Genomic DNA, 43509 nt, shown 5'->3' on the forward strand with positions numbered 1-43509 from the left:
CCCGGGTCCACCGGTCGTGCCGGTACCGAAGGACGAACCGCTCTGCTGGGCCTGGCGACGGGCCGCGGCCACACCGGCGGCGGCCTGCGCGGCGGCCGGACCACCGGACTGCGGGGCGCCCTGGCCCGGCTTGCCCGGAGCGGGCTTCTTGCCGCCCTGGGCGACGTCGACCGGGAGCATGACCAGCGCGGTCGTACCACCGGAGTCGGACGGGCGCAGCTGGATGCGGATGCCGTGGCGCTGCGACAGACGACCGACCACGAAGAGGCCCATGCGGCGGGAGACGGAGACGTCCACGGTGGGCGGCGAGGCGAGCCGCTCGTTGATCGCCGCGAGGTCCTCGGGGGACAGACCGATACCGGTGTCGTGGATCTCGATCAGCACGCGGCCGTCGGGCAGGGCGTGACCGGTGACCTTGACCTTGGTCTGTGGCGAGGAGAACGAGGTGGCGTTCTCCAGCAGCTCGGCGAGCAGGTGCACGAGGTCGTTGACGACCCGGCCGGCGACCTCGGTGGCCGGGACAGCGGCCAGCTCGATGCGCTCGTACTGCTCCACCTCGGACGCGGCGGCGCGGAGCACGTCGACCAGCGGGACCGGGCGGGTCCAGCGGCGGCCGGGCTCTTCACCGGCGAGGACGAGGAGGTTCTCACCGTTACGGCGCATACGCGTCGCGAGGTGGTCGAGCTTGAACAGCGAGGACAGCTGGTCCGGGTCGGCCTCGCGGGACTCCAGTTCGGAGATCAGCGACAGCTGGCGCTGGATAAGACCCTGGGAGCGACGCGAGAGGTTGGTGAACATCGCGTTGACGTTGCCCCGCAGCAGGGCCTGCTCGGCGGCGAGGCGGACCGCCTCGCGGTGCACGTCGTCGAAGGCCGCGGCCACCTGGCCGATCTCGTCCCGGGAGTGCACACCGACCGACTCCACGGACGTGTCGACGTCCTGCGGGTCGGACTCGGACAGCTGCTTGACCAGCTCGGGCAGACGGTCCTGGGCGACCTTGGTCGCGGTCTCCTGCAGACGGCGCAGCGAGCGGATCATGGAGCGGGCCACGACGAAGGCGCCGACGAGGGAGACGCCGAGGACGAGGAGGATCAGCGCACCAGAGATGATCGCCTCCTGCTGGGAGGCGCTCTTCAGCTCGCGGGCCTTCTGCTCCATGTTCTCGAGGAGCGTGCCCTCGATCTTCTTCATCTGCTCGATCTTGGCCGAGTCGTCGTCGACCCAGTCCTTGTACGAGCGCTTGTCCTGCGTCTTCAGGCCGCCCGAGCTCTTGAGGACGCGGCTGGCGTAGGTGTCGGCGGCCTCGATCGTCGGGCTGCCCTGGTCGATCGGCTTCGTCAGGTCCTCGGCGCCGTCGCCGTAGATGCTGCGGAAGCTGTCGAGTTCGGAGTCCTGGCTCTCCAGGGCCGACAGGGCGTACTGGCGGTCGTTCTCGGAGAGATCGCCGAAGTCGGTGTTGGTCGCGGGCAGGGCCGCCGCGATGACCGCGCGCTGCACGGACGCGTACTCCTTGGCGGTGGAGAAGGCCGCCAGGGCGCGGGTGCGCTGGATCATCTCCGGGTTGCTCGTGGCCTCCGCCATGTCCTGGGACAGGCTGAGCAGCTGGGAGATCAGTCGGTGGTACGCCTCGACCGTCTGTGTGGAGTTCTTCGGGTCCTTGTAGGCGCTGGCCCGGATGGAGCTGAGGTTGTTCAGCTCGCTCGCGATGCCGACGACGCTGTCGCGGACGCCGGAGAGCCGGCCGCTGTCGGAGGCGTCGCCGATCTCCTGGGTGCCCTCCAGGAAGGAGGAGCGGGCCCGGTTGGTCTTGTCGCGGACGCCCTTGACCGTGTAGTCGGTCGCCGACGCGCCGTGGGCGAGCGGTCCGGCGGACTCGTCGCGCTCCTCCTGGAGCGCCTCGGCCAGCTGGGTCGCCTGCTTGGTCATGTCCGTCAGCAGCTTCATGTTGTCGAGCTGCTGGATCTGGTCCATGTTGTCGCTGATACGCAGGGCGCCGAGCGAGGTGGCGGCCACCACGGGAAGCGCGAGCAGCGAGACCAGACGTGTGGAGATGCGCCAGTTGCGCAGGGCTATCCGTGAGCCCGGATCCACCGGAGCGGCGCTGCTCCTGGGCGGCGCGGTCGGCGTGGGGGCCGCGGCCGCGGGTACGGGCGCACCGGTGCGCCCGGGCCGCTCGGGGCCGCCGGCAGCCGGTGCCGGGTTCTGGGCGTGCTGGGGCGCGGAGCTGCCTTTCATGGGGCCAGTCCCGCCGTGCGGCTCCGGCTCCGCCGAAGCGCTGCCATCCCTCTTGAAACGTCCCTGCACTAGCGTCGCAACCTCTGGACCAGGCGCCCCTCCGCGCAAACGGCGGGACGGTGTCGGCGTCGTGAGGGGCGCCCTGAATGCGCCCCCCGGGTGGTCGTGAGTGACCGGCGCTGGCTCCCCCTGCCCGCCGCTTCCCGGCGCTGCTTTGCGCCCCTGCGCGCCGGTGCGATCCCGCGGCGGTCCGTGGAATTCCAGCACAGTGCAGGATCTCCAACAAGGCCAACGGGCGAGCCTGTGACCACAGTGACACCTTGTGAGGGCAGCGTCACGAGACGTGGATAGTTATCTCACGCATAAAGGACTTATGGCTGCGAATTGGTGGTGCGGGCAGGGTGTCCCAGTCGCCATGATCGGGAGCGGAATGCGGGCTTCAGTAGGAAGATGTCCGTTTTGTCGAGGTGGGTCGACGGCGTGAATTGACCCTTTTGCCCTTAGGTAAGTGAGCAAACTCACACGGGGGCAAGGCCCTCTTCGGGGCTTCGCGCGGGAATTGCATGTTTAGCCTGACGCTTTACAGGGATGGCGAATCCGACAACCCGCGCCCCGGCGACGGCCCTTGAGGCCCGCCGGGCGCCTGCAACGACAAGGTCAACGACACCAGTGAAGACCACGATGATGTTCCGCACCATAGCCAACCCGCGGCGGACGACGCTGGCGCACCTCGCCGACGCCGCCGAGCTGCAGGCACCGGCGACGCCGGAACCCTCCGTCGACCTTCCCACCCAGACCGCCAATCCCAAGCGCACCGTTCTCATGGAGGTCCCGGTCCAGGCCTCCGCCGCGCTGTAATACGCGCATCGGGCGCTGCTTGCTCAAAGCGTGCCCGCGAGAACTTGCCCACGTGCTTGATCACGTGCTTGATCGCGTAAGCCACGGTGGCGCCCTGCTCAACGCGCGGGGCGCCCGCCGTAATACGCGAAGCGCCGGCCCCCTGCCGCGTTAGCCTGGAGCGTCAGACTCCAGCCAGCTCAGTGAGGGGCGCAAGGATCCCGTGCGCATCGCCAGATTCTCCATCGACGGGAACGTCGCCTTCGGCGCGGTCGAGGGTGACAAGCCGGACGAGCTCGTCCTCGACATCATCAAGGGCATCCCCTTCGCGGACTTCGAGCTCTCCGGCACGAAGGTGCCGCTGGCCCCTTCTGATTCAAAAGCGAGGGTCAGGCTGCTGCCGCCGGTGCTCCCCAACAAGGTCGTGGCCTTCGGCCGCAACTACGCGGAGCACGCCCGGGAGCTGGGCAACGAGGTGCCGGAGGCCCCGTTCGCCTTCTTCAAGCCGTCCACCTCGGTGATCGGCCCCGGCGACGAGATCGCGTACCCCTCCTTCTCCCAGGAGCTGCACCACGAGGCCGAGCTGGCCGTGGTGATCGGCCGTATGTGCCGAGAGGTCCCGCGCGAGCGTGTCAAGGACGTGATCCTGGGCTACACCTGCGCAAACGACGTGACCGCACGCGACGTCCAGCGCCGCGAGAAGCAGTGGGCCCGGGCCAAGGGCTTCGACACCTCCTGCCCGCTCGGCCCCTGGGTGGAGACCGACCTCGACCCGAGCGACCTCACCATCCAGCTCACGGTCAACGGGCAGCAACGCCAGCTCGGCCGTACGAGCGAGATGATCCACCCGATCGAGGATCTGATCGTGAACATCTCCGAGGCCATGACGCTGCTCCCCGGCGACGTGATCCTCACGGGCACCCCCGCGGGGGTCGGCCCCCTCAACGTCGGCGACGAGGTCGCCGTCACCATCGAAGGCATCGGCACTCTCACCAACAAGGTGATCAAGCGTGGCTAACGCGAACGTCCGCGTACGTTTCTGTCCGTCCCCGACCGGCAACCCCCACGTGGGCCTGGTCCGCACCGCCCTGTTCAACTGGGCGTTCGCCCGTCACACCGGCGGCACGTTCGTCTTCCGTATCGAGGACACGGACGCGGCCCGCGACTCGGAGGAGTCGTACGTCCAGCTTCTGGACTCGCTGCGCTGGCTGGGCTTCGACTGGGACGAGGGCCCCGAGGCCGGTGGCCCGCACGAGCCGTACCGCCAGTCGCAGCGGATGGACATCTACAAGGACGTCGCCAAGAAGCTCCTGGACGGCGGGTACGCGTACCACTGCTACTGCACGACGGAGGAGCTGGACACCCGCCGCGACGCCGCCCGCGCCGCCGGGAAGCCGTCCGGGTACGACGGCCACTGCCGTGATCTGACCGCCGAGCAGGTGGCGGCGTACGACGCCGAGGGCCGCACGCCCATCGTCCGCTTCCGTATGCCCGACGAGACGATCACCTTCACCGACCTGGTCCGCGGTGAGCTGACCTTCACGCCGGAGAACGTTCCGGACTACGGCATCGTCCGCGCCAACGGCGCACCGCTGTACACGCTGGTGAACCCGGTCGACGACGCCCTGATGGAGATCACCCACGTCCTGCGCGGCGAGGACCTGCTCTCCTCGACCCCCCGCCAGATCGCCCTCTACAAGGCGCTGATCGAGCTGGGCATCGCCAAGGCCGTGCCCGAGTTCGGCCATCTGCCCTACGTGATGGGCGAGGGCAACAAGAAGCTGTCGAAGCGTGACCCTCAGTCGTCGCTGAACCTCTACCGAGAGCGCGGCTTCCTGCCGGAGGGCCTGCTCAACTACCTCTCCCTGCTGGGCTGGTCGCTCGCGCCCGACCGCGACATCTTCACGATCGAGGAGATGGTCGCCGCCTTCGACATCGCGGATGTGAATCCCAACCCGGCCCGCTTCGATCTGAAGAAGGCCGAGTCGATCAACGCCGACCACATCCGGCTGCTCGATGTGAAGGAGTTCACCGAGCGCTGCGCGCCGTGGCTGAAGGCCCCGTTCGCGCCCTGGGCGCCCGAGGACTTCGACGAGGCGAAGTGGCAGGCGATCGCCCCGGACGCGCAGACCCGTCTGAAGGTCCTCTCCGAGATCACGGAGAACGTGGACTTCCTGTTCCTGTCCGAGCCTGTTCACGACGAGGCGTCCTGGGCCAAGGCCATGAAGGAGGGGGCGGCCGAGCTGCTGAGCACGGCTCGCGCCAAGCTCTTCCAGGCCGACTGGACCAGCGCGGAGTCGCTGAAGAACGCCGTCCTCGCGGCCGGCGAGGAGCACGGCCTCAAGCTCGGCAAGGCCCAGGCCCCGGTCCGCGTCGCGGTCACCGGCCGCACGGTCGGCCTGCCGCTCTTCGAGTCCCTTCAGGTGCTGGGCAAGGAGAAGACGATCGCCCGCATCGACGCGGCGCTGGCGAGGCTGGCGGCGTAGCCGCTGCTTGATCGGCGTTGGTCCATATGCGGGGGCGGCACACCCGACCGGGTGTGCCGCCCCCTTTTGCTTTCGGGCAGTACCGTTTGCTTTCGGGCAGTACCGTCGGCGTCATGGCGATCACAGCTGTCGTGTGGGACGTGGACGACACCCTTTTCGACTACACCACCGCCGACCGCGCCGGTATGCGGGCGCATCTGGCCGCCGAAGGCCTGCTGGACGGGTACGAGACCGTGGAGCAGGCCCTCGTGCGATGGCGGGAGATCACCGATGCGCAGTGGGCGAGGTACGCGACCGGAGGGACCTCCTTCGAGGGGCAGCGCCGCGACCGCGTACGGGTCTTCCTGGGCGAGGAGCTGACCGACGAGGAGGCCGACGCCTGGTTCCGGCGCTACCGGGACCACTACGAGGCCGCCTGGGCTCTCTTCCCGGACGTCCTGCCCGCCCTGGACACTCTTGCCGCCAGCCACCGACACGCCGTGCTGTCCAACTCCAGCATCCACGTCCAGGAGTACAAGCTCCGCGCCCTCGGCGTCCGTGACCGCTTCGAGAGCGTTCTGTGCGCCGCCGAACTGGGCTTCTCGAAGCCGGACGCCCGGGCCTTCCGGGCTGCCTGCGACGCCCTGGGGCTCGACCCCCGCCATGTGGCGTACGTCGGTGACCACCCGGAGGTCGACGGGCGAGGGGCCGCGGAAGCGGGTCTGATGCCGGTCTGGATCTGCCGGGATGCCGCACTCACCAGCGGCGACGCAGGGGTCGGCCTGTACCGGATCTCCTCCCTCGCCGAACTCCCCGCGATACTCCAGGCGGATACCCGTTTTGGAGCGCCGTCCACCTTCAGGTAATGTTCTTCCTGCGCCGCCGGGGAGCGGGCCGAAAGGCCGGAACCGGAGGCGCAAGCTAGAACAAGATCCCCTCAGGGGCTTGCGTTCCAGTGGCCTATGGTGTAATTGGCAGCACGACTGATTCTGGTTCAGTTAGTCTTGGTTCGAGTCCAGGTAGGCCAGCTCGCAGAGCTCATCTGCAACTGCGGATAAGTTCCGCAAGCCCCCGTTGTGTAGCGGCCTAGCACGCTGCCCTCTCAAGGCAGTAGCGCCGGTTCGAATCCGGTCGGGGGTACAGATCCTTCCCGCGAGGACAGTCAGGGTAGCTCCCGCTGTTGTCGATGCAGGATCGCTAGGGCCCCCGTTGTGTAGCGGCCTAGCACGCCGCCCTCTCAAGGCGGTAGCGCCGGTTCGAATCCGGTCGGGGGTACTGACTGGTCTAAACCACATTGGTCTATGGTGTAATTGGCAGCACGACTGATTCTGGTTCAGTTAGTCTTGGTTCGAGTCCAGGTAGACCAGCTCGGACCTGCGGAAACGCAGGATCCCGCCCCCGTTGTGTAGCGGCCTAGCACGCCGCCCTCTCAAGGCGGTAGCGCCGGTTCGAATCCGGTCGGGGGTACACGGTACGAAGGCCCTCCAGTTCGCTGGAGGGCCTTCGCCGTTCCCGGCTCACTCGATGCCGTACCGCCGCGCCGACTCCTCCTCCTGGGCCAGCCGGTGCAGTGCGCGCAGCACCGGCTGGAAGAGCACGGCCGCCGCGACCGCCGTCTCGACCTTCTCCTCCTCCGAGGCGTGCGTCTCCATGAAGTCGAGGTCGCGTTGTGCCACCTGGTGCATCAACTCCGCGTACGGCGCCATGAGTTCGGCGTCCCAGGGATAACCGAGCCGGATCAGTGTGGCCACCGACACCACCAGCGAACGGTGCACGGGGGAGAGGGGGGCGAGTTCGCGGGCGGTCTTCCAGCCGAGGCGTTCCAGCAGCCGGTCCACCTCGTGGCGGGCCGCCACCACCGCCGGATCCTCCTCGTCCGGCTCGGGCCCCTGCGGCAGCGCCCACAGGGCCGCGCCCAGCCGGATCGTCCGCCCCAGCGACTCGTCGTCGACGTGCCCGAGGACCTCCTTGGCGGTCGCCACCGGCACCCGGCCCACCTGGATCAGCGCCCTCACCAGCCGCAGCCGGCGCAGATGGCTCTCGTCGTACTCGGCCGTCGTCGCGTTGACCTGGCGACCCGGCGCCAACAGCCCTTCGCGCAGGTAGTACTTGATCGTCGCGGTGGGCACACCGCTGCGTTCGCTCAACTCCGCCAGCCGCATGTCTTGCGCCTTCCCTCGGGTGGCGCCACTATCCAAGCACGGCATGATCGGATAGTGCAGCTAACCAATGCGATGGCGAGGGGATGCCATGATCGGGAAGCCCGTGGCCGCAGGCCGTACCACCGCGGCGGCCGAAGGAGAGGTGGTCGTCCTGCTGATCGGCATGCGGATCAACCACTTCTGGGCCGTCCATCACTGGCTGCCGGTGTTCCTGGCGATGCCGCGCATGCTGCGCGAGCTGAGGAAGGACCCCGGCCGCGGGCTGCTCGGTCATGTTCTGCTGACGGCCTCCCCGCGGACGTACTACGTCGTCCAGTACTGGGAGTCCAGGGAGAAGCTGTACGCGTACGCGACGTCGCCCGACATGTTCCACCACCGGGCGTGGGCGATCATCAACCGCAAGGAGAAGGCGGGGAAGGTGCGACAGCACGTCGGACTGTGGCACGAGACGTACGTCTCGCCCGAGGGGTCGTACGAGTCGATCTACGCGGACATGCCGGCGTTCGGCCTCGCCGCGGCGCATGGACAGGTGCCGGTGGAGCGGCGGGGGCGGTTTGCGAAGGACCGGTTCGCTCATCGGTCGGGGAGGGGCGTGAAGGCCTGAGCGGTGTGGCGGGCGCGGGTCGTCTGTGGTTGACCGCGCCCGCGCGGCACGTCGTATGCCGATACGGCTGCGCGCCCCTTGTGGGGCGCGCTGCACAACCGGGGGAGGGGCCTGCCGCGGCGTTGAGGCCGGCCCCGTTCCCGGTGGCGTCAGCCGGAGCGGCGCAGGGCCTCGGAGAGCCGGGCGGCGGCGTCGATGACCGCCTGGGCGTGCATACGGCCCGGGTGGCGCGTCAGGCGCTCGATGGGGCCGGAGACGGACACCGCGGCCACCACGCGGTTGGAGGGGCCACGCACGGGCGCGGACACGGATGCGACGCCCGGCTCGCGCTCCCCGATGGACTGGGCCCAGCCGCGGCGCCGCACACCCGACAGGGCCGTCGCCGTGAAGCGGGCGCCCTGCAGACCGCGGTGCAGCCGCTCGGGCTCCTCCCAGGCCAGCAGGATCTGCGCGGACGAGCCGGCCTTCATCGTGAGCGTGGAGCCGACCGGGACCGTGTCCCGAAGGCCCGACAGGCGCTCCGCGGCGGCCACGCAGATACGCATGTCCCCCTGGCGGCGGTAGAGCTGCGCGCTCTCGCCCGTGACGTCCCGTAGGTGGGTCAGCACCGGCCCCGCCGTCGCCAGCAGGCGGTCCTCGCCCGCCGCCGCGGCCAGCTCGGCCAGCCGGGGGCCGAGAATGAAACGGCCCTGCATGTCTCGCGCCACCATGCGGTGGTGTTCCAAGGCCACGGCCAGGCGGTGAGCCGTGGGTCGTGCCAGTCCGGTGGCCCCGACCAGACCCGCGAGGGTGGCCGGACCGGACTCCAGAGCGCTCAGGACGAGGGCCGCCTTGTCCAGAACGCCGACGCCGCTACTGTTGTCCATGCAACGATACTCGCGTCTCACTCTGTGAAACGCAAGTTCAATTTTCCGTGGAACGCGCCACCCTGGATGGCACGACGGCCCGCGGACCAACGGGCCCGGCGGCACACGCCCGGAAACCAGGGGCACGGGCGCCGCCACCCCAAGATCTCTAGTTGAGTCGGTGCACTCTTTGCCGGCCGGAGGGAAAGCGATGGGTAGGACACTCGCGGAGAAGGTCTGGGACGACCACGTCGTCCGGCGCGCCGAGGGCGAGCCCGACCTCCTCTACATCGATCTGCACCTGCTGCACGAGGTGACCAGCCCGCAGGCCTTCGACGGGCTGCGCAAGAGCGGCCGGCAGGTGCGACGGCTCGACCTCACCATCGCGACCGAGGACCACAACACCCCCACCCTCGACATCGACAAGCCCATCGCCGACCCGGTCTCCCGGGCCCAGCTGGAGACGCTGCGCAAGAACTGCGCCGAGTTCGGTGTCCGCCTGCACCCGCTCGGCGACGTCGAGCAGGGCGTCGTGCACGTTGTCGGCCCGCAGCTGGGCCTGACCCAGCCCGGCACGACCGTCGTCTGCGGCGACTCCCACACCTCCACGCACGGCGCCTTCGGTGCGCTGGCGTTCGGTATCGGCACCTCCCAGGTCGAGCATGTGCTGGCCACCCAGACGCTGCCGCTGGCCCGCCCGAAGACCATGGCCATCACGGTCGACGGCGAGCTGCCCGAGGGTGTCACCGCCAAGGACCTGATCCTGGCGATCATCGCGAAGATCGGCACCGGCGGCGGCCAGGGCTACATCCTGGAATACCGCGGCCCGGCCATCGAGAAGCTCTCGATGGAGGCCCGGATGACCATCTGCAACATGTCGATCGAGGCCGGCGCCCGCGCGGGCATGATCGCCCCCGACGAGACCACCTTCGCGTACCTCAAGGGCCGTCCGCACGCCCCCGAGGGTGCCGACTGGGACGCCGCGGTCGAGTACTGGAAGACCCTGCGCACCGACGACGACGCGGAATTCGACGCCGAGGTCCACATCGACGCCGCTTCCCTCTCGCCGTTCGTCACCTGGGGCACCAACCCCGGCCAGGGAGCGCCGCTTTCGGCGTCCGTCCCCGACCCTGCTTCGTACGAGGACGCTTCGGAGCGTCTGGCCGCCGAAAAGGCCCTGGAATACATGGGGTTGGAGGCGGGGCAGTCGCTGCGCTCCATCAAGGTGGACACGGTCTTCGTAGGTTCCTGCACCAATGGGCGCATCGAGGACCTGCGCGCCGCCGCCGCGATCCTGAAGGACCGCAAAGTCGCCGACGGCGTACGGATGCTGGTCGTCCCGGGCTCCGCGCGCGTGGGCCTGCAGGCCGTTTCCGAGGGCCTGGACGTGGTCTTCAAGGAGGCCGGCGCCGAATGGCGGCACGCGGGCTGCTCGATGTGTCTCGGCATGAACCCCGATCAGCTGGCCCCGGGTGAGCGCTCCGCGTCCACCTCCAACCGCAACTTCGAGGGCAGGCAGGGCAAGGGCGGCCGTACGCATCTGGTCTCGCCGCAGGTCGCCGCCGCAACCGCGGTCACCGGCCGCCTGGCCTCCCCGGCCGACCTGTCCGACGCCCCCGCGCCCGCTGGAGTCTGAGAGCCATGGAAGCATTCACCACCCACACCGGCCGGGCCGTCCCGCTGCGCCGCAGCAACGTCGACACCGACCAGATCATCCCCGCCCACTGGCTCAAGAAGGTCACGCGGGACGGATTCGAGGACGGGCTGTTCGAGGCCTGGCGCAAGGACCCCGAGTTCGTGCTCAACCGCCCGGAGCGGCAGGGTGCCACGGTGCTGGTCGCCGGCCCCGACTTCGGCACCGGCTCCTCCCGTGAGCACGCTGTCTGGGCGCTGCAGAACTACGGCTTCAAGGCGGTCATCTCCTCCCGCTTCGCCGACATCTTCCGAGGTAACTCGCTCAAGAACGGCCTGCTCACGGTCGTCCTGGAGCAGAAGATCGTGGACGCGCTGTGGGAGCTCACCGAGAAGGACCCGACGGCTGAGGTCACTGTGGACCTTGAGGCGCGTGAGGTGCGCGCCGAGGGCATCACCGCCGCCTTCGAGCTGGACGAGAACTCCCGCTGGCGGCTGCTGAACGGCCTGGACGACATCTCCATCACCCTCCAGAACGAGGCCGACATCGCCGCGTACGAGGCGGAGCGCCCCGCGTACAAGCCGCGGACGCTCCAGGTCTGACCCCCGGCCCCCTGCAAGGGCTGGTTTCGGCCACCGCAACACCCCTCTGTACCCCCAATCGTGGACGGTTGGGGGTACAGCTGTATCCGGCCCCGAAAGGGTCCTGCGCGCCGCCTCGGGAGCCGTCAACTTCCGTAGCTGCAAAGGTCATTGCCGGGGTAGGCGCGTTTCGGTGGCGCGATGCGCCCAGGTGCGCGGAAGGCCTCGGAGAGGCGGCAGTTGCCCCCAGCGGGGGCGACAACTCGCCCCAGATGGCACAATCTGTGCATGGACAACGACGGCCAACTCGAGCTCTATACGGCGGTCGCGGCCCAACTGAAGGAAGCGCACGCAAGGGTGCGCGCACTGCAAGTCCCGGAGGGCGTACGGATGGCGCTGACCCGGAAGCTGCTGGTCATTACGGCCGCGGCCAAGCACGATCCCGCCGAAGCAACCAGGCGTCTCAAGCGGTTCATGACCGACCTCGACGAGGAGCGAATCCCCGAAGGGGAACTCTGAGGCGGCCGAGTCTGTTGCGGCACAAGGGTGATAAGCCCGTTTCGTGTTTGATTTGCGGTATATATCTGCCTAACGTGCGAAAAAGCTTGAACACTTTCGTTCTGGCGATGTCTCCGAAGGGGAAGACGTGAACAAGGCGCAGCTCGTAGAAGCGATTGCCGACAAGATGGGTGGCCGCCAGCAGGCCGCCGATGCTGTCGACGCGGTCCTGGACGCCATCGTCCGCGCGGTCGTCGGAGGCGACCGGGTCTCGGTGACCGGCTTCGGTTCGTTCGAGAAGGTGGAGCGTCCGGCCCGTTACGCCCGCAACCCCCAGACGGGCGAGCGGGTCCGGGTCAAGAAGACCTCTGTGCCGCGCTTCCGCGCGGGCCAGGGCTTCAAGGACCTGGTGAGCGGCACGAAGAAGCTGCCGCGCGGCGGCGAGGTCGCCGTCAAGAAGGCCCCCAAGGGAAGCCTCACCGGCGGAGCCGCGGCCACGGTCAAGAAGGCCGCGGCCAAGAGGGTCACGAAGAAGGCGGCGCCCGCGAAGAAGGTCACCGCGAAGAAGGCGGCGCCCGCGAAGAAGGTCACCGCCAAGAAGACGACGGCGAAGAAGGTGGCTGCCAAGAAGACCACGGCGGCCGCCAAGAAGACCGCGGCCAAGAAGACCACCGCCAAGAAGGCGGCGGCCAAGAAGGCCCCGGCGAAGAAGGCCCCGGCCAAGAAGTCCACGGCGCGCAAGACCACCGCCAAGAAGGCCACCGCCCGCAGGTGAACCGGGGCGCGCAGGCACCAACGCACCGGGCCGGGCTCCCAGAGGGAGCCCGGCCCGCGGTCTGTTCGGGCACGCTCAGAAGGTGTGCAGGGTCACCAGCGTGATGTGCCGGGCGTCGCCCTCGCCCTCCACGTCGATCCGCACCCGCTGCCCCGGGCGCAGGAGCCTCAGCCCGCCCGCGTCGAAAGCCGGCGCGTCGAAGGGGAGCGGAGTGCCGTCGTCGAGCAGCACCTGACCGGTGCGGGTCTCGGGGTCGTAGGTGTACGCGGTCGCCTGCATGACGGAAGCCTATCGATCGCCCCATGGCGTTGCTCGGCCCCTGCCCGCGCAGGGGTGTGCCGTGCCGACCGGAAGCCTGTCCCCAGGTCTGCAGCGGGTCGTCAGCCGCGCGGCCGGCCCGGGATGAGCAGTCGTGCCGCCGCCGCTGCCGTACGCGGGCCCACGCCCAGTGTCAGCGCCGCGCGCAGGTCGTCGCCGGTGTCCACGTCCTGGCGTACCGAGTCCACCGCGTCGAGCGCGAGTTCCACCGCACCCGAGGCACGGTGCCGCACACGCGAATCCGCGCCGAAAGCGGGCAGCAATTCCCGGCCCGGGCCCGCGGCCAGCAGCGTCGTACCGATTCCGGCGGCGTCGGGCAGAAAAGCGCGCGGGAATTCGGCGGCCGCATCCAGAACCCGTGCCAATTCCATGGGGCGCAGCGCCGGGAGATCGGCGTTGAGGGCCGCGACGGCGGCGCCCGGCCCGGTCCGTCGTACGACCGCCGCCGCGTGCGTGAGCGCGGCGTTCAGGCCGCCCGCGGGCTCGTCCGGGACCACGCGGGCTCCCAGGGCCGCCAGCTCGTCCCTGGCGAGCGGGTCGCCCGTGACGACCGCCACATCACACACCGCCGCACAGGCGAGCGCCGCCGCCACCGTGTCCTGCGCGAAGGCGAGGGCCAGCCCCGGACGCAGTGCGTCCGCCGCGGTGTCCGAGAGCCTGCTCTTGGCCCGCGCCAGGGCTTTCAGGGGTACGACCACAGTCCACTGCACGAGCGCTCCGTCCCTGTCTTGTCGCGTCCATTGTCACCCGGCTCCACGGCGATGCCCGATGCTCCCTCCGGCGGGCGGCACGGCGGGGCGTACCGTGTGCTCGACAGACAGGCTGCCTGGGGCGACACTTGTGCGGCCCACAACCCCCAGCGCCAGGCTTCCGAGCCGGGTCCCTAGAGGAAGGTGTCCGCGTGCCCCGCCGCAGAATCGGCTTCTGGTACCGCTTCGCAGCGGTCCTCTGCAAACCACCGCTGGTGGTTCTGCTCAAGCGGGACTGGCGCGGAATGGAGAACATTCCGGCCGAGGGCGGATTTATCACAGCGGTGAACCACAATTCCCATGTGGACCCCTTCGCCTACGCCCACTATCAGTACAACACGGGGCGTGTTCCGCGTTTCCTCGCCAAGAGCGGCCTTTTCAAGAAGGGATTCGTCGGCGCCGCGATGCGTGGCACCGGGCAGATCCCCGTCTACCGCGAGAGCACGGACGCGCTCAGCGCCTTCCGGGCCGCGATCGACGCCGTGGAGCGCGGCGAGTGCGTCGCGTTCTACCCCGAGGGCACCATCACCCGGGATCCGAACCAGTGGCCGATGACCGGCAAGACCGGTGCCGCCCGTGTCGCCCTGCAGACCAAGTGCCCGGTGATCCCCGTCGCCCAGTGGGGCGCCAACGACCTGCTGCCGCCGTATGCCAAAAAACCCAACCTCTTTCCGCGCAAGACCCACCATGTGCTCGCGGGCCCGCCCGTGGACCTCACGCGCTTCTACGACAAGGACATGTCCCCGGAGCTCCTGAAGGAGGCGACGGAGGTCATCATGGCTGCCATCACCCGCCAGCTGGAGCAGATCCGCGGCGAGCAGGCGCCGGAGAAGCCGTACGACCCGCGCGAGGTGCGCATCGAGCAGCGCCGCCGCAGCGCCGCACAGGAGCAGGCACGGCAGAAGGAGGAGCAGGGCCAGTGAGCAAGCCGGTCAAGGCGGCCGTGTTCGGCACGGGATCGTGGGGGACGGCCTTCGGCATGGTGCTCGCCGACGCCGGGTGCGAGGTCACCCTGTGGGCACGCCGCGCCGAACTCGTCGAGGCCGTCAACTCGACCCGTACGAACCCGGACTACCTGCCGGGCGTCGAACTCCCCGAGAACCTGCGGGCCACCACGGACCCTGCCGAGGCCGCGCGCGACGCCGACTTCACGATACTCGCGATCCCCTCGCAGACCCTGCGCGGGAACCTCGCCGAGTGGACGCCCCTGCTGGCGCCCCACACGATCCTCATCTCCCTGATGAAGGGTGTCGAACTCGGTTCCGCCATGCGGATGAGCGAGGTCATCGAGGACGTTGCCAAGGTCGGCCCGGAACGCGTCGCCGTCGTCACCGGACCCAACCTGGCCCGGGAGATCGCCGCCCGCATGCCGGCCGCCGCCGTGGTCGCCTGCACCGACGAGACCGTCGCACAGCGGATCCAGGCCGCCTGCCACACGCCGTACTTCCGGCCGTACACCAACACCGACGTCGTCGGCTGTGAACTCGGTGGCGCGGTCAAGAACGTCATCGGCCTGGCGGTCGGCATCGCGGACGGCATGGGCCTCGGTGACAACGCCAAGGGCTCGCTCATCACGCGCGGACTCGCCGAGACCACCCGGCTCGGACTCGCCATGGGCGCCGACCCGCTGACCTTCTCGGGACTCGCGGGCCTCGGGGACCTGGTGGCCACCTGCTCCTCGCCGCTCTCGCGCAACCACACCTTCGGCACCAACCTCGGCAAGGGCATGACCCTCGAGGAGACCATCGCGGTCACCAGGCAGACCGCGGAGGGCGTCAAGTCCTGTGAGTCCGTACTGGATCTGGCCCGTCGGCACGGCGTCGACATGCCCATCACCGAGACGGTCGTCGGCATCGTCCACGAGGGCAAGCCGCCGGTGGTCGCACTCAAGGAACTGATGTCGCGCAGCGCGAAGCCCGAACGACGCTGAGCGAACCCGCGCCGCCTGCGCTGTCTCAGGGCACTGCCTACGGGTACTCTCAACGCGATATGAGCACCGAGAACCTCCCCCAGAGCCCTGAGCAGCCGCCTCGCAAGCCGCGCGTCGCCGTCGTCTTCGGCGGCCGCAGCTCCGAACACGGGATCTCCATGGTCACCGCCGGCGCGGTGCTGCGCGCCATCGACCGGACGAAGTACGACGTCCTGCCGATCGGTATCACCCGGGAAGGCCGTTGGGCGCTCACCGCCGACGAACCGGAGCGCATGGCGATCATCGACCGCCGGACACCCAGCGTCGACGATCTCGCCGAATCGCACGAGGGCGGCGTCGTCCTGAGCGTCGACCCCGCCAGCCGTGAAGTGGTCTACAGCGAGCCCGGTTCGGTGCCCAAGGCGCTGGGCGAGGTCGATGTGGTCTTCCCGGTGCTGCACGGTCCGTACGGCGAGGACGGCACCCTCCAGGGCCTCCTCGAGCTGTCCGGCGTCCCGTACGTCGGTTCGGGCGTCCTCGCCTCGGCCGTCGGTCAGGACAAGGAGTACATGAAGCGGGTGTTCACCACGTTCGGGCTCAAGGTCGGCCCGTACGTGGTGATCCGGCCGCGCGAGTGGCAGCGCGACGAGTCCGCCGCCCGCAAGAAGATCATCGATTTCGCGGGCGAGCACGGCTGGCCACTGTTCGTGAAGCCCGCGCGCGCGGGTTCGTCGATCGGCATCACCAAGGTCGACGACCTCGCCGGCCTCGACGAGGCGATCGCCGAGGCCCAGCGGCACGACCCGAAGATCCTCGTGGAGGCGGCCGTGCGCGGCCGCGAGATCGAGTGCGGAGTCCTGGAGTTCGAGGACGGGCCGCGCGCCTCGGTGCCCGCCGAGATCCCGCCGCCGGACGCGCATGCGTACTACGACTTCGAGGCGAAGTACATCGATTCGACGCCCGGCATCGTGCCCGCGCCGCTGACCGACGAGCAGACCGCCGAGGTCCAGCGGCTCGCGGTGGAGGCGTTCGAGGCCGCGTCCTGCGAAGGCCTGGTGCGTGCGGACTTCTTCCTCACCGACGACGGGGAGTTCGTGATCAACGAGATCAACACGATGCCCGGCTTCACGCCGATCTCCATGTACCCGCAGATGTGGCAGGCGAGCGGGATCGGCTACGGCGATCTGGTGGACCGCCTGATCCAGTCGGCCCTGCGGCGTTCAACGGGCCTCAGGTAGGAAGAGACGCACTAGAAGGCGATCCCCTTGGGGATCGCCTTCTTGATGGCGGGGGCCACATCGACGAGCGGTGCCATGCCTCCGCCCGTGCGTGCCTTCGGGATGCTCACCTCGACGTACGCCTGGCGCAGCGTCGTGGTGAAGCGGAACGATCCGTCGTTCTCCTTCTGCAGCAGCCAGCCGACGTCATTGACCTCGACGCCGTCCGCCTCCGAGTCGCTCATCTGCGCGGGCCGCGGAACGCCGCAGCGCAGTATGATCGCCGGGCTTCCCCAGCCCGCCGTGAGCGCGGACCGGGGCTCGGGATCGTTCCGGTCGCGGTCTTCCACCTTCCGCGGCAGCACCTTGTCCAGGTTCTGGCACAGCTTCGCGACCTTCGCGTCCGGGCTGGGAACCGCGGCGGACGGGCTGTCGTCGCTTGAGGAGCAGCCCGTTGCGACGATCAGCAGGGCGAAGACGGGCAGACCGAGAAGCCGGTGACGGAAGATGCTCACCGGCCCAGGGTAGACGGGGGCTACAGGTGCACGACCGGGCAGGTCAGGGTGCGGGTGATGCCGTCCACTTGCTGGACCTTGGCGACCACCATGCGGCCCAGTTCATCGACGGTGTCTGCCTGGGCGCGCACGATGACGTCGTAGGGACCCGTCACGTCCTCGGCCTGGATGACCCCAGGGATCTTGCTGATCGTCTCGGCGACGGTCGACGCCTTGCCGACCTCCGTCTGGATCAGGATGTACGCCTGTACCACGGAACCTCCAGGGCGGCCACGAGGATCATGTGGGGAGAAGGGACGCCACGGTATCGCGTCGCCGCTCGCCACGGGGAGACCCGCGGGGGCTGTGGCGTGAGCGCCGGGGAACACCGGCGACACAAGTTGACGGTCGACTCGACCGTATCGAGGACGATGACGGCTCGCGACCGGGCGCGGCAGGCAAGAGAAGGGGACGTACGACGATGAAGGGCACCGTGGGGGAGCTGGGCGAGTTCGGGCTCATCAGGGAGCTCACCTCCCGCCTCACCACCACCCCGGCGGTCCGGGTCGGCCCCGGCGACGACGCTGCGGTGGTCGCCGCGCCGGACCGCCGTGTGGTGGCGAGCACCGACATCCTCCTGGAGGGACGGCACTTCCGCCGTGACTGGTCCACCGCGTACGACGTCGGGCGCAAGGCGGCCGCGCAGAACCTCGCGGACATCGCCGCGATGGGCGCCGTGCCGACCGCGCTGCTGCTCGGCCTCGTCGTCCCCGCCGAACTGCCCGCCGCCTGGCCCACCGAGCTGATGGACGGCCTGCGCGACGAGTGCCAGGTCGCGGGTGCGGCCGTGGTCGGCGGCGATGTCGTACGCGGCGACACGATCATGATCTCGATCACCGCGCTCGGCGATCTGCGCAACCACGAGCCGGTCACCCGGGCCGGTGCCCAGCCGGGCGACGTGGTCGCCGTCACCGGCTGGCTGGGCTGGTCCGCGGCCGGGCACGCGGTGCTCTCCCGCGGCTTCCGCTCGCCGCGCGCGTTCGTCGAGGCGCACCGGCGCCCCGAGCCGCCGTACCACGCGGGTCCGGCCGCGGCGGGACTGGGCGCGACCGCGATGTGCGACGTCAGTGACGGGCTCATCGCCGACCTCGGGCACATCGCCGAGGCGAGCAAGGTGCGGATCGACATCCGCTCCGGCGCCATCGACATCCCCTCCCAGATGAACGACATCGGGCAGGCCGTGGGCGTCGACCCCATCCAATGGGTGCTCACGGGGGGTGAGGACCACGCGATCGTGGCAACCTTCCCGCCGGACGTGAAGCTCCCGGCGCGCTGGAAGGTGATCGGCGAGGTGCTCAACCTGTCGGCGTTGCCCCAGGTGACGGTCGACGGGGCGCCGTGGACCAGCAAGGGCGGCTGGGACCACTTCGGGGACATCGAGGCCTGATTCTTCGGCGCGTTCGCCTCCGGGGCGCCGCCGTGTCGATATGCGCCTGCCGGCACGCCCCTTCGGCTCACTCGCGGGGCGGCCGGCGCCGTCACGCGGGGTACTCGGGCAGTTCGATGTCCGTCGCCGCCTTCTGCGTCAGCCGCTTGAGGAAGCCGGCCAGGGGGCGCGAGCTGAGCAGCCGGTACATCCGGTCCCGGCTGCGGATGCGGCGCTCGGTCGCCGGGGCGAAGAACGGGCCCGCGTTGCCGGAGATCTTCTGGCAGCCCTTGGCGAAGTCCCGGATCCGCGCCTCGTACGCGGCCAGGGCGCTGCGGTGGTCGCCGCCCGCAAGCGCGAGTTCGCCGGCCAGGACGTACGAGCCGACGATCGCCACGCCCGTCCCCATCCCGCCCATGGTGGCGCCGTATCCGGCGTCCCCGAGGAGCACCACGCGCCCCTTGGAGAGGCGGTCGACATGGATCTGGGCGATCGCGTCGAAGTACAGGTCGTCGGCGTCCTCCAGGGCCTTGAGTACCGTCGGCGCCTCCCAGCCCATCCCCGAGAACCGTTCGGCGAGGATCCTCTTCTGCGCGGCGACGTCCCGGCGGTCGTACGTCAGCCGCTCGGAGCGGAAGACGAGCAGCGCGCCCGCGCGGTCCGGATCGCCGTCGTAGTTGCCGATCACGACCGCGCGGCCGGGCTCGCTGTAGACGCGTCCCGTGCGGTCCAGGCCCAGATGGTTGGGGACGTCGAACCCGGCCACGTAGTGGTCGAAGAAGCGCAGGTAGCGGGACTCGTCGCCGAAGACCAGGCCACGGGTGTGCGAGTGCAGTCCGTCCGCCGCGACGACGAGGTCGAAGCGGCGGGGCGCGCCGCGCTCGAAAGTGACGTCGACGCCGTCGGGGGTCTCGGTGAGCGTGGCGATGGAGTCGCCGAACACGTACTCCACGCGGTCCTTGGTGCGCTCATACATGATCCGCGCGAGGTCGCCGCGGAAGATCTCCACGTCGCCGCTCATCATCTCGGCCGGCAGGTCGACGCGCGGGGTGCCGTCGGGGCCCACGACCGTCTGCCGGCCCATGTGGGTCTGGTGGGCGTGGATGTCGTCCCAGATGCCCATCTCGGTCAGCACCCTGCGGTGCACGTGTCCGCGGAAGTCGACCGCGAAGCCTCCCGTGCGCAGGGCGGGCGCCTTCTCGACGACTGTGACGCGGGCGCCGTACCGGGCGAGGTTCAGGGCGGCGGCCGGTCCGGCGACGCTGGCGCCGGAGACGAGGACGTTCAGGTTGCCGATGTCGTGTGTGTTCGTCATGGGCACGAGTTTCGAAGGCGGCGCTGACCGTGTTCCTACCGTTCGCTGACCGCCGCTGACCGCAGACGTCGTCCCTGGTCGAAGGCCTTTTCATACGCTTCGGGGGACAGCTTCTTGCGGGTTGACCGCTCGGTGCGTACGACATCGGGGTCGCCCAGGAGCGGCGCGCCCCGCAGGGCCGTGGCGGCGCCGAGGAGGACGGCGGCGCGCTCGGGGGACTCGGCGACGGACGCCAACGCCTCGGCGGTCTCGGCGAGTTCGAGCCCACCCGGCCCCTCCGCGGCGAGGCCGGCGGCCTGCCCGAACCAGTCGCGTGCCTCCGCCACGCGCCCCTCGGCGGCGGCCGTGCGGCCGAGCCCGATGAGGATACGGACGCTCTCCCCGATGCTGAACCAGTTGGCGGCGCACGCCTGGAGGGCCCTTTCGTACTCCACGCGCGCGTGGGCGGTCTCACCGGAGAGCCGGGCCACGTCACCGAGGCCCCGCCGGGCGGCGGCCACCTTGTCGGGGACACCGGCGGTGCGGGCGAGGGCGCCCGAGTCCTCGAAGTGGGCGGCCGCGCCCTCGAAGTCGCCGCGGTGCAGCAGCACGATCGCCCGGGTGCGCAGCAGGTCCGCCATCTCCTCCGGCGCCTGAAGCTCCCTGACATGCGCCAGGCCCTCGTCGAGAAGCTCCAGGGCGCGCCCGTGTTCGCCACGCCAGTCGGCGAAGCCGCCCAGCGGATCGAGGCAGTTGGCCATGCCCCAGCGGTCGCCGGTCGCGCGGAAGCCGGCCAGGGCGCTCAGGAAGCCGGCCTCCGAGTCGGCGGCACGGCCCGCGAACTGCGCCTGGTAGGCGAGCCCCAGGTCCAGCAGCGCGCGGCCCCATGGGTCGTCGCCGATCTGCACGGCCCTCAGCTTCTCGTCCGCGGAGAACAACGGGCCGCCGGTGAGCGCCCACAGAACCATGGTGAACGGCAGCCGCAGCGGCCTGTCCAGGGCACGCATGACCTCGGCCACGCGCGCGATGCGGTCGGGTTCGGCCGGGTCGTCGCCGCGTCCGGTGACGGTGTTCATCGCGCACAGGGCGTACTCCTCGGCCAGACCCGCGGGCGGTTCGTCACCGACGGCCGCGAGCAGCGCGCGGGCGACCGGCACCTGCTCGCCGTGCGGACCGCGCAGCCGCCAGAACCAGGACAGGTGGGCCATGAGGCGCAGGGCGTCCCGGGGAGCCGTGGCCACGAGGTGGCGCAGCGCCGCGTCCAGGTTGCCGTGCTCGGCGGTCAGCCGGGCCAGCCAGGGCAGCTGCTCGCCGCTGCGGAGGTACGGCTCCGCCCGCTCGGCCAGCCGCAGGTGGTACGCGGCGTGCGCGTCCCGCATCCGTTCCCGCTCGCCCGCCTCCACGAGGTGCTCGGCGGCGAACGCCCGGATCGTCTCCAGCATCCGATAGCGGCCGTCGGTCACCTCCAGGAACGACTTCTCGGCCAGCGACGCCAACAGGTCCTCCGGATACGGGACCCCGCACACCGCCTCGACCGAAGCCGTCGTCGCGCCCCCGGAGAACACGGACAGGCGGCGCGCCAGTTCCCGTTCCTCGTCGTCCAGCAGGTCCCAGCTCCACTCCACGACCGCACGCAGGGTGCGATGCCGGGGCGCCTTGGTGCGGTCGCCCCGGGACAGCAGCCGGAACCGGTCGCCCAGGCGGTCGGCCAGTTCGTCCGGGGTCAGGGTGCGCAGCCGGGCGGCGGCCAGCTCGATGGCCAGCGGCAGCCCGTCGAGCGCGGCACAGACGTCCGTCACGCGCGCGTGGCCCTCGAAACCGGGCCGCACCGCGCGCGCCCGGTCCAGGAAGAGCCGTACCGCGTGCTCGGGCGGCAGCGGCGGCACCGGGCACAGCACCTCACCGGTGATCCCCAGCGCCTCGCGTCCGGTCGCCAGGACCCGTACGCCGGGGCAGGTGCCGAGGAGCAGGGCGGCGATCCGCGCCGCGTCCTCCACCAGGTGCTCGCAGTTGTCCAGCACCAGCAGCACCTCACGGTCCGCGAGGGCGTCCAGGAGCCGCTCCGTGGCGTCCGCGGTGGGCCCCCGGAACCCGTCGCGCACGCCGAGCGCGGTGAGGACGGCATACGGGATCCGGGAGCCGTCGGTGAGAGGAGCGAGCTCGACGAAGCAGACGTCGGGGGTGGTGGGGCGGGCGGGCGCGTAAACGCTTGCGCAAGCGTTTACGCCGGTGCCTGCGTGCGTGCCGTCCGTGCGGGCGCCCGCGCGAGTTCCGCCGTGGGCTTCGGCATACCTGCGCGCCGCTTCCGTGGCCAGCCGGGTCTTGCCCGCCCCGCCGGGCCCGGTGAGCGTGACCAGCCGGGTGCCGGGCGAGACCAGGAGATCGTGGATGCGGGCGAGTTCCGGGGCGCGGCCGATGAAACGGGTGAGCGGGGCCGGAAGCCGGGCGCTCCGGTCGGGGTCCGTGCCGCGCAGGAGAGCCTGGTGGAGGGCGGACAGCTCGGGCGAGGGATCGGCGCCGAGCTCGTCGGCGAGCGTGCGCCGGGCCTCCTCGTACACCGTGAGCGCCTCGGCGGGCCGCCCGCCCGCGTGCAGGGCCCGCATCAGCAGCCCGTACAGCCGCTCGCTCAGCGGGTGCGCGGCGAGCAGTTCGCGCAGCTCGGGGACGAGGCCGGAGTCGCCGCCCAGGGCGAGGTCCGCCTCGATGCGGTCCTGCACGGCGGCGAGCCGCAGCTCTTCGAGGCGGGTGCGCGGTGCGTGGGCATCGGGGAGGTCGGCGAGGGCGGGGCCGCGCCACAGGGCGAGCGCGTCCCGGAGCGTTGCCGCGGCCTCTCGGTGGTCGCCGCCCGCGAGGGCCGAGGAGCCCTCCCGGGCGAGCCGCTCGAAGCGGTGGGCGTCGACGGTGTCGGGGGAGACGGGCAGGCGGTAGCCGGTGGGGGTCGCTTCTATCTCCGTGTGCGGGCCGAGCCGCTTGCGGAGGCGGGAGATCTGCGACTGGAGGGCGTTGGCCGCGCCCGTGGGCGGCTCGTCGCCGTACAGGCCCTCGGTGAGGCGCTCCGTGGACACGGTCCGACCGGCGCCGAGGAGCAGCAGTGTGAGGAGGGCGCGGGGGCGGGGGCCGCCGGGGTCGAGCGGGGTGCCGTCTTCGGTGCGGACGTCGAGGGGGCCGAGGATACCGAAGCGCATGCCGCGGATTCTTACAGGCCGTGGCCGCGTGGGCACAGCAAAAAGCCGGTCCACGTCCGTGGACCGGCTCAGTGCGGCGAACCAGCGGTGGCCGCGCGCATGGGGGTCCCCCCTGCTCGAGCGAAGCCGAGAGCTTGGGGGATGGCGTCAGCGCGCGACCTTGCCGGCCTTGATGCACGAGGTGCAAGCGTTCACGCGCTTCGGCGTCCCGCCGACCACGGTACGCACACGCTGGATGTTCGGGTTCCAGCGGCGGGACGTACGGCGGTGCGAGTGCGAGATGTTGTTGCCGAAGCCCGGCCCCTTGCCGCAGACGTCGCAGTTGGCAGCCACGGGTCACTCCAAAGACTTCAGATGCACTTACGGATGAGTCCCGGCATGCCGGGATCGAGATCGTAGGATCTGAGTGGCGTTGCCAGGGGGAAGGCCCGACCTGGATCGGGCAACCGGAGCAGCATACAACGGCTGCGCCCGTAGAACGAAACTACCACGGCTGCCCCGGACCCCGCCCCGGCCCCCGGAGCGGGCCGCCCGGAGCCCCTTCACGGGCGTCCCCCGGGCCCTCTTCCTGGTCGGACCCGCTCTGGGTCTACGCTGCCTCCCACGTCCAGCAGCTCAAGGAGGCGCAGGTGGCGCAGGTGCCGCAGCCATTGGATGCTCTCGCGGTGCGCACCTGGTGCGGTCTCGCGCTTCAGGCGCTGGGGCGGGCGCGCGAGGAGATCGACGCGATCAACGTCTATCCCGTGGCCGACGGGGACACCGGCACCAACCTGTATCTGACCGTGGAGTCGGCCGCGGCTGCCGTCGAGGCGGTCTTCACGGGGTACGAAGCGGGCGGCACGCAGCGGCCGACGCTCGCCGATGCCGTCCGGGCCATGGCGCACGGGGCGCTCATCGGGGCACGCGGGAACTCCGGGACGATCCTCGCGCAGCTGCTGCGGGGCATGGCGCAGGTGCTCGCCGCCGACGGGGCGACCGCCCACGCCGACGCGCTGGGACTGCGGCTCGCCCTCCGGCAGGCGGCCGACTCCGCGCGGGAGGCCGTCGCACACCCCGTGGAGGGCACTGTTCTGAGCGTCGCCTCGGCCGCCGCCGACGCGGTCACCGGTGCCGAGGGCGACTGCGGCAGTGTCGCGCGGGCGGCGTACGTGGGGGCGCGGGCGGCCCTCGCGGCGACGCCCGGACAACTGGCGGTCCTGGAGCGCGCAGGTGTGGTCGACGCGGGCGGCACGGGGCTGGTGGCGGTGCTCGCCGCGCTGGTGGAGACGCTCACGGGAGAGGCGCCGCGGGTGACCGTGGAGGCGCCGGCCGCGTTCGGCGGCTCGGAAGCCACCCACCACGCGCGCGTGCACGACGCCGCGACGGACGTGCCACCGCACACGCCGGCCCGGGAGCCGGCACACGCGCCTCGGGAATGCACGGACGACGGCGGGCCCGCGTACGAGGTGATCTACCTCCTGGAGGCCGACGACACGGCCGTGGCCCGGCTGCGGGAGCGGCTCGACGCGCTCGGGGACTCACTGGTCGTGGTCGGCGGGGACGGGCTGTGGAACGTCCATGTGCACGTCGACGACGCGGGCGCCGCCGTCGAGGCGGGCGTCGAGGCCGGGCGGCCGTACCGGATCCGGATCACGCACTTCGCCGCCGGGGACGTGCACACCACGGGCGCCGAACGCCCGCCGCGCGAGCGGGCCCAGCGCGCGGTCGTGGCCGTGGTGCCGGGAGAGGGCCTGGCCGGGCTGTACCAGGAGGCCGGGGCGACCACCGTGCTCGCCCGGGCAGGGGAGCCGCCCGCGAGCGGTGAGCTGGTGGAGGCGGTACGGCGGGCGCACGCGCGCGAGGTGGTGCTGCTGCCCAACGACGCGGACCTGCGCCACACCGCGGCAGCCGCGGCCGAGCAGGCACGGACGGAGGGCGTCCGGGTGGCGTTGATCCCGACCCGGTCCGCGGTGCAGGGGATAGCGGCGCTGGCCGTGCACGAGCCGGAGCGGCATTTCGACGAGGACGTCGTGGCGATGACGTCGGCGGCGGGGGCGACCCGCTACGCCGAAGTCGCGGTCGCGGAACGGCAGTCCTGGACGATGGCCGGCATCTGCCAGGCGGGCGACGTCCTCGGCCTCATCGACGGCGACGTCGCGGTCATCGGCTCCGACGTCACCCGGACGGCCGAGACGGTTCTGGACCGCATGCTCGCGGCGGGCGGCGAGATGGTCACCCTGGTCCTGGGCGACGAGGCCCCGGAGTCGATCGCGGCGTATCTGGAGTCCCGGGTGCGCGAGTCGTATCTGGCGGTGGACACGGTGGTGTACCGGGGCGGCCGCCAGGGGTCGCTGCTGCTGATCGGAGTGGAGTGAAGCGGAACCACTGAATCCGCGCCGCACGCACCCGGCGTGCTCGGTCCGGGTGACACCGGGTACCCGCTCCACGGGGCGGGCACCCGGCGGGACCGTCACCGGTCCGGCTGCGCCTCCATCAGCTCCAGCATCCGCTCCGCCTCCGCCCGCCGCGCCCCGGCCGTCTCCGAGCCGCCGTCCGTGTCCCCGTAGTTCTCGTATGCCGACAGCACAGCACGCGCGCGTGCCGACGCCGCGGCCGGGCGGCCCAGATCGGCCTCCAGCCAGCCCGCGGCCAGTTCCGCTCCGGTACGGAAGTCCAGGGCACCCGCACCGAGGGAAGCGAAGACCGAGATCGCCTCCGTGACGTGGGTCAGCGCCTCCTCGAAGGCCGTCCGCAGCACCTCCCCGTCGGGGTCGTCGCCGACCGACCGGGCGATCAGGTCGCCGAACTGCCGGTGGGTGTTGCCGAGTTCCACGACAAGGCGGTCACGCGTCTCGTCGTCCTGCGCGGACTCCGCCGCCGACGCGCACTCCTGCAGCGCCTGCGCCATCAGGTCCCGCGCCGCGTCCGGGCCCGTCTCCTCGCCGGCCGCGAGCCATGCCCGGGCCCGCAGGGCGCGCACCAGGCCGTGTGTGTTGCCCAGCTCGCGCCACAGTTCGCCGGCCCGGGCGTACGCCCGGGCCGCCTCCGCGTCCAGGTCCGCCCGGCCCAACGCCTCGGCGGCCAGATGCGCCAGCATCGCGTGGTCGCGCTGCTTCGGCCAGTGCCGGGCGATCTCCGCGGCCTGCAGCCACCGTTCCGCCGCCGCGCGGTGCTCGCCCAGCTCCGTGTGGCAGTCGCCGAGCCACCACTGCGTCTGCACGATCGCCCCGTCGCCGTGCGTCTCGGCGGTCAGATCGGGCAGCGCCGACTCCAGGACCTCGGCCGCCTCCGCGAAACGGCCCAACTGGAGCAGGAAGCCGCCCAGCTGGTGCCGTGCCCACGCACCCAGCGTCGGGCCCTCGCCCGCCTCGTCGGCCCAGTGCGCCGACTCCAGGGCGTGCTCGGCGGCCTCCGCGAACCGCCCCGACGCACCCAGCACCTCCGCCAGCTGGAGGTGCAGCTGGGCTTGTCCGACCGGCTCCAGGAGCCCCTGGCCGTGCTCCAACGCCCCGCGGGCCGCCCGCTCCGCCGTCTCCGCGTCGCCGACCTGACGCGCGATCTGCGCCAGCCGCGCCTCGTGCTCCACCGCGAACCACGGCAGGCCCGCCGCCACATACTCCTCGGCCGCCCGCGCCAGCAGCTCCGCCGCGGCCTCCACGTTCCCGGCGCCCGCCGCCAGCTCCCCGAGCATGGACCTCGCCTCGGCGGCCCGGGACGCGAGCCGCACCTCGGCCGTGTGCGGCTCGGCGAACGCCAGCAGCTCCCGTACGGCCTCCTCGGCGGCCTGTGCGGAGCCCTCGCCCTCCTGCAGCCGGTGCATCAGGATGCGGGCGCGCCCGACGAGCACGGACGCCGTCTGCCGCACCCCCGTACCGCCCTCCTCGAAGAGGGCGAGCACCTGCTCGCGCAGCCCGGTGACCGTCTCCAGCGCCTCCTCGGGGCGGCCCGTCAGGGCACGTACGAACGCTGCACGCGCGCGTGCCGCCAGCGCCTCACCGGGGTCGTCCGCCGCCAGGTACAACTCGGCCGCGCGCTCGAAGAGTTCGGCGCCCTCCCGGCCACGGCTCAGGGCCTCGTGGTCGGCGAGGTCCGCGCGGTCCCGGGGCTCCAGCTCCCCGGCCTCCGCGGCGCACGCCACCGCGGCCCACGCGTCCATGGCGCCCGGATGCAGCGCGTCCGACAGACGCCGCGCCTCGGCGAGCAGCGCCGGAAGGTCGCGTTCGAGGGCCGCCGGAGCAAGGGGCGGGGGCGCCGCCACCGGTGCCGGGCGCGGTGTGCGCACGCCCAGCGGCAGCCGGTCCACCAGCGGGCGGCGGTCCATGCGCTCCCGGGTGCGCTCACTGACGTACGACGTCCCGTTGCGCGCGTCGAAGCGGGCGGCGAGCGACAGCGCCTCCTCGCGCGCGTGCACGGCCAGTTCGCGCGCCGTCCACTCCCGCCCCGCCGGGCCGGGAACCGTCCGCTCGCCGAGCCCCCGCTCGACCAACAGGTCCATCAGCAGCGCCACCACTGCAAGGAAGTCCAGCTTGCTGCGTGGCTCCCCGGAGTCCGTGAAGTACGCCGGGCGCTCGGCCAGGAGTTCGAGGCCGCGTGCCTCGTTGCCGCTCAGCGCACAGAACTCCACGTGGTACGCGTACGAGCTGCGCATGCTCTCCATGGCCCGGACCAGCCGGAAGCCCCGCAGATGGTGCGCCCGCGCGTCGTCGTGGCGGCCCAGACGCAGCAGCGGCAGCAGCGAAGCGGCCAGCACGGCGTGCGGCTCGTGCGCGCAGACGTACTCGCCCTCGAGGACCGGCCGCCACAGCTCCAGCGCCTGCTCGTCCTCGCCCTTGTGTGCCTGCCACCACCCCTGGTCGTGCAGCTCGCACGCGTGGCAGTCGGCCATCTCGTCGCGGTCGGCGGCCAGCCACGACGCATACGCCCGCTCGGCCCGCGCCAGGTCCCCGACATGCGCGGCGACGCTGAACTCCGAGCTGCGCACGGCGCGTTCGGAGTGGCCGGCCAGCCGGTAGCGGTGCTCCATCTCGCCCAGCCACTTCTCCATCGAGGCGAGCGGGATGTGCGGCTGGCCCAGCATGCCCGCCGACATCCACTTGAACACCCAGTGCAGCGAGTGGGCCTCGTACTCGTCGAAGTCCTCGGGCCGCTCGTCCCACATGCGCAGCAGACGCGCGAAGGGGACGAACATCTTGTCTTTCTCGGAACTGTAGTTGTAGACCTTCAGCTGGTGCCCGAGAGCCTCGATCACGGCCAGCGGGATGTTCAGCTTCTCCGCCTCCACGAGCAGCCGCTCCGCGCGCGTGTTGCGTGCCGGGCCCTCCGGCTGTTCGTAGTTGTCCGCCATCGCCTGACGCAGCGAGTCGAAGTCCATGACCTGGCTCATCGGGAGCCGTCCTCCGGGGAGTCGGTGTGGGTGGCCCATTCGAGCAGGCCGATGAACGCGCGGTTCAGCAGCGCGGAGTCGGCGGGCCGCAGGGGGCGCTGGGCCATCAGCAGGGCCTGCCCGTAGAGGGACTCCGTGGCGGTGCCGATCAACTCCCGGTCCTTCAGGGAGCTGATCCTGCGGATCAGCGGATTGAGGTGGTTGAGGACCAGACGCGCCCGGGGAGCGCTGCCCCGCAGCGAGCCCAGGATCCCCGCCCAGAGGTCGTCGGCCTGCTCCTCCGCCTCCGCACGCGCCTGCTCGTGACGGGCCGCCCGGTCGTCGAGGTGCAACGCCGGCACGGAGAGGGGATGGAACGCACGGAGCACGACATCGCAGCCCAGCGGATCGAGTTTGGCGCGCGCGGCCCCCAGGAAGGCCGACAGCGCCAGCTCCTCGGCCGGGTCCACCGCGTCCAGATGCGCGGTCACGGTGTCCGCGTCCAGCTCGGCGACCACCGTCCCCGGGCGCACCGACGGCAGCGCCTCCACCAGCTCGCTGTCGTACGTGTAGCCGCCGTTCACCACCCCGACGCCCTGCGCCGACGCGATCGGCGCGACCTGGCGGTACTCCTCGACGGTCCGCGTGAAGTGCACGACCGGGTGCCGCTGCGCGAACTCCTCCAGGGACAGCCGCCCGTCCGTGGTCTCGAAGGGGAGCCACGGCAGCATGGTGCGCAGCATCTCCTTGTCGTGCCGCGCGAGCGACTTCACGCCCAGGTAGTGCACGGACAGGAAAGCGGCAAGACGCTCGGGGTCACCGGCCGCGAGCCCGGTCAGCCACGACCGGATGCGCTCCCCGAGAGCCTCGCGCACGGCCGCCAGGGTCTCGTCCTCGTACAGCGACTCGCGCGACGCCGTCGGCCGCAGACTGTCCGTGTCGAGCACACAGCGCACGAAGAATGCCCAGTCGGGCAGCAGCTGTTCGGCCCGCTCGGTCAGCAGCATGCCCTTCAGGTGCACGCGATGGCTCGCCCGCTGCGCCGGGCTGACCGCGGTCGGCAGCACGTACGCCACACCCCGGATGCCCGCGAGCGGCACGTCCAGGTCGATCGAGTCCAGCGGGGTGAAACCGAACAGATCGTGACAGTGGCGCGCCAGGGCCACCCTTCGGGTGGCGGGGGACGGATACTTGCGGTCCCAGGGCGCGGGCAGGTCCGTGATCGCCTCGTCGCCGACCCGGACGTCGTACGGCAGCAGCGACCCGAAGTCCCGTGCGAGGGACCGCACTCGGTCCGCGGAGAGCCAGTCGGCGGCGCCGGGACGCGCCACCAGATGCACGGTGGTGCCGGGTTCGGGCCGGGCGTCGTCGGGCAGCGTCCGCACGACGTACGAACCGTCGTCGGTTGCCGTCCACTCCACGGGTGCCGCGTCCGGCGTACGGGCGCTGCGGCTGACGACGCGGATGCGCTCCGCGACGACGAAACACGCCAGCAGCCCGATGCCGAACTGCCCGAGGAAGTCGGAGCGGGCCTCCTGCAGCCCCTCGGCCCGCTTCGAGCTGCGCCCGATGGTGGCGAGGAGGCTGTGCACGTCGGCCTCGGTGAGTCCGACGCCCGAGTCCTCGACGCGCAGGGCACCGCCGTCGGCGTACAGCCGGACCGTGCCGGGCGCGTCCGGCTGCTCGGCCCGGCGCGCGGTGATCGCGTCCACGGCGTTCTGCAGCAGTTCGCGCAGGTAGACCTTGGGACTGGAGTAGAGGTGATGGGAGAGCAGGTCCACCAGACCGCGCAGGTCGACCTGGAACGTATGAGGTGATTGAGGTGACTGTGGTGCCTGTGATGACTGCGAGGTCTGGGAGTCCATCGTCACGGCGCCGTGGGTGGGGGAACGTCGACGGCGCGGGGTCGGGCGGTCCCGGTGGGGCGGTGACCGCGGAGGCGAGCCGGGGGGTGCGCCATCCTAGGCCCCGAACGACCCGCCTGACCAGCGGATTTCCAAGACGTATACGGCATTGTCGGTGCTGTGGTGTGCAATGGATCTCGTGCCTGCACTGGAAGAACCGCTGAAGAAGGTGCTCGGCCCCGCCACCGCGAAGGTGATGGCCGAGCACCTCGGCCTGCACTCCGTCGGAGATCTGCTCCACCACTACCCGCGCAGATACGAGGAGCGCGGCCAGCTCACCCACCTCGCCGACCTTCCGATGGACGAGCACGTCACGGTGGTCGCCCAGGTCGCCGACGCCCGGCTGCACACCTTCGCCTCGGCGAAGGCCCCCCGAGGCAAGGGCCAGCGCCTGGAGGTCACGATCACCGACGGCAGCGGCCGCCTCCAGCTGGTCTTCTTCGGCAACGGCGTGCACAAGCCCCACAAGGAGCTCCTGCCGGGCACACGCGCACTGTTCGCGGGCAAGGTCTCCGTCTTCAACCGCAGGCTCCAACTGGCCCATCCCGCCTACGAGCTGCTGCGGGGCGAGGACGTGGCGGAGACGGTGGACAGCTGGGCGGGCGCTCTGATCCCGATCTACCCGGCCACGGCCAAGCTGGAGTCCTGGAAGATCGCCAAGTCGGTGCAGACGGTGCTGCCGAGCGCCCAGGAGGCCATCGACCCCCTGCCGGACTCCCTCCGCGACGGCCGGGGCCTGGTCTCCCTGCCCGAAGCCCTCCTCAAGATCCACCGCCCGCACACGAAGACGGACATCGCCGACGCCCGTTCCCGCCTCAAGTGGGACGAGGCCTTCGTCCTCCAGGTCGCCCTGGCCCGCCGCCGCCACGCGGACACCCAGCTCCCGGCCGTCGCCCGCGTCCCCGGTCCCCACGGCCTGCTGACGGCCTTCGACGCCAGACTCCCCTTCACCCTCACCGAGGGCCAGCAGAAGGTCTCGAAGGAGATCTTCGACGACCTGGCGACCGAACACCCGATGCACCGGCTGCTGCAGGGGGAGGTGGGTTCGGGAAAGACTCTGGTGGCGCTGCGCGCCATGCTCGCCGTCGTGGACGCGGGCGGGCAGGCCGCCATGCTCGCGCCCACCGAAGTGCTCGCCCAGCAGCACCACCGGTCGATCGTCGAGATGATGGGGGAGCTGGCCGAGGGCGGGATGCTGGGCGGGGCCGAGCAGGCCACCAAAGTGGTGTTGCTGACGGGGTCCATGGGAGCGGCCGCGCGGCGGCAGGCGCTGCTCGATCTCGTCACCGGGGAGGCCGGGATCGTGATCGGCACCCATGCCCTGATCGAGGACAAGGTGCAGTTCCACGACCTCGGCCTGGTCGTGGTCGACGAGCAGCACCGGTTCGGGGTGGAGCAGCGGGACGCGCTGCGCAGCAAGGGGAAGCAGCCGCCCCATCTGCTGGTGATGACCGCCACGCCGATTCCGCGGACCGTCGCGATGACCGTCTTCGGTGACCTGGAGACCTCCGTTCTCGACCAGCTCCCGGCGGGCCGCTCGCCGATCGCCGGCCATGTCGTGCCGGCCGCCGACAAACCGCACTTCCTGGCGCGGGCCTGGGAGCGCGTGCGCGAGGAGGTCGCGGGCGGTCATCAGGCGTACGTCGTGTGCCCCCGCATCGGCGACGAGGAGGACGATCCGAAGAAGGCGAAGAAGTCGCCCGAGGACGAGGCGGAGAAGCGACCCCCGCTCGCCGTTCTCGATATCGCCGACCAGCTCGCCAAGGGGCCGTTGCAGGGGCTCCGGGTCGAGGTGCTGCACGGGCGGATGCAACCGGACGACAAGGACGCCGTGATGCGCCGGTTCGCCGCCGGTGAGACGGACGTCCTGGTCGCGACGACGGTCATCGAGGTCGGCGTGAACGTCCCGAACGCCACCATGATGGTGATCATGGATGCGGACCGCTTCGGGGTCTCGCAGCTGCACCAGCTGCGCGGCCGTGTCGGCCGGGGCTCGGCACCCGGGCTCTGCCTCCTGGTCACCGAGATGCCGGAGGCGAGCGCCGCCCGCCAGCGGCTGAACGCGGTCGCCGCCACCCTCGACGGCTTCGAGCTCTCCCGCATCGACCTCGAACAGCGCCGCGAGGGCGACGTCCTCGGCCAGGCCCAGTCCGGAGCCCGTTCCTCGCTGCGCATGCTCGCCGTCATCGACGACGAGGAGATCATCGCCGAGGCGCGCCAAGAGGCCGCCTCGGTGGTAGACGCAGACCCGGAACTGGAACACCTGCCCGGCCTGCGCACGGCGCTTGACGCCTTGCTGGACGACGAGAGGGAACAGTACTTGGAGAAGGGGTGAGGCCGGCGCCCCTGAAAGGGGCGCGGGGGCCGTCTCGACATGCGGCTCCGCCGCGTGGGCGCGAGCAATCCCTACGGACCCGCAGCAGCTCACAACCGAACGCAGCCCCCTCTTCGCCTGCCAAACTGGATCCGTAACCACCATGACGAACAAGGACCCGAGATGACCCGCGTGATCGCCGGCGCAGCCGGCGGACGCCGCCTGGCCGTCCCGCCGGGAACCGGCACCCGCCCCACCTCCGACCGCGCACGCGAGGGCCTCTTCTCCACCTGGCAGTCCCTGCTCGGCGGCCCGCTGGACGGTGAGCGGGTCCTCGACCTGTACGCCGGCTCGGGCGCCGTCGGCCTGGAGGCGCTGTCCCGCGGGGCCGGCCACACCCTGCTCGTCGAGGCCGACGCCCGGGCCGCGCGCATCGTCCGGGAGAACGTCAGGGCGCTCGGCCTCCCCGGCGCCGAGGTCAGGGCGGGCAAAGCGGAACAGATCATCCGGACCCCGGCGCCGGCGGACCCGTACGACCTCGTCTTCCTGGACCCCCCGTACGCGGTCTCCGACGACGATCTTCGCGAGATTCTGCTCACACTCCTCTCGGGGGGCTGGCTAGCGGCCGATGCCCTCGTCACCGTGGAGCGCAGCACCAGAGGCGGAGAATTCCGGTGGCCGGACGGCTTCGACGCGATCCGGGCCCGTCGTTACGGCGAAGGGACGTTTTGGTACGGTCGCGCCGCCTCTACGTGCGAAGACGCACGATGACCGGACCGGAGAGCGAGGGATCACAAGTGCGCCGCGCCGTCTGTCCCGGGTCGTTCGACCCGATCACCAATGGACACCTCGACATCATCGCCCGCGCTTCCAAGCTGTACGACCAGGTGTACGTGGCGGTGATGATCAACAAGGCCAAGAAGGGTCTCTTCGAGATCGACGAGCGGATCGAGCTCATCCGCCAGGTCACCGCCGAGTTCGGGAACGTCGAGGTGGAGGCCTTCCATGGTCTCCTTGTCGACTTCTGCAAGCAGCGCGACATTCCAGCCATCGTCAAGGGCCTGCGCGCCGTCAGCGACTTCGACTACGAGCTGCAGATGGCCCAGATGAACAACGGCCTCTCCGGAGTGGAGACGCTGTTCGTCCCCACCAATCCCACCTACAGCTTCCTGTCCTCCTCGCTGGTCAAGGAGGTCGCGGCCTGGGGCGGGGACGTCTCCCACCTCGTGCCGCCGGTCGTCCTGGAAGCCCTCAACGAGCGTCTCAAGAAGGACTGAGCGGGCCCCCGGCGGGCCCCGCGGAACCTGACAGTCCATCATCCGGTGTCGGGCGGGGCGGGTGTGGCCGTACAGTCGACCCGTCCGTCTCCATCACAGCTGTAGAGAGTGGCGAGCACACGGTGGACGTGCAGAAGAAGCTCGACGAGATCGTCGCGGCGGTCTCCAGTGCCCGGTCGATGCCCATGTCGGCTTCGTGCGTGATCAACCGCACCGAGCTGCTCTCGATGCTGGAAGAGGTGCGTGCGGCGCTGCCCGGCTCCCTGGCCGAGGCCCAGGAGCTGATCGGTGACCGTGAGCAGATGGTCGAGCGGGCCCGCCAGGAGGCCGAGCGGATCATCGAGACGGCGCACGCCGAGCGCGGCTCCCTGATCTCCGACACGGAGGTCGCGCGCCGCTCCCACAACGAGGCCGACCGCATCCTGACCGAGGCCCGCCAGGAGGCCGAGGAGATCCGCGCGGAGGCCGACGACTACGTCGACTCCAAGCTCGCCAACTTCGAGGTCGTCCTCACCAAGACCCTCGGCTCGGTCGGCCGCGGCCGCGAGAAGCTGCTGGGCACCGGTCCGGGCCTCGACGAACAGGGCTACGAGGACGAGGACGCCCCCGAGCGCAGCCACGACCCCGAGACCCTGCGCCGCGACGCGGACGCGTACGTGGACGCCAAGCTGGGCGCCTTCGAGGCCGTCCTCGCCAAGACCCTGGAGGCCGTCGGCAAGGGCCGCCAGAAGCTGCACGGCCGTATCGCCACCGACGATCTCGGCGCCCTCGCCGACGACACGACGACCGTCCAGCACTCCAGCGACGCCGACTACCTCGCCGATCTCGCGGCCCTCGCCGACACCCCGGAGCGGACCCTTTCGGTCCCGGCTCAGGCGCCCTCGGTCCCGGCCCAGCAGACCCAGCCGGCCTACGCGCAGCAGCAGGATCCGTACGGGTACCAGCAGACCGACCAGTACGGCTATCAGCAGACGTATGCCCAGCAGGACGCGTACGGCTACCAGCAGGCCGATCCCTACGCCGTCTACCCGCAGGCACAGACCTACGACCAGCAGGCCGTCGCCTACGCCCACGGGCAGGACACACAGCAGGGTTACGCCCAGGACAACGCCCTGGACGAGACCAGCCTGTTCGACACCAGCATGATCAGTGCCGAGCAGCTGAGGGCGTACGAACAGGGACGCGGCGGTCACTGAGCGTTCCCGCCGCGCGCGCCGGGGGCGCCCGGAGAGCACCGGATTGGGCCCTGAGCGAAAGGTCCAGTATCCTGGCTCTTCGGTCGCGCGTACACTTCGCGACTTGCGCTGCCCGGAACACCGCGGGGCGGCGTCCCCCTGAAGCTTCGAAGACCGAAAGCAGGAATGGCCCTGAACGCCCGCCTCGACCACCGCAACCCCCTCGTGTTCGACACGCACGAGCTGGGTCGGCGTCCTGGTGCGCTGCAGCGCCTGACTCGCACGGTCGACGCCCCGAAGGACTTCGGTATCCAAGGGGTCGTCGGAGTGCCGGAAGGCTCCCCGGTGGAGCTCGAACTCCGGCTCGAGTCGGTCATGGAAGGGGTGCTCGTCACAGGCACCGTCCGTGCATCGGCCGAGGGGGAGTGCGTAAGGTGTCTGGAGCCGGTCGAGCTGGAGCTCGACGCGGACTTCCAGGAGCTGTTCTCGTACCCTGACGCCGACGACCGGGGCCGTGTGATCGCGGAACCGGGCGACGACGCCGAGGACGACGAGGACAGGTTCTTCCTCGAGGACGGACTCTTCGACCTCGAACCTCTGCTGCGCGATGCGGTGGTGCTCGCACTGCCGATGCAGCCGGTGTGCCGGGAAGACTGCCCGGGTCTGTGCTCCGAGTGCGGAGCGCGGCTGGCGGACGACCCGGACCACCACCACGACGCCGTCGACATCCGGTGGGCGGCTTTGCAGGGACTCGCCGATTCACTCGAACCCGGCGATAAGGACGAGATGAGCGGCGCCGAAGCGGGCGTCGACGAGAAGCAGGAGAAGTAGCCGTGGCTGTTCCGAAGCGGAAGATGTCGCGCAGCAACACGCGCCACCGCCGGTCGCAGTGGAAGGCTGCGGTCCCCACCCTGGTTGCGTGCGAGCGCTGCCACGAGCCCAAGCAGCAGCACATCGCGTGCCCGTCGTGCGGCACCTACAACAAGCGCCAGGTTCTCGAGGTCTGAGCGGCTGGTGAGAGGTCTGATGTCTGACGCCAAGGCGGACCCAAGCGCCAGGAAAAAGGCGGACAACACAGCCTCGTCCCACACGCTTCTGGAAGGGCGGCTCGGCTACAAGGTCGAGTCCGCCCTTCTGGTGCGTGCTCTGACCCACCGCTCGTACGCGTACGAGAACGGCGGTCTGCCGACGAACGAGCGCCTGGAGTTCCTCGGGGACTCCGTACTCGGTCTCGTCGTCACCGACACGCTGTATCGCATCCACCCCGACCTGCCCGAGGGCCAGCTGGCCAAGCTGCGGGCCGCGGTGGTCAACTCGCGTGCGCTGGCGGAGGTGGGCCGCGGGCTCGACCTCGGCTCCTTCATCCGGCTCGGCCGGGGCGAGGAGGGCACGGGCGGCCGGGACAAGGCGTCCATCCTTGCCGACACCCTTGAAGCGGTGATCGGCGCTGTCTATCTCGACCAGGGGCTGGACTCGGCGGCGGAGCTGGTGCACCGCCTGTTCGACCCGCTGATCGAGAAGTCCTCGAATCTCGGTGCCGGCCTGGACTGGAAGACCAGTCTCCAGGAGCTGACCGCGACCGAGGGGCTCGGCGTGCCCGAGTACCTGGTCACGGAGACCGGCCCGGACCACGAGAAGACCTTTACTGCTGCCGCCCGCGTCGGAGGCGTCTCGTACGGCACCGGCACCGGCCGCAGCAAGAAGGAGGCGGAGCAGCAGGCCGCGGAGTCGGCCTGGCGCTCCATCCGCGCCGCCGCGGACGAGCGCGCGAAGGCGGCGGCCGAGGCGGAGGAGTCCCCCGACGGGGACGCCGATTCCGCTTCGGCCCCGGCGAGCGACTCGGCCACGGCCTGAATCCTTCACACGACGGACCCCGCCCCGGCGCAATCGCCGGGGCGGGGTCCGTCGCTTTCAGGGGTTGGTCCCTTTCCGGGGTCCGTCCCTTTCAGCCGACCAAGCGGCCGTGGCGAAGTCGGCTGCGTTCGGCAGCGCCCTGAAGGGGCGCGGGCTGTATCGATCTGCGGCTCCGCCGCGATGGGGGTCCCCCTGTTCGAGCGAAGCCGAGAACTTGGGGGATCGACCAGCCAGGACGGGCCTGCAGGCGATCGACGACCAACCGCGGCACTTCCCGCGGAGCGCTTGGTCGATCCCACCTGATCAAGAGGTAACCTGCGGACGTCGCCCCGTTCACCCTTCCGGAGGAATCCGTGCCCGAGCTGCCCGAGGTCGAAGTCGTGCGGCGCGGCCTGGAGCGCTGGGTCGCCCACCGGACCGTCGCCGAAGCCGAGGTGCTGCACCCGCGCGCCGTCCGCCGGCACACCGCGGGCGGCGAGGACTTCACGCACCGGCTGAAGGGGCAGCTCCTCGGCACCCCGAGCCGCCGTGGGAAATACCTCTGGATTCCCGTCGAGACCACCGGCACGGCGATCCTGGCCCACCTCGGGATGAGCGGCCAGCTCCTCGTCCAGCCGCACGACGCCCCCGACGAGAAGCACCTCCGCATCCGCCTCCGGTTCGACGACGTCCTCGGCACCGAGCTCCGCTTCGTCGACCAGCGCACCTTCGGCGGCCTCTCGCTGCACGACACCGCCCCCGACGGGCTGCCCGACGTCATCGCGCACATCGCCCGCGACCCCCTCGACCCGGTCTTCGACGACGAGGCCTTCCACGAGGCGCTGCGCCGCAAGCGCACGACCATCAAGCGGGCCCTGCTCGACCAGTCGTTGATCAGCGGCGTCGGCAACATCTATGCGGACGAGGCCCTTTGGCGCGCCCGCATCCACTACGAGCGCGCGACCGCGAACTTCACCCGCCCGCGCACGGCCGAACTCCTCGGCCACGTACGGGATGTGATGAACGCCGCGCTCGCCGTCGGTGGCACCAGCTTCGACAGCCTCTACGTCAACGTCAACGGGGAGTCGGGCTACTTCGACCGGTCGCTGGACGCGTACGGCCGTGAGGGACTGCCGTGCCGGCGCTGTGCCACGCCCATGTGCCGCCGCCCCTGGATGAACCGCTCCAGCTACTTCTGCCCGAAATGTCAGAGGGCGCCGCGCGTCTGGTCGTAACGCTCGCGTGCCGTCAGCACATCGTCCATCCGCCCCTCCACGAAGTGGATGAGGGTGAGCAGGCGTGCCGCGACCTCATGGCCCAGCGGGGTCAGTTCGTAGTCCACGCGCGGCGGGTTCGTCGGCTGGGCCTCGCGGTGCACCATTCCGTCGCGCTCCAGCGCGTGCAGGGTCTGGGACAGCATCTTCTCGCTCACGCCGTCCACTCGGCGACGCAGCTCGTTGAAGCGGAACGGGCCCTCGTACAGGGCGCCGAGTGTGAGCGCGCCCCAGCGGCCCGTGACGTGCTCCAGCGTGCCGCGCGAGGGGCAGGCCTTGGCGAACACGTTGTACGGGAGGTTCTGCTCCTCGGTGCGCTCGTGCGTGGTGGTCATGTCCCAAGCGTACTCGAGCGCAGCGCTAACCGACGGGTTGCACTATCTATCAGTTAGTGCTTTCCTTTCGTCATCGGCGCTGAACGGCCAAATCGTCGCGGCGCTCCGTTTTCACCTTCCTTGGGAGTACGAATCGTGACCACCCCCGTTGTCTCCATCGCCTACCACTCCGGCTACGGCCACACCGCCGTTCTCGCCGAGGCCGTACGGGACGGTGCCGTGGAAGCCGGTGCCCAAGTGCACCTGATCAAGGTCGACGAGATCACCGACGAGCAGTGGGCCGCCCTCGACGCCTCCGACGCGATCGTCTTCGGCTCGCCGACCTACATGGGCACCGCGTCCGGCGCCTTCCACGTCTTCGCCGAGGCGTCCTCGAAGCGCTGGTTCGGGCAGGACTGGAAGGACAAGCTGGCGGCCGGCTTCACCAATTCCGGCTCCAAGAGCGGCGACAAGCTGCACACCCTGCAGTTCTTCCAGATCCTGGCCGCGCAGCACGGTATGAACTGGGTCAACCTCGGACTGCACCCGGGCTGGAACAACAGCGGCGGCTCCGAGCACGACCTCAACCGCCTCGGCGTCTTCGCGGGAGCCGCCGCCCAGACGAACGTCGACGAGGGCCCGGAGGCCGTCCACAAGGCCGACATCGCCACCGCGGAGCACCTCGGCCGCCGCATCGCCGAGACGGCCCGCGTCTTCGCGCTGGGCCGCGCGGCGGCGTAGGCACGAGGCCGCCCGCGACCGCGGTCGCCGGGCGCCGACACGGCCAAGCCCCCGCACGGATTCACCGGGCGGGGGCGCGTGTACGACGTAGGCCGTCCGTCAGTAGCCGAAGTCCTGCGTCCACCACGGGCCGCCCGACCCGAAGTGCACCCCGACACCCAGCGTCCTGAAGTCGCAGTTCAGTATGTTCGCCCGGTGCCCGGGGCTGTTCATCCAGGCGTCCATCACGTCCTGGGCGGTCGCCTGGCCGCGGGCTATGTTCTCGCCGCCCAGGCTGGTTATGCCGAGCGCGGCCGCGCGGTCCCAGGGGTCCTTGCCGCCGGGGTCGGTGTGGTCGAAGAAGTTCCGCGCGGCCATGTCCGCGCTGAACGCCTCCGCCAGCTTCTTCAGGGCCCCGTTCGCGGTCACCGGGCTGCAGCCGACCTTGGCCCGCTCCTGGTTGACCAGCTTGATCACCTCGGCCTCGACGGCGCCCTCGGAGGACACCTTCCCCGGCGGTGTGGCCGTGGGCTCCGTTGCAGCATGGCTCGCCGGCGGCGCGGCCGTGGCCGACTTCGACGCCGAAGGGGACGGCGTCGGTGCGGGTTCCTTCGTCGGCGTCGACGAGGACGCCGTGGCCGACGGGGCCGTGGCCGGCGCCGAGGAACGGTCCGCGTCACGGCTCGTGGACGTGGACCCGCGGTCATCGGCGGTGCCGCTCGTACCGCCCTGCTGGGTGGCGAAGCCCGACGGGGTGGTGCCCCCGGCCTGTGCGTTGCCGGAGCCGCCGCTCACCGAGAACTGCTTGCCCCCCGGCAGCACCCCGGTGGCGACCGCCACGGTTCCCAGCGCAACGGCTGCGGAGACACCCAGCAGGCCCGTGCGCACCGGCGTCGCGGCCTTCCTCTTGCGGTGCGAGCGGGTCGCGAGCCGCTCGGCCTCCAGGACAGCTGCGAAGCCGTAGAGGTTCTCCGGCCCGTAGCCCTCCGTGGGAATCTGGTGCTTCTGTGTGACTTCGGTGGCGCGGCCCCCCGTGGCGGCGCGTCCGGCGGCGGAGCGTCGGTGGCGTCCCATCTGCTGGCCTTCCTGGTCTTACGGTCAGCGCTCCTCACTCGAACGAGTGAGTTTCACATGAGATTTATATGGATCGGGACGGTACCGCATGGCGCAAGGGGAGGAAGTGCCCGGAGGGACATTGGCCGGTTAGCGTGCAGCCATGAACGACGATGCTCGGCTTGTGGCATGGGTGCGCGGACGTGTCCAAGGTGTGGGTTTCCGCTGGTTCACCCGGGCCAAGGCGCTGGAGATCGGCGGCCTGAGTGGCTTTGCCCTCAATCTGGACGACGGACGGGTCCAGGTGGTCGCGGAGGGGGCCCGGGACGGGTGCGAGGGCCTGCTGGACTGGCTCCGGGGCGACGACACACCCGGGCGTGTGGACGGAGTCACTGAGATTTGGGACACGCCCCGCGGCGGCTACGACGGCTTCGGGATCCGCTGAGCCCGGGGTGCGCAGCCGCCCGTCGGAAGCGGAGGGACATGCCACTGGCACCTGCCCGAAGCAGAAAGGGCCTGGTGGTTGCCAAGAACCGCTTGTCGTGGCAGGCTCCGCAGCAAAGGATGATCTCCCCGCCCTCAGGGGCCCGCAGGAGCCGCAGCGCCGCCCGTCAAGGGCCGCGCGCGTCCGGGTTGCCCGCCAATACAGGGCGTGATCGTGTTGACCGTCAAACTTTTTGGTGAGACGCTGAAAGCCCCGCGCACCTTAGCTGTTTGGCATGTAAGAACGGCAGCAAGAACTCAAGAGTGCCAAGCACCGCGGGTGCGAATCCCTCACGACCCACACCGCTTCGGTCGGTCACTCAGTGTGGAGGACCATCCATCATGGCAAAGGCGCTTCTCGGTTACGTCGGCGGCTCCGACCCGCGACTCCTCGCCGAGATGCGACGGCTCCAGCAGCGCGTCCAGGAACTCGAATCCGAGCTTGTACGGATCCAGGCGGAGAACGACGCGCTGACGGCTGCCGCTTCTCACGACAGGATCATGGAGAGCATCGACGCACACCAGGCGGAGCCTGCGCTCACCTGATCACTGCATCGCTCCACAAAGGCACAAGCAGTGGTTGGGCTGCCCGTATCAACCGCTCAGTTGTCAGAGTTGCAAGGGACGCCTCGGCGTCCCTTCTTTCTTGCCCCCGCGCACCCTTTCATTCTCTTTAACGGATGGTGTGCCCTGCACGTTCATATGTGAAACCGCGGGGTTGCCAGGGTTCATAGAGTGAGATACCGGCGGAAGGTAGAGTTCAGCGGCGTGCACCTCAAGGCCCTGACCCTCCGCGGGTTCAAATCGTTCGCCTCGGCGACCACACTCCGGTTCGAGCCGGGGATCACGTGTGTCGTGGGGCCCAACGGCTCGGGCAAGTCCAATGTCGTGGACGCCCTCAGCTGGGTCATGGGCGAACAGGGGGCCAAGTCGCTGCGCGGCGGCAAGATGGAGGACGTCATCTTCGCCGGCACCACCGGGCGCCCGCCGCTCGGCCGCGCAGAGGTGTCCCTGACCATCGACAACACCGACGGCGCCCTCCCCATCGAATACGCCGAGGTCACCATCACGCGGATCATGTTCCGCAACGGCGGCAGCGAATACCAGATCAACGGCGACACCTGCCGCCTTCTCGACATCCAGGAACTCCTCTCCGACTCCGGCATCGGCCGTGAGATGCACGTGATCGTCGGCCAGGGCCAGCTCGACTCCGTCCTGCACGCCGACCCCATGGGCCGCCGCGCCTTCATCGAAGAGGCCGCGGGTGTGCTCAAGCACCGCAAGCGCAAGGAGAAGGCGCTCAGGAAACTGGACGCCATGCAGGCGAACCTCGCCCGCGTCCAGGACCTCACCGACGAACTGCGCCGCCAACTGAAGCCCCTGGGACGGCAGGCGGCGGTTGCACGCCGCGCGGTCGTGATCCAGGCCGACCTCCGCGACGCCCGGCTGCGCCTGCTCGCCGACGACCTCGTACGACTGCGGGAGGCGCTCAAGGCCGAGGTCGCGGACGAGGCCGCGCTCAAGGAGCGCAAGGAGGCCGCCGAGGCCGATCTGAAGAAGGCCCTGCAGCGCGAGGCGCTTCTGGAGGACGAGGTACGGCAGCTGACGCCCCGTCTCCAGCGGGCCCAGCAGACCTGGTACGAGCTGTCCCAGCTCGCGGAGCGGGTGCGCGGCACGGTCTCGCTGGCCGACGCGCGTGTGAAGAGCGCCACCTCCCAGCCCCCGGAGGAGCGGCGCGGACGCGACCCCGAGGACATGGAACGCGAGGCCGCACGCATCCGCGAGCAGGAGGCCGAACTGGAGGCCGCCCTGGAGGCGGCCGAGCGCGCGCTGGAGGACACCGTCGCTCACCGGGCCGAACTGGAGCGCGAACTGACGCTGGAGGAGCGGCGCCTGAAGGACGTGGCCCGCGCCATCGCCGACCGCCGCGAGGGCCTGGCCCGGCTGAACGGTCAGGTCAACGCGGCCCGTTCGCGCGCGGCCTCCGCCCAGGCCGAGATCGACCGGCTCGCCGCCGCGCGAGACGAGGCGCAGGAGCGCGCCGTCGCCGCCCAGGAGGAGTACGAGGCCCTCAAGGCCGAGGTCGACGGTCTCGACGCCGGCGACGCGGACCTGACCGAGCAGCACGACGCGGCGAAGCGGGCACTCGCCGAGGCCGAGTCGGCCCACTCGGCGGCCCGGGAGGCGGCCACCGCGGCCGAGCGCAAGCGCGCGGCGGTCGCGGCCCGCCACGAGGCCCTCGCCCTGGGCCTGCGCCGCAAGGACGGTACGGGCGCCCTGCTGGGCGCGAAGGACCGTCTCTCCGGCCTGATGGGCCCGGCCGCCGAACTGCTCTCGGTCACCCCCGGCTACGAGATCCCTCTCGCGGCGGCCTTCGGCGCGGCCGCCGACGCCCTCGCGGTCACGACGCCCGCCTCCGCGGCCGAGGCCATCCGCCTGCTGCGCAAGCAGGACGCGGGGCGGGCCGCGCTGCTGCTGGCGGGCGCGCCGGACGAGCCGGGAGGCGAGGCACCGGCCGGTGGTGCCGGCGCCCGACCGGGCGCCGAGGCGTCCGGGGAAGGCAGCGGATACGGGCACTTCCACGGGCACGGCAC

At 70.8% G+C, this 43509-nt stretch carries 40 protein-coding genes and 5 tRNA genes; 31 read left to right on the forward strand and 14 right to left on the reverse strand.

Features of this window, described 5'->3' with window-relative positions; translation table 11 throughout:
* The coding region (locus tag ABT186_RS36855) for a sensor histidine kinase (protein ID WP_351928828.1) at nucleotides 1-2304 on the reverse strand (2304 nt) is incomplete at its 3' end.
* A 600-nt stretch (nucleotides 2305-2904) separates the two neighbouring features.
* Here ABT186_RS36855 and ABT186_RS36860 point away from each other — a divergent pair.
* The 9 genes from ABT186_RS36860 (at nucleotide 2905) to ABT186_RS36900 (ending at nucleotide 7004) form a co-directional block, all read left to right on the forward strand.
* Nucleotides 2905-3093 (forward strand): hypothetical protein, encoded by a 189-nt coding sequence (locus ABT186_RS36860; RefSeq protein ID WP_351237510.1) that lies wholly within the window; start codon nucleotides 2905-2907, stop codon nucleotides 3091-3093.
* Nucleotides 3094-3295: 202 nt separating this feature from the next.
* On the forward strand, nucleotides 3296-4090 hold the full coding sequence (locus ABT186_RS36865; RefSeq protein WP_351237508.1) for a fumarylacetoacetate hydrolase family protein: 795 nt from the start codon (nucleotides 3296-3298) through the stop codon (nucleotides 4088-4090).
* Nucleotides 4083-5558: a glutamate--tRNA ligase gene (gene gltX / locus ABT186_RS36870; RefSeq protein ID WP_351928830.1), complete on the forward strand. Its 1476-nt coding sequence runs from the start codon at nucleotides 4083-4085 to the stop codon at nucleotides 5556-5558. The genes ABT186_RS36865 and gltX overlap by 8 nt, the downstream gene beginning before the upstream one ends.
* Nucleotides 5559-5671: 113 nt before the next feature.
* Nucleotides 5672-6403, forward strand: a complete 732-nt coding sequence (locus ABT186_RS36875) for an HAD family hydrolase (protein WP_351234711.1) — start codon at nucleotides 5672-5674, stop codon at nucleotides 6401-6403.
* Nucleotides 6404-6493: 90 nt separating this feature from the next.
* Nucleotides 6494-6565, forward strand: a tRNA-Gln gene (locus ABT186_RS36880).
* 39 nt (nucleotides 6566-6604) lie between these two features.
* Nucleotides 6605-6677, forward strand: a tRNA-Glu gene (locus tag ABT186_RS36885).
* Nucleotides 6678-6739: 62 nt separating this feature from the next.
* Nucleotides 6740-6812 (forward strand) — tRNA-Glu (locus ABT186_RS36890).
* A 20-nt stretch (nucleotides 6813-6832) separates the two neighbouring features.
* Nucleotides 6833-6904 (forward strand) — tRNA-Gln (locus tag ABT186_RS36895).
* 27 nt (nucleotides 6905-6931) lie between these two features.
* Nucleotides 6932-7004, forward strand: a tRNA-Glu gene (locus ABT186_RS36900).
* 50 nt (nucleotides 7005-7054) lie between these two features.
* Here ABT186_RS36900 and ABT186_RS36905 read toward each other — a convergent pair.
* The gene (locus tag ABT186_RS36905; protein ID WP_351234713.1) at nucleotides 7055-7699 is read right to left on the reverse strand and encodes a MerR family transcriptional regulator; all 645 of its coding nucleotides are present in this window, start codon (nucleotides 7697-7699) and stop codon (nucleotides 7055-7057) included.
* Between the two features lie 88 nt (nucleotides 7700-7787).
* Between ABT186_RS36905 and ABT186_RS36910 the strand changes: the two genes are divergently transcribed.
* Entirely contained in the window at nucleotides 7788-8303 is a 516-nt protein-coding gene (locus tag ABT186_RS36910; RefSeq protein ID WP_351928832.1) for a DUF4188 domain-containing protein, read from the forward strand.
* A 149-nt stretch (nucleotides 8304-8452) separates the two neighbouring features.
* Here ABT186_RS36910 and ndgR read toward each other — a convergent pair whose 3' ends face one another.
* Nucleotides 8453-9169, reverse strand: coding sequence for an IclR family transcriptional regulator NdgR (gene ndgR / locus ABT186_RS36915; RefSeq protein WP_023546516.1), 717 nt, complete (start codon nucleotides 9167-9169; stop codon nucleotides 8453-8455).
* 190 nt (nucleotides 9170-9359) lie between these two features.
* Here ndgR and leuC point away from each other — a divergent pair, with 190 nt between their 5' ends.
* The 4 genes from leuC to ABT186_RS36935 all read left to right on the forward strand — a co-directional run bounded on the left by leuC (nucleotide 9360) and on the right by ABT186_RS36935 (nucleotide 12635).
* Nucleotides 9360-10784 carry a 3-isopropylmalate dehydratase large subunit gene (leuC, locus tag ABT186_RS36920; RefSeq protein WP_351928834.1) on the forward strand — a complete coding sequence of 475 codons (1425 nt, stop codon included), beginning with the start codon at nucleotides 9360-9362 and terminating at the stop codon, nucleotides 10782-10784.
* Nucleotides 10785-10789: 5 nt separating this feature from the next.
* Entirely contained in the window at nucleotides 10790-11383 is a 594-nt protein-coding gene (gene leuD / locus ABT186_RS36925) for a 3-isopropylmalate dehydratase small subunit (RefSeq protein WP_351234719.1), read from the forward strand.
* A 267-nt stretch (nucleotides 11384-11650) separates the two neighbouring features.
* Nucleotides 11651-11881 carry an SCO5555 family protein gene (locus ABT186_RS36930; protein WP_351234721.1) on the forward strand — a complete coding sequence of 77 codons (231 nt, stop codon included), beginning with the start codon at nucleotides 11651-11653 and terminating at the stop codon, nucleotides 11879-11881.
* A 127-nt stretch (nucleotides 11882-12008) separates the two neighbouring features.
* Nucleotides 12009-12635, forward strand: a complete 627-nt coding sequence (locus ABT186_RS36935) for an HU family DNA-binding protein (RefSeq protein WP_351234723.1) — start codon at nucleotides 12009-12011, stop codon at nucleotides 12633-12635.
* Between the two features lie 75 nt (nucleotides 12636-12710).
* Here ABT186_RS36935 and ABT186_RS36940 read toward each other — a convergent pair whose 3' ends face one another.
* Nucleotides 12711-12914, reverse strand: a complete 204-nt coding sequence (locus ABT186_RS36940) for a hypothetical protein (RefSeq protein ID WP_351928836.1) — start codon at nucleotides 12912-12914, stop codon at nucleotides 12711-12713.
* A gap of 101 nt (nucleotides 12915-13015) precedes the next feature.
* The gene (cofC, locus tag ABT186_RS36945; protein ID WP_351928838.1) at nucleotides 13016-13663 is read right to left on the reverse strand and encodes a 2-phospho-L-lactate guanylyltransferase; all 648 of its coding nucleotides are present in this window, start codon (nucleotides 13661-13663) and stop codon (nucleotides 13016-13018) included.
* A 191-nt stretch (nucleotides 13664-13854) separates the two neighbouring features.
* On the opposite strand from cofC, the gene ABT186_RS36950 reads away from it, so the two are divergent.
* Genes ABT186_RS36950 through ABT186_RS36960 form a run of 3 tightly spaced genes read left to right on the forward strand, consistent with a single transcriptional unit; the run spans nucleotide 13855 to nucleotide 16849 of the window.
* A complete protein-coding gene (locus tag ABT186_RS36950; protein ID WP_351234730.1) occupies nucleotides 13855-14625 on the forward strand; it encodes a lysophospholipid acyltransferase family protein in 771 nt (256 codons plus the stop codon).
* The gene (locus ABT186_RS36955) at nucleotides 14622-15632 is read left to right on the forward strand and encodes an NAD(P)H-dependent glycerol-3-phosphate dehydrogenase (protein WP_351234732.1); all 1011 of its coding nucleotides are present in this window, start codon (nucleotides 14622-14624) and stop codon (nucleotides 15630-15632) included. Before ABT186_RS36950 ends, ABT186_RS36955 begins: the two co-directional genes overlap by 4 nt.
* A gap of 59 nt (nucleotides 15633-15691) precedes the next feature.
* Complete coding sequence (locus ABT186_RS36960) at nucleotides 15692-16849, forward strand: D-alanine--D-alanine ligase family protein (protein WP_351928840.1); 1158 nt, start codon at nucleotides 15692-15694, stop codon at nucleotides 16847-16849.
* An 11-nt stretch (nucleotides 16850-16860) separates the two neighbouring features.
* On the opposite strand, the gene ABT186_RS36965 is transcribed toward ABT186_RS36960, so the two are convergent.
* Both ABT186_RS36965 and ABT186_RS36970 read right to left on the reverse strand, forming a co-directional pair.
* Nucleotides 16861-17343 (reverse strand): DUF3515 domain-containing protein, encoded by a 483-nt coding sequence (locus tag ABT186_RS36965; RefSeq protein WP_351234736.1) that lies wholly within the window; start codon nucleotides 17341-17343, stop codon nucleotides 16861-16863.
* Nucleotides 17344-17363: 20 nt separating this feature from the next.
* On the reverse strand, nucleotides 17364-17597 hold the full coding sequence (locus ABT186_RS36970; RefSeq protein ID WP_028802415.1) for an Lrp/AsnC family transcriptional regulator: 234 nt from the start codon (nucleotides 17595-17597) through the stop codon (nucleotides 17364-17366).
* Nucleotides 17598-17803: 206 nt separating this feature from the next.
* Here ABT186_RS36970 and ABT186_RS36975 point away from each other — a divergent pair, with 206 nt between their 5' ends.
* The gene (locus ABT186_RS36975; RefSeq protein WP_351234737.1) at nucleotides 17804-18769 is read left to right on the forward strand and encodes a thiamine-phosphate kinase; all 966 of its coding nucleotides are present in this window, start codon (nucleotides 17804-17806) and stop codon (nucleotides 18767-18769) included.
* A 91-nt stretch (nucleotides 18770-18860) separates the two neighbouring features.
* On the opposite strand, the gene ABT186_RS36980 is transcribed toward ABT186_RS36975, so the two are convergent.
* The 3 genes from ABT186_RS36980 to rpmB all read right to left on the reverse strand — a co-directional run bounded on the left by ABT186_RS36980 (nucleotide 18861) and on the right by rpmB (nucleotide 23560).
* Nucleotides 18861-20063 carry an FAD-dependent monooxygenase gene (locus ABT186_RS36980; protein WP_351234738.1) on the reverse strand — a complete coding sequence of 401 codons (1203 nt, stop codon included), beginning with the start codon at nucleotides 20061-20063 and terminating at the stop codon, nucleotides 18861-18863.
* Nucleotides 20064-20098: 35 nt separating this feature from the next.
* Entirely contained in the window at nucleotides 20099-23227 is a 3129-nt protein-coding gene (locus tag ABT186_RS36985; protein ID WP_351928842.1) for an AfsR/SARP family transcriptional regulator, read from the reverse strand.
* 147 nt (nucleotides 23228-23374) lie between these two features.
* Nucleotides 23375-23560, reverse strand: coding sequence for a 50S ribosomal protein L28 (rpmB, locus tag ABT186_RS36990; RefSeq protein WP_220646355.1), 186 nt, complete (start codon nucleotides 23558-23560; stop codon nucleotides 23375-23377).
* Between the two features lie 296 nt (nucleotides 23561-23856).
* On the opposite strand from rpmB, the gene ABT186_RS36995 reads away from it, so the two are divergent.
* Nucleotides 23857-25581 carry a DAK2 domain-containing protein gene (locus tag ABT186_RS36995; protein ID WP_351235254.1) on the forward strand — a complete coding sequence of 575 codons (1725 nt, stop codon included), beginning with the start codon at nucleotides 23857-23859 and terminating at the stop codon, nucleotides 25579-25581.
* A gap of 95 nt (nucleotides 25582-25676) precedes the next feature.
* Here the strand turns inward: ABT186_RS36995 and ABT186_RS37000 are convergent, their stop codons facing one another.
* Nucleotides 25677-28589, reverse strand: a complete 2913-nt coding sequence (locus ABT186_RS37000; RefSeq protein WP_351928844.1) for a tetratricopeptide repeat protein — start codon at nucleotides 28587-28589, stop codon at nucleotides 25677-25679.
* Nucleotides 28586-30433, reverse strand: a complete 1848-nt coding sequence (locus tag ABT186_RS37005) for an HSP90 family protein (protein WP_351928854.1) — start codon at nucleotides 30431-30433, stop codon at nucleotides 28586-28588. Before ABT186_RS37005 ends, ABT186_RS37000 begins: the two co-directional genes overlap by 4 nt.
* A gap of 169 nt (nucleotides 30434-30602) precedes the next feature.
* Between ABT186_RS37005 and recG the strand changes: the two genes are divergently transcribed.
* The 8 genes from recG to mutM all read left to right on the forward strand — a co-directional run bounded on the left by recG (nucleotide 30603) and on the right by mutM (nucleotide 38306).
* A complete protein-coding gene (recG, locus tag ABT186_RS37010) occupies nucleotides 30603-32807 on the forward strand; it encodes an ATP-dependent DNA helicase RecG (RefSeq protein ID WP_351235258.1) in 2205 nt (734 codons plus the stop codon).
* Nucleotides 32808-32969: 162 nt separating this feature from the next.
* Nucleotides 32970-33557 (forward strand): 16S rRNA (guanine(966)-N(2))-methyltransferase RsmD, encoded by a 588-nt coding sequence (rsmD, locus tag ABT186_RS37015; RefSeq protein ID WP_351235260.1) that lies wholly within the window; start codon nucleotides 32970-32972, stop codon nucleotides 33555-33557.
* A 26-nt stretch (nucleotides 33558-33583) separates the two neighbouring features.
* Nucleotides 33584-34063: a pantetheine-phosphate adenylyltransferase gene (gene coaD, locus ABT186_RS37020; protein ID WP_351235270.1), complete on the forward strand. Its 480-nt coding sequence runs from the start codon at nucleotides 33584-33586 to the stop codon at nucleotides 34061-34063.
* Between the two features lie 122 nt (nucleotides 34064-34185).
* Nucleotides 34186-35259, forward strand: coding sequence for a F0F1 ATP synthase subunit B (locus ABT186_RS37025; RefSeq protein WP_351928846.1), 1074 nt, complete (start codon nucleotides 34186-34188; stop codon nucleotides 35257-35259).
* Between the two features lie 165 nt (nucleotides 35260-35424).
* Nucleotides 35425-36069 carry a YceD family protein gene (locus tag ABT186_RS37030; RefSeq protein WP_351235264.1) on the forward strand — a complete coding sequence of 215 codons (645 nt, stop codon included), beginning with the start codon at nucleotides 35425-35427 and terminating at the stop codon, nucleotides 36067-36069.
* Between the two features lie 2 nt (nucleotides 36070-36071).
* Complete coding sequence (gene rpmF / locus ABT186_RS37035) at nucleotides 36072-36245, forward strand: 50S ribosomal protein L32 (RefSeq protein ID WP_003951102.1); 174 nt, start codon at nucleotides 36072-36074, stop codon at nucleotides 36243-36245.
* Nucleotides 36246-36264: 19 nt separating this feature from the next.
* Nucleotides 36265-37092, forward strand: a complete 828-nt coding sequence (rnc, locus tag ABT186_RS37040) for a ribonuclease III (RefSeq protein WP_351235266.1) — start codon at nucleotides 36265-36267, stop codon at nucleotides 37090-37092.
* Nucleotides 37093-37445: 353 nt separating this feature from the next.
* The gene (gene mutM, locus ABT186_RS37045) at nucleotides 37446-38306 is read left to right on the forward strand and encodes a bifunctional DNA-formamidopyrimidine glycosylase/DNA-(apurinic or apyrimidinic site) lyase (protein ID WP_351928848.1); all 861 of its coding nucleotides are present in this window, start codon (nucleotides 37446-37448) and stop codon (nucleotides 38304-38306) included.
* Here mutM and ABT186_RS37050 read toward each other — a convergent pair.
* Entirely contained in the window at nucleotides 38279-38680 is a 402-nt protein-coding gene (locus ABT186_RS37050) for a winged helix-turn-helix transcriptional regulator (protein WP_351928850.1), read from the reverse strand. The two genes, mutM and ABT186_RS37050, sit on opposite strands and share 28 nt — an antisense overlap.
* A gap of 135 nt (nucleotides 38681-38815) precedes the next feature.
* Here ABT186_RS37050 and ABT186_RS37055 point away from each other — a divergent pair, with 135 nt between their 5' ends.
* Nucleotides 38816-39400, forward strand: coding sequence for a flavodoxin family protein (locus tag ABT186_RS37055; protein WP_351223878.1), 585 nt, complete (start codon nucleotides 38816-38818; stop codon nucleotides 39398-39400).
* A gap of 99 nt (nucleotides 39401-39499) precedes the next feature.
* On the opposite strand, the gene ABT186_RS37060 is transcribed toward ABT186_RS37055, so the two are convergent.
* On the reverse strand, nucleotides 39500-40453 hold the full coding sequence (locus ABT186_RS37060) for a CAP domain-containing protein (RefSeq protein WP_351223880.1): 954 nt from the start codon (nucleotides 40451-40453) through the stop codon (nucleotides 39500-39502).
* A 142-nt stretch (nucleotides 40454-40595) separates the two neighbouring features.
* Between ABT186_RS37060 and ABT186_RS37065 the strand changes: the two genes are divergently transcribed.
* From ABT186_RS37065 to ABT186_RS37075, 3 genes are all read left to right on the forward strand, one after another.
* Nucleotides 40596-40877, forward strand: a complete 282-nt coding sequence (locus tag ABT186_RS37065; RefSeq protein WP_351223882.1) for an acylphosphatase — start codon at nucleotides 40596-40598, stop codon at nucleotides 40875-40877.
* 380 nt (nucleotides 40878-41257) lie between these two features.
* Nucleotides 41258-41461: a hypothetical protein gene (locus tag ABT186_RS37070; RefSeq protein WP_043444185.1), complete on the forward strand. Its 204-nt coding sequence runs from the start codon at nucleotides 41258-41260 to the stop codon at nucleotides 41459-41461.
* A 222-nt stretch (nucleotides 41462-41683) separates the two neighbouring features.
* A partial coding sequence (locus ABT186_RS37075) for a chromosome segregation SMC family protein (protein WP_351928852.1) occupies nucleotides 41684-43509 on the forward strand: 1826 nt, incomplete at its 3' end.

The sequence above is a fragment of the Streptomyces sp. NPDC001634 genome, from assembly GCF_040298185.1.
Taxonomy (GTDB): Bacteria; Actinomycetota; Actinomycetes; order Streptomycetales; family Streptomycetaceae; genus Streptomyces.

Coding starts and splice junctions, on each gene's coding strand:
- recG (WP_351235258.1), top strand. CDS start 30,603: ATGGATCTCGTGCCTGCACTGGAAGAACCGCTGAAGAAGGTGCTCGGC.
- ABT186_RS37030 (WP_351235264.1), top strand. CDS start 35,425: ATGGCCCTGAACGCCCGCCTCGACCACCGCAACCCCCTCGTGTTCGAC.
- ABT186_RS37050 (WP_351928850.1), bottom strand. CDS start 38,680: ATGACCACCACGCACGAGCGCACCGAGGAGCAGAACCTCCCGTACAAC.
- ABT186_RS36940 (WP_351928836.1), bottom strand. CDS start 12,914: ATGCAGGCGACCGCGTACACCTACGACCCCGAGACCCGCACCGGTCAG.
- ABT186_RS36975 (WP_351234737.1), top strand. CDS start 17,804: ATGAAGGGCACCGTGGGGGAGCTGGGCGAGTTCGGGCTCATCAGGGAG.
- ABT186_RS37070 (WP_043444185.1), top strand. CDS start 41,258: ATGGCAAAGGCGCTTCTCGGTTACGTCGGCGGCTCCGACCCGCGACTC.
- leuD (WP_351234719.1), top strand. CDS start 10,790: ATGGAAGCATTCACCACCCACACCGGCCGGGCCGTCCCGCTGCGCCGC.
- ABT186_RS37060 (WP_351223880.1), bottom strand. CDS start 40,453: ATGGGACGCCACCGACGCTCCGCCGCCGGACGCGCCGCCACGGGGGGC.
- ABT186_RS37005 (WP_351928854.1), bottom strand. CDS start 30,433: ATGGACTCCCAGACCTCGCAGTCATCACAGGCACCACAGTCACCTCAA.
- ABT186_RS37000 (WP_351928844.1), bottom strand. CDS start 28,589: ATGAGCCAGGTCATGGACTTCGACTCGCTGCGTCAGGCGATGGCGGAC.
- rsmD (WP_351235260.1), top strand. CDS start 32,970: ATGACCCGCGTGATCGCCGGCGCAGCCGGCGGACGCCGCCTGGCCGTC.
- ABT186_RS36930 (WP_351234721.1), top strand. CDS start 11,651: ATGGACAACGACGGCCAACTCGAGCTCTATACGGCGGTCGCGGCCCAA.
- ndgR (WP_023546516.1), bottom strand. CDS start 9,169: ATGGACAACAGTAGCGGCGTCGGCGTTCTGGACAAGGCGGCCCTCGTC.
- ABT186_RS36905 (WP_351234713.1), bottom strand. CDS start 7,699: ATGCGGCTGGCGGAGTTGAGCGAACGCAGCGGTGTGCCCACCGCGACG.
- ABT186_RS37065 (WP_351223882.1), top strand. CDS start 40,596: ATGAACGACGATGCTCGGCTTGTGGCATGGGTGCGCGGACGTGTCCAA.
- ABT186_RS36960 (WP_351928840.1), top strand. CDS start 15,692: ATGAGCACCGAGAACCTCCCCCAGAGCCCTGAGCAGCCGCCTCGCAAG.
- ABT186_RS36980 (WP_351234738.1), bottom strand. CDS start 20,063: ATGACGAACACACACGACATCGGCAACCTGAACGTCCTCGTCTCCGGC.
- leuC (WP_351928834.1), top strand. CDS start 9,360: ATGGGTAGGACACTCGCGGAGAAGGTCTGGGACGACCACGTCGTCCGG.
- ABT186_RS36985 (WP_351928842.1), bottom strand. CDS start 23,227: ATGCGCTTCGGTATCCTCGGCCCCCTCGACGTCCGCACCGAAGACGGC.
- ABT186_RS36910 (WP_351928832.1), top strand. CDS start 7,788: ATGATCGGGAAGCCCGTGGCCGCAGGCCGTACCACCGCGGCGGCCGAA.
- ABT186_RS36875 (WP_351234711.1), top strand. CDS start 5,672: ATGGCGATCACAGCTGTCGTGTGGGACGTGGACGACACCCTTTTCGAC.
- rnc (WP_351235266.1), top strand. CDS start 36,265: ATGTCTGACGCCAAGGCGGACCCAAGCGCCAGGAAAAAGGCGGACAAC.